The organism is Nostoc sp. WHI, assembly GCF_015714725.1.
In the GTDB taxonomy this organism is placed as follows: Bacteria; Cyanobacteriota; Cyanobacteriia; order Cyanobacteriales; family Nostocaceae; genus Nostoc.
Map to the genome: position 1 here is coordinate 1 of NZ_WBKM01000294.1, position 57,671 is coordinate 57,671.

Annotated in this window: 51 protein-coding genes and 1 pseudogene (1 of these 52 running past the window's edge); 23 read left to right on the forward strand and 29 right to left on the reverse strand. The window is 41.6% G+C overall.

Annotation, left to right across the window (positions count from 1 at the left end; translation table 11 throughout):
- Nucleotides 1-397 precede the first annotated feature (397 nt).
- Nucleotides 398-1,474 carry a magnesium-protoporphyrin IX monomethyl ester (oxidative) cyclase gene (gene acsF, locus F8S12_RS30340; RefSeq protein WP_196515290.1) on the reverse strand — a complete coding sequence of 359 codons (1,077 nt, stop codon included), beginning with the start codon at nucleotides 1,472-1,474 and terminating at the stop codon, nucleotides 398-400.
- Between the two features lie 545 nt (nucleotides 1,475-2,019).
- Here acsF and F8S12_RS30345 point away from each other — a divergent pair.
- Entirely contained in the window at nucleotides 2,020-2,514 is a 495-nt protein-coding gene (locus F8S12_RS30345) for a TM2 domain-containing protein (protein WP_196515294.1), read from the forward strand.
- 59 nt (nucleotides 2,515-2,573) lie between these two features.
- Here the strand turns inward: F8S12_RS30345 and F8S12_RS30350 are convergent, their stop codons facing one another.
- Together F8S12_RS30350 and F8S12_RS30355 are read right to left on the reverse strand one after the other, a co-directional pair.
- Nucleotides 2,574-3,140 (reverse strand): DUF2996 domain-containing protein, encoded by a 567-nt coding sequence (locus tag F8S12_RS30350; RefSeq protein ID WP_196515289.1) that lies wholly within the window; start codon nucleotides 3,138-3,140, stop codon nucleotides 2,574-2,576.
- Nucleotides 3,141-3,387: 247 nt separating this feature from the next.
- A complete protein-coding gene (locus tag F8S12_RS30355; RefSeq protein ID WP_196515288.1) occupies nucleotides 3,388-4,446 on the reverse strand; it encodes a DMT family transporter in 1,059 nt (352 codons plus the stop codon).
- A 256-nt stretch (nucleotides 4,447-4,702) separates the two neighbouring features.
- On the opposite strand from F8S12_RS30355, the gene F8S12_RS30360 reads away from it, so the two are divergent.
- Nucleotides 4,703-5,065, forward strand: a complete 363-nt coding sequence (locus F8S12_RS30360) for a hypothetical protein (RefSeq protein ID WP_196515287.1) — start codon at nucleotides 4,703-4,705, stop codon at nucleotides 5,063-5,065.
- Between the two features lie 335 nt (nucleotides 5,066-5,400).
- On the opposite strand, the gene F8S12_RS30365 is transcribed toward F8S12_RS30360, so the two are convergent.
- The 3 genes from F8S12_RS30365 to F8S12_RS30375 form a co-directional block, all read right to left on the reverse strand.
- Nucleotides 5,401-5,721 carry a DMT family transporter gene (locus F8S12_RS30365; protein WP_230967806.1) on the reverse strand — a complete coding sequence of 107 codons (321 nt, stop codon included), beginning with the start codon at nucleotides 5,719-5,721 and terminating at the stop codon, nucleotides 5,401-5,403.
- A 466-nt stretch (nucleotides 5,722-6,187) separates the two neighbouring features.
- Nucleotides 6,188-6,604: a hypothetical protein gene (locus F8S12_RS30370; RefSeq protein WP_196515286.1), complete on the reverse strand. Its 417-nt coding sequence runs from the start codon at nucleotides 6,602-6,604 to the stop codon at nucleotides 6,188-6,190.
- 3 nt (nucleotides 6,605-6,607) lie between these two features.
- A complete protein-coding gene (locus F8S12_RS30375; RefSeq protein WP_196515285.1) occupies nucleotides 6,608-7,462 on the reverse strand; it encodes an FAD-binding domain-containing protein in 855 nt (284 codons plus the stop codon).
- A 272-nt stretch (nucleotides 7,463-7,734) separates the two neighbouring features.
- Here F8S12_RS30375 and F8S12_RS30380 point away from each other — a divergent pair, with 272 nt between their 5' ends.
- Both F8S12_RS30380 and bcp read left to right on the forward strand, forming a co-directional pair.
- Complete coding sequence (locus F8S12_RS30380) at nucleotides 7,735-9,486, forward strand: serine/threonine protein kinase (protein ID WP_196515284.1); 1,752 nt, start codon at nucleotides 7,735-7,737, stop codon at nucleotides 9,484-9,486.
- A gap of 145 nt (nucleotides 9,487-9,631) precedes the next feature.
- The gene (bcp, locus tag F8S12_RS30385; protein ID WP_196515283.1) at nucleotides 9,632-10,111 is read left to right on the forward strand and encodes a thioredoxin-dependent thiol peroxidase; all 480 of its coding nucleotides are present in this window, start codon (nucleotides 9,632-9,634) and stop codon (nucleotides 10,109-10,111) included.
- A 436-nt stretch (nucleotides 10,112-10,547) separates the two neighbouring features.
- Here the strand turns inward: bcp and F8S12_RS30390 are convergent, their stop codons facing one another.
- On the reverse strand, nucleotides 10,548-11,765 hold the full coding sequence (locus tag F8S12_RS30390; RefSeq protein ID WP_196515282.1) for a glycosyltransferase family 4 protein: 1,218 nt from the start codon (nucleotides 11,763-11,765) through the stop codon (nucleotides 10,548-10,550).
- An 807-nt stretch (nucleotides 11,766-12,572) separates the two neighbouring features.
- On the opposite strand from F8S12_RS30390, the gene F8S12_RS30395 reads away from it, so the two are divergent.
- From F8S12_RS30395 to F8S12_RS30400, 3 genes and pseudogenes are all read left to right on the forward strand, one after another.
- On the forward strand, nucleotides 12,573-13,562 hold the full coding sequence (locus F8S12_RS30395) for a DUF1517 domain-containing protein (protein ID WP_196515281.1): 990 nt from the start codon (nucleotides 12,573-12,575) through the stop codon (nucleotides 13,560-13,562).
- A gap of 10 nt (nucleotides 13,563-13,572) precedes the next feature.
- Nucleotides 13,573-13,704 (forward strand): annotated as a pseudogene (locus tag F8S12_RS42490) (DUF6887 family protein); the annotation flags it as partial.
- A 141-nt stretch (nucleotides 13,705-13,845) separates the two neighbouring features.
- On the forward strand, nucleotides 13,846-14,073 hold the full coding sequence (locus F8S12_RS30400; RefSeq protein WP_196515280.1) for a DUF433 domain-containing protein: 228 nt from the start codon (nucleotides 13,846-13,848) through the stop codon (nucleotides 14,071-14,073).
- A 279-nt stretch (nucleotides 14,074-14,352) separates the two neighbouring features.
- Here F8S12_RS30400 and F8S12_RS30410 read toward each other — a convergent pair whose 3' ends face one another.
- From F8S12_RS30410 to recN, 4 genes are all read right to left on the reverse strand, one after another.
- Nucleotides 14,353-14,814 carry a hypothetical protein gene (locus F8S12_RS30410; RefSeq protein ID WP_196515278.1) on the reverse strand — a complete coding sequence of 154 codons (462 nt, stop codon included), beginning with the start codon at nucleotides 14,812-14,814 and terminating at the stop codon, nucleotides 14,353-14,355.
- 27 nt (nucleotides 14,815-14,841) lie between these two features.
- Nucleotides 14,842-16,680: a bifunctional serine/threonine-protein kinase/formylglycine-generating enzyme family protein gene (locus F8S12_RS30415; protein ID WP_196515277.1), complete on the reverse strand. Its 1,839-nt coding sequence runs from the start codon at nucleotides 16,678-16,680 to the stop codon at nucleotides 14,842-14,844.
- A 307-nt stretch (nucleotides 16,681-16,987) separates the two neighbouring features.
- Nucleotides 16,988-17,722, reverse strand: coding sequence for an ABC transporter permease (locus tag F8S12_RS30420; protein ID WP_230967805.1), 735 nt, complete (start codon nucleotides 17,720-17,722; stop codon nucleotides 16,988-16,990).
- A gap of 196 nt (nucleotides 17,723-17,918) precedes the next feature.
- Nucleotides 17,919-19,658 (reverse strand): DNA repair protein RecN, encoded by a 1,740-nt coding sequence (gene recN, locus F8S12_RS30425; protein ID WP_196515275.1) that lies wholly within the window; start codon nucleotides 19,656-19,658, stop codon nucleotides 17,919-17,921.
- 262 nt (nucleotides 19,659-19,920) lie between these two features.
- Between recN and F8S12_RS30430 the strand changes: the two genes are divergently transcribed.
- The 5 genes from F8S12_RS30430 to tilS all read left to right on the forward strand — a co-directional run bounded on the left by F8S12_RS30430 (nucleotide 19,921) and on the right by tilS (nucleotide 25,513).
- Complete coding sequence (locus F8S12_RS30430; RefSeq protein ID WP_196515274.1) at nucleotides 19,921-21,912, forward strand: ABC1 kinase family protein; 1,992 nt, start codon at nucleotides 19,921-19,923, stop codon at nucleotides 21,910-21,912.
- A gap of 73 nt (nucleotides 21,913-21,985) precedes the next feature.
- Entirely contained in the window at nucleotides 21,986-23,041 is a 1,056-nt protein-coding gene (ccsB, locus tag F8S12_RS30435; RefSeq protein WP_196515273.1) for a c-type cytochrome biogenesis protein CcsB, read from the forward strand.
- A gap of 377 nt (nucleotides 23,042-23,418) precedes the next feature.
- Complete coding sequence (locus tag F8S12_RS30440; RefSeq protein WP_196515272.1) at nucleotides 23,419-23,727, forward strand: KGK domain-containing protein; 309 nt, start codon at nucleotides 23,419-23,421, stop codon at nucleotides 23,725-23,727.
- Nucleotides 23,728-23,857: 130 nt separating this feature from the next.
- Nucleotides 23,858-24,478, forward strand: a complete 621-nt coding sequence (locus tag F8S12_RS30445) for a Uma2 family endonuclease (RefSeq protein WP_196515271.1) — start codon at nucleotides 23,858-23,860, stop codon at nucleotides 24,476-24,478.
- 12 nt (nucleotides 24,479-24,490) lie between these two features.
- Nucleotides 24,491-25,513, forward strand: coding sequence for a tRNA lysidine(34) synthetase TilS (gene tilS, locus F8S12_RS30450; protein ID WP_196519974.1), 1,023 nt, complete (start codon nucleotides 24,491-24,493; stop codon nucleotides 25,511-25,513).
- A 172-nt stretch (nucleotides 25,514-25,685) separates the two neighbouring features.
- Here tilS and F8S12_RS30455 read toward each other — a convergent pair whose 3' ends face one another.
- The 3 genes from F8S12_RS30455 to F8S12_RS30465 all read right to left on the reverse strand — a co-directional run bounded on the left by F8S12_RS30455 (nucleotide 25,686) and on the right by F8S12_RS30465 (nucleotide 26,769).
- Entirely contained in the window at nucleotides 25,686-25,925 is a 240-nt protein-coding gene (locus F8S12_RS30455) for a hypothetical protein (RefSeq protein WP_196519975.1), read from the reverse strand.
- Entirely contained in the window at nucleotides 25,909-26,184 is a 276-nt protein-coding gene (locus F8S12_RS30460; RefSeq protein ID WP_196519976.1) for a BrnT family toxin, read from the reverse strand. The genes F8S12_RS30455 and F8S12_RS30460 overlap by 17 nt, the downstream gene beginning before the upstream one ends.
- Before the next feature lie 66 nt (nucleotides 26,185-26,250).
- Nucleotides 26,251-26,769, reverse strand: coding sequence for a hypothetical protein (locus F8S12_RS30465; RefSeq protein ID WP_196519977.1), 519 nt, complete (start codon nucleotides 26,767-26,769; stop codon nucleotides 26,251-26,253).
- 217 nt (nucleotides 26,770-26,986) lie between these two features.
- Between F8S12_RS30465 and F8S12_RS30470 the strand changes: the two genes are divergently transcribed.
- Entirely contained in the window at nucleotides 26,987-27,139 is a 153-nt protein-coding gene (locus tag F8S12_RS30470) for a hypothetical protein (RefSeq protein ID WP_196519978.1), read from the forward strand.
- Nucleotides 27,140-27,345: 206 nt separating this feature from the next.
- Here the strand turns inward: F8S12_RS30470 and hmpF are convergent, their stop codons facing one another.
- Nucleotides 27,346-29,106, reverse strand: a complete 1,761-nt coding sequence (hmpF, locus tag F8S12_RS30475) for a pilus motility taxis protein HmpF (protein WP_196519979.1) — start codon at nucleotides 29,104-29,106, stop codon at nucleotides 27,346-27,348.
- 404 nt (nucleotides 29,107-29,510) lie between these two features.
- Here hmpF and F8S12_RS30480 point away from each other — a divergent pair, with 404 nt between their 5' ends.
- The 7 genes from F8S12_RS30480 to F8S12_RS30510 all read left to right on the forward strand — a co-directional run bounded on the left by F8S12_RS30480 (nucleotide 29,511) and on the right by F8S12_RS30510 (nucleotide 43,256).
- Complete coding sequence (locus tag F8S12_RS30480; protein ID WP_196519980.1) at nucleotides 29,511-30,707, forward strand: response regulator; 1,197 nt, start codon at nucleotides 29,511-29,513, stop codon at nucleotides 30,705-30,707.
- Between the two features lie 208 nt (nucleotides 30,708-30,915).
- Entirely contained in the window at nucleotides 30,916-31,281 is a 366-nt protein-coding gene (locus tag F8S12_RS30485; protein ID WP_069073698.1) for a response regulator transcription factor, read from the forward strand.
- Between the two features lie 13 nt (nucleotides 31,282-31,294).
- Nucleotides 31,295-31,825, forward strand: coding sequence for a chemotaxis protein CheW (locus F8S12_RS30490; RefSeq protein WP_196519981.1), 531 nt, complete (start codon nucleotides 31,295-31,297; stop codon nucleotides 31,823-31,825).
- 14 nt (nucleotides 31,826-31,839) lie between these two features.
- Nucleotides 31,840-34,782 (forward strand): methyl-accepting chemotaxis protein, encoded by a 2,943-nt coding sequence (locus tag F8S12_RS30495; RefSeq protein ID WP_196519982.1) that lies wholly within the window; start codon nucleotides 31,840-31,842, stop codon nucleotides 34,780-34,782.
- 182 nt (nucleotides 34,783-34,964) lie between these two features.
- The gene (locus F8S12_RS30500) at nucleotides 34,965-40,325 is read left to right on the forward strand and encodes a hybrid sensor histidine kinase/response regulator (RefSeq protein WP_196519983.1); all 5,361 of its coding nucleotides are present in this window, start codon (nucleotides 34,965-34,967) and stop codon (nucleotides 40,323-40,325) included.
- Between the two features lie 289 nt (nucleotides 40,326-40,614).
- Nucleotides 40,615-42,228: an NAD(P)H-quinone oxidoreductase subunit 4 gene (locus tag F8S12_RS30505; RefSeq protein ID WP_196520011.1), complete on the forward strand. Its 1,614-nt coding sequence runs from the start codon at nucleotides 40,615-40,617 to the stop codon at nucleotides 42,226-42,228.
- 416 nt (nucleotides 42,229-42,644) lie between these two features.
- Nucleotides 42,645-43,256: a hypothetical protein gene (locus F8S12_RS30510; RefSeq protein ID WP_230968377.1), complete on the forward strand. Its 612-nt coding sequence runs from the start codon at nucleotides 42,645-42,647 to the stop codon at nucleotides 43,254-43,256.
- A gap of 88 nt (nucleotides 43,257-43,344) precedes the next feature.
- On the opposite strand, the gene F8S12_RS30515 is transcribed toward F8S12_RS30510, so the two are convergent.
- The 11 genes from F8S12_RS30515 to F8S12_RS30565 all read right to left on the reverse strand — a co-directional run bounded on the left by F8S12_RS30515 (nucleotide 43,345) and on the right by F8S12_RS30565 (nucleotide 52,177).
- Complete coding sequence (locus F8S12_RS30515; protein WP_196519984.1) at nucleotides 43,345-43,587, reverse strand: hypothetical protein; 243 nt, start codon at nucleotides 43,585-43,587, stop codon at nucleotides 43,345-43,347.
- A gap of 206 nt (nucleotides 43,588-43,793) precedes the next feature.
- The gene (locus tag F8S12_RS30520; RefSeq protein ID WP_196519985.1) at nucleotides 43,794-44,432 is read right to left on the reverse strand and encodes a histidine phosphatase family protein; all 639 of its coding nucleotides are present in this window, start codon (nucleotides 44,430-44,432) and stop codon (nucleotides 43,794-43,796) included.
- 268 nt (nucleotides 44,433-44,700) lie between these two features.
- Nucleotides 44,701-45,180 (reverse strand): ArsC/Spx/MgsR family protein, encoded by a 480-nt coding sequence (locus F8S12_RS30525; protein WP_196519986.1) that lies wholly within the window; start codon nucleotides 45,178-45,180, stop codon nucleotides 44,701-44,703.
- Nucleotides 45,181-45,275: 95 nt separating this feature from the next.
- Nucleotides 45,276-45,887 (reverse strand): cupin, encoded by a 612-nt coding sequence (locus F8S12_RS30530; protein ID WP_196519987.1) that lies wholly within the window; start codon nucleotides 45,885-45,887, stop codon nucleotides 45,276-45,278.
- 216 nt (nucleotides 45,888-46,103) lie between these two features.
- Nucleotides 46,104-46,589, reverse strand: a complete 486-nt coding sequence (locus F8S12_RS30535; protein WP_196519988.1) for a hypothetical protein — start codon at nucleotides 46,587-46,589, stop codon at nucleotides 46,104-46,106.
- A gap of 218 nt (nucleotides 46,590-46,807) precedes the next feature.
- Nucleotides 46,808-47,407 (reverse strand): cytochrome c oxidase subunit 3, encoded by a 600-nt coding sequence (locus tag F8S12_RS30540; RefSeq protein ID WP_196519989.1) that lies wholly within the window; start codon nucleotides 47,405-47,407, stop codon nucleotides 46,808-46,810.
- A 96-nt stretch (nucleotides 47,408-47,503) separates the two neighbouring features.
- Nucleotides 47,504-47,731: a hypothetical protein gene (locus F8S12_RS30545; protein WP_196519990.1), complete on the reverse strand. Its 228-nt coding sequence runs from the start codon at nucleotides 47,729-47,731 to the stop codon at nucleotides 47,504-47,506.
- A 396-nt stretch (nucleotides 47,732-48,127) separates the two neighbouring features.
- Nucleotides 48,128-49,819 carry a cytochrome c oxidase subunit I gene (gene ctaD / locus F8S12_RS30550; RefSeq protein WP_196519991.1) on the reverse strand — a complete coding sequence of 564 codons (1,692 nt, stop codon included), beginning with the start codon at nucleotides 49,817-49,819 and terminating at the stop codon, nucleotides 48,128-48,130.
- A 154-nt stretch (nucleotides 49,820-49,973) separates the two neighbouring features.
- Nucleotides 49,974-50,963 carry a cytochrome c oxidase subunit II gene (locus F8S12_RS30555; protein WP_196519992.1) on the reverse strand — a complete coding sequence of 330 codons (990 nt, stop codon included), beginning with the start codon at nucleotides 50,961-50,963 and terminating at the stop codon, nucleotides 49,974-49,976.
- Nucleotides 50,964-51,464: 501 nt separating this feature from the next.
- Nucleotides 51,465-51,758, reverse strand: a complete 294-nt coding sequence (fdxB, locus tag F8S12_RS30560) for a ferredoxin III, nif-specific (RefSeq protein WP_196519993.1) — start codon at nucleotides 51,756-51,758, stop codon at nucleotides 51,465-51,467.
- Between the two features lie 218 nt (nucleotides 51,759-51,976).
- Nucleotides 51,977-52,177, reverse strand: a complete 201-nt coding sequence (locus F8S12_RS30565) for a hypothetical protein (protein ID WP_196519994.1) — start codon at nucleotides 52,175-52,177, stop codon at nucleotides 51,977-51,979.
- A 636-nt stretch (nucleotides 52,178-52,813) separates the two neighbouring features.
- Here F8S12_RS30565 and F8S12_RS30570 point away from each other — a divergent pair.
- Nucleotides 52,814-54,403: a helix-turn-helix domain-containing protein gene (locus F8S12_RS30570; RefSeq protein ID WP_196519995.1), complete on the forward strand. Its 1,590-nt coding sequence runs from the start codon at nucleotides 52,814-52,816 to the stop codon at nucleotides 54,401-54,403.
- A 174-nt stretch (nucleotides 54,404-54,577) separates the two neighbouring features.
- Here the strand turns inward: F8S12_RS30570 and F8S12_RS30575 are convergent, their stop codons facing one another.
- Nucleotides 54,578-55,555, reverse strand: coding sequence for a sucrase ferredoxin (locus F8S12_RS30575; protein WP_196519996.1), 978 nt, complete (start codon nucleotides 55,553-55,555; stop codon nucleotides 54,578-54,580).
- 258 nt (nucleotides 55,556-55,813) lie between these two features.
- Nucleotides 55,814-55,975 carry a hypothetical protein gene (locus F8S12_RS30580; RefSeq protein WP_196519997.1) on the reverse strand — a complete coding sequence of 54 codons (162 nt, stop codon included), beginning with the start codon at nucleotides 55,973-55,975 and terminating at the stop codon, nucleotides 55,814-55,816.
- Between the two features lie 461 nt (nucleotides 55,976-56,436).
- Here F8S12_RS30580 and F8S12_RS30585 point away from each other — a divergent pair, with 461 nt between their 5' ends.
- Nucleotides 56,437-57,207: a Mut7-C RNAse domain-containing protein gene (locus tag F8S12_RS30585; protein WP_196520013.1), complete on the forward strand. Its 771-nt coding sequence runs from the start codon at nucleotides 56,437-56,439 to the stop codon at nucleotides 57,205-57,207.
- 20 nt (nucleotides 57,208-57,227) lie between these two features.
- Here F8S12_RS30585 and F8S12_RS30590 read toward each other — a convergent pair whose 3' ends face one another.
- Nucleotides 57,228-57,452, reverse strand: a complete 225-nt coding sequence (locus F8S12_RS30590) for a hypothetical protein (RefSeq protein WP_196519998.1) — start codon at nucleotides 57,450-57,452, stop codon at nucleotides 57,228-57,230.
- Nucleotides 57,453-57,556: 104 nt separating this feature from the next.
- Between F8S12_RS30590 and F8S12_RS30595 the strand changes: the two genes are divergently transcribed.
- Nucleotides 57,557-57,671 carry the 5' end (the start) of an ROK family protein gene (locus tag F8S12_RS30595; RefSeq protein ID WP_196519999.1) on the forward strand. The gene runs 842 nt beyond the window's last position, so 115 of the gene's 957 nt are visible here — the first part of the coding sequence; the start codon lies at nucleotides 57,557-57,559; the stop codon falls past the right edge of the window.

Consider the following 57,671-nt stretch of genomic DNA (forward strand, 5'->3'; position numbering starts at 1 on the left):
ATATATGGCCATCCGATTTGATTTTTGAACTTATCTGGGTAGGTAGGCAAGAGGCAAGAGGCAACGGGAAAGAATGCTCTTTGATCTGTACGGAGTTTTTTCAGAAATTAAATCATAGTCCTATAGTTTGATTTATTCTTACTACGCTTGGGTTAGTGATATTTAGTGTTCGGAGATCCCCCCAACCCCCCTTAAAAAGTGGGGCTAATATCTCTTTTACCCCCTTTTTAAGGGGGTCGCCGCAGGCGGGGGGATCTTAACCCAAGGGTATTGACTTATACCTAACCTAGCTGCTTAAACTGATTGACGAGTAGTACTCATTAGGATGAATTTTTAGACAAAAAAAGTGGTTCTGTTAATTGTAGAACCACTAAAGCTTTTGCAAACTTGCTATAACTTAACGAACTGTCCCTTCAGCAGAAACAGTATTAATCGGTTTCATCAGGTACAACCGCAATAACAGCCAGCCATTGGAGATGTAAAGCGGTAGTTTCTGGAAGAATTGCAGGAATTTGGGAGTATTAGAGTTAGCGATCGCACTCAGCTTTTCGTTATTTTTTATACAAATATCCAACCGCTCATAAAACTCTGGATTTTCTACATCCAGCATAAGCGGGAATACCCTACCTGCGTTTTCGTTGGTTTTCTTAATTACATGGATGTCGTATTCTCGTGCATCTAATCCCAGGGTGGCATAAAAGTCCTTGCGTTGGATGTCATTGAGATACATTGTTGCAAACACCGACAATAGGAAGAACCGACTCCACAGCCGTGCTTTCCAATCATTCAATATTTGCGGCTGAGATTTCATCAGCGCATCGAAGAAATCACTGTGACGATTTTCATCCTGACACCAGTTTTCAAAGAACCGGAAGATTGGATAAATCCGGTCTTCGGGATGTGCTTCTAAATGGCGATAAATGGTGATATAGCGCCAATAACCAATCTTCTCAGAAATATAAGTGGCGTAAAAGATGAATTTCGGTTTAAAGAAGGTATAATCGCGGCTCTTAGTCAAAAACCCTAAATCTAGGGACAGATCAAAGTCCGACATAGCTTTGTTCAAAAAGCCAGCGTGACGCGCTTCATCCCGTGACATCAGGTTAAAGCACTCTGCCAAGACGGGGCTTTTGCCTTTCAAGCGACGACCGAGTTCTTTATACAGTAAAAAGCCAGAAAACTCTGCCGTACAGGAGCGTTCTAGAAATTCAACGAACAATCGGCGAGTTTCCCCGTCAATATGATCCCAGGATTGTTCAAATTCGGCATCCCGAACAAAGTGATGGCGATTGTAGTCAGTGCGAAACTCTTCGAGAATGGCTCTTAACTCATCTTCGTTGATGGAAATGTCCATCCGCGCCATTTCATCAAAATCGGTGGTATAAAACCGAGGTGTTAACAGGGTTTCTTTCGCCGGGACTTTAATCCCTGGCCGTATTTCTTCAAAGCCTGGTTTTTTGAGGGAATCTACCATGTCTTGATTGCTCTTTCGTCTTTATTATCTTAAGTACATCCTTCGGGTGACGCTACGCACAGTCGCTCATGGCGGAAACCCTCAAGACTGGACTGCCTCACCAAAAAGCCAAGGGTAATGCTCTGGCAAGGCGCAATAGCTGACAATAATCCAATTGTATAAAGTTTAGTCTACCAAGGTGGGGGTTACAAAGCTAGTAAGTGAAAGATTAAGAGTTGCAACAATGATTCAACTTTTGCGGAATCGAGAATCGCGGATTGGTAGTCAATTCAATGTAGTTCAGCATTCAGCACTGTTTTGATCAAGTTGAGTAGCACACGCTTATCCTATTCTCAAAACGCTACCATCTCAGTAATTTTCTGTGGTTGTTATTACAATTAAGTTAGGTAGCTTGATCATAAATTGCTCATCTTAGAATTAACAATCTATGACTGGCATGATTACTGAAAAGTTTTAATTGCGCTATCTATCCATGCTGATATGCAAAAAACAGTATGGAAAACCATCTTAGACAACAAGAGCAAACCCAAAGGGTTGAAAACAAGATGAATCTTGAAAACAATCAGCAGAAAGACCGATTACTTGTCTCTTACATCTTGTGTGCAGTCGGATTTTTCGGGGTGGGAGGGCTGCACCGCCTATACAATGGCAAGATAGGGACAGGTTTATTGTGGCTGTTTACTTTTGGTTTCTTGTATGTAGGACAAATTGTGGATCTGTTGCTCATCCCCGGTATGGTTGATGAATATGAACACAAACTGAGACTAAAAGCAGGTGTATCTCCCTTGGGTGTACCTTTAAATCAAGCAGTGGTTGCTTCCCAAGTCCACCGCCCAACTGGTAATCAACTCATGATTAAACTGATTGAAGCCGCAGAAAGCAAAGGTGGTACTCTAACTGTGACTCAAGGTGTGAAGTTTACGGGAGCTAGCTTTGCTGAAGTAGAAAATACTCTTAAAGAGATGTATAAATCAGGTTATGTAAAAATTGATAACGACCCCAATACTGGAGCCGTTATTTACCATTTCCATGAACTTTAATTGTTATTAGTGATTTGTCATTTGTCCTTTGTTAAAAACCAATGACCAATGACCAATGACTAATTTCTACCTAACCACTTTTGACCGTCCAAGCGCTGAACTAAGCCAAACACCAACAAATCGAGGGTAATTTTACGCTCATCGATTAAAAATGACTCAAGAGTGCTGGGTTTTTTGCCTTCATTACAGGAAAATCCTTTTTTCCCTTGAATATCTTCTTCGGGGAAATACAGGTTAAACTGACGCAGACCAATTTCCGACCAACTGCCAATAACTTGCCAGCATTCTTCGGTGGATTCAAAACCAGTGATTGGCATCTTCTGCTTGGCAAAAGACACTTGTAAATCTTGCACGCCTTGTTGAGCGATCGCTTTTTGTAAGGCTGGCAAGTAATCTTGCTCAATAAACTCTACAAATGGCTTATCTTCAACAGATGGGGCTTTTTCCTTTTTGGCGGCTTTAGCTGCGGCGGGTTTTTCTCCTGGTGCGGCGGCTGCGGTTTTTGGATCTGGCGCGTTGGCAGTAGGAAGGTCTGTAGCTTCGGTTGAATCTGTACTAGGAACCTGCTTGTCAGCAGTGGTGGGAGCTACCTCTCCCGCTTGATTTTGATTGGTTTGGTCTGCCATTGCTCAGGTCAATCCTTTAATCTTGCTTTTGGAGCGATCGCTCACCTTGAGGTATCGGGTATTTTCATTTTGACATACTAATGCAGCAGGGCAAAACTAACTGCTGTACAATTATGAAATAACGCAAAAGCTGAGAAAATAAGCCTTCTTGCTTCCTCCTGCGCCGTACCCCTTCAATTTTGGATTTGCGGTTTTAGATGTTCAATCCAAAATCCAAAATCTAAAATCTAAAATTCTTCCGCCTCTTTCAAATCCCCTTGAATCCCATACCATTTTCTGCTTGTTGTTGTAATTGAGTAGAATTTACCTTGTCAGACGCAACGCTGCCGTTCTTCTTACGCCAAATACCAAATTGGCTCAGGAATAGACCTACTAAAACCAAGCTACCACCAATATATTGAGGTAAGGTAGGGACTTCACCCAAAATTAAATAAGCCGCTAGGATGCCCACAATTGGGCTAAATGAGCCAACTAAGGAAGCCATAGATATAGTGGAAGTTTTCAAGCCTTTAATCCAAAAAGACTGACCTACTACTACAATCAACCCACCATAGAGAAACATCCACTGCCACAGAAATGGTGAGAGTGCATCAGCGAAATGATCGCTGCCATAGAGTACTAAAGCAAAAAAGAAAAAGATTACGGTTCCTAGTGCAGTACGATAGATACTATAGATTCCCAGAGGAATTTGCGAGAGGTATTTCTTGCCGATAATTGTAGAAGCGGCTATGGCTACCGATCCAGCTACTGCCAAAAGTTCTCCTATACCTAACCCGAAACCTCCCATGTTCATCATCGCTTCCCCTGGTGGCTGAAGGATGATAGTTAGGATAACACCGATCAAAGCTGCGATCGCTCCAATAAATTCCCAAATATTTACCCTATCCTTCAATAACCAGACTGATAAAGCCAGAGTTAGAGGCGGTTCCAAGCGTCCAACTAAGATGACATTGTTCACCCCTGTGAGTGCAAGTGCCTGGAAAATTAAGCCAGGGGCCAACGCTCCTGATAAAATAGCTACTGCCGTTAGACTGACCCAATCTTTCTTTGATATCTGCTTCAAGGTAGCTTTGTTCCATTCTCGCCCATAAATTAGGATCAGAAGTATCAAGGCGCAAAGGTTTCCCACGAATAAAACATTACACAAAGAAATCGGATTGCGATTACCCATGAAATGTTGGGCACCAATTTCTGTTAGCTTCCGGGTAACTGCGCTAGATGCTGCAAAAATTAGCATTGCTAGCCAGAGATATGTTTGTCCAGAAATTCTATGGATTAGGCGATGTGGTCTTTTGGGTCTAGTCACAATAACACCACTGCAATGAAAGCATTGCTCATTATACTAAGTTACCTTCATTCTGAACTCAATGAAGTTTTGCTGAGAGAACACTTAAATTCTGCTGTGACTTTGAGTAACCATGAGTACCTGAGAAAGTGATGAGAATTAACTAAATTTTCTCAAGGGATAAATTCATGAAAATAGCGGTTTAGTTTCAATAAGGTCTCACTCCCACCTGAGATAGTTTGGATGTTCAGGATAAAACAGAGAAGAGGAGTCACAAATGAAACTCGCCCCCCTACTTACAAGTGTTGCCTTGGTTGGTTTTTTCACAGTTTGGGACGTACCATTAAAGGTGATAAATCCATTATTAGTACAGGCATCAGCAGCCGAAGAAATGTCTGTAGCTCAGAAACTAGATTTGCTTACTAAGAGTAAGGGTAAGATAGGTAGTGGTGATCAACTGCGTCGTTTCTTTTTTGGTGACTTGGAGCCAATCGGTATCCAGGTAGGTGGTGCAGGTCACGTAGTTAATCTTTACAACAAAGCCAATAATGTTACATTTGCTTACTGTTCACACTACGATGTGATTGTTGCGATTAAGAAAGGTAAGGTAACTAAATTTGAACCCAGTGAAGTGAAGTAATCCTAAATCGACTTGCCGATTAATACTTTGCTAAAACCAAAGGAGCTACTTGATGACATTTAAGTTGCAATTGCCCTAGCAATAGTCAGATTGAGTCTTCCCAAAAAAGCATTAAAGTTCTTGCAGAAGTTGAGAAAGGGGTAAAGAGAAAGAGATAAAATTTTCTTTTTAGCTTTGCCCTTTAACTCTTGTTACAGCCCTATAGCTAAGTCTGATCATTTTGCTCTTTTAACGGAGCAATAAAAAATGCTGGTGTATTGACTACAACAGCAACAAGCAGAATGATCAATTTTAGTTTATTCACCTGATAAATTCTAACATGAATGAGGCATCTTTTATTGACTTGCATTAATGCCAATTACCCCTATGACTATTAAGGCGATCGACATGAGTTTGATGAATGTAGCAGATTCACGAAACCAGATAATACCAATAATAGCAATTAGGACAGTTCCCAATCCAGCCCATACAGAATAAGCTACACTCACTTCAAGTCTTTTGAGAGCAAGCGTCAAAAAAGTAAAACAAAGTCCATAAAAAACAAAGATTAATACGGAAGGGCCTATTTTAGTAAATCCTTGCGATAATTTCATGCAAGTTGTGCCTGAAACTTCAAAGATTATTGCTGCAATCAGGTAAATCCAACTTATTGACATATCTGTTTTCAGCAGTTTGTTAGGAGTCTTTCATTATGTCTGTGAAAATAAAAAAATACAACAGATAATATAACTATTTATTAAACTAAATAAAAAGTACTCCCCTTTTGGAGAGAGCTTTTTAGTGTGAATTACTTAGCCTATACAGATTTATTAGGAAAGTGCAAAGTTTTAAATGTTTTACAGACATTTAAGGTAACTGAAATTTACTCTTCTGGCACGTAATTTTCATTTTCAGCCAATTCTAGCTTTATGTATACGATGTATAAGTAGCTGAGCGAAATTAAATATAATATGTCATTGCGAGCGAAACGCAGTGGAGTGAAGCAATCGCAAAGGCTGAGATTGCTTCACTTCGTACCCTACGGGAACGCCAAGGGCGAACGCAATGACAAACTATCTTATATTTATTTAGAACCATCTACTTACAAGCGAAGCATACTAAGGTTCACAATTCCAAATTCGACTATTCAAAAACATAATTTTGAGCCACTTTCCAATAGCGGGAGAACCGCTTCAGGTCAATATAGCCATCATAGTCAAAAAATGGTTCTACTTCTAGCACTTGGACTGCTAGCGATCGCTCCATTTCTTTGCAGATATCATCGAACCGGGGACTGGGACTGTCGGCTGTTACAACTAGATTTGCGTTATGTTCTTTTGCAAAAGCCAAAATTTCTTGTGCCACATTACCACGACGGATAACAACGGGTAACTCTAACAAGCATTCGTAGATAAAAGCGAGACGTTTGAGACTTAGTTGCCATTCTTCTATCAAAGCCTCGTCCCAAACCCAGATAGCTGGTGCATCGGGGTATTTTTGTAGTACAGGGTTGTATGGACTGAGGCAATCTCCATGCACCCAAACAATTGGTTTACTCATTTTTCACTTTTTACCTTTTTTCCCATGCTGCCAACTTTGGCTGTTAGCTTGTTTACTAAATTCCCCTTTAGGAAAAAGTTGCTGTTCTAATTCTTCATAGCTGCCTTCAAAATCACAATGACCGTAAAGGGGACATTTCTGACAATAAACGCTTTTGGTGTAGCGTTCTAAGTTCTCACGATTGAAAAAATACGGTTTATGACTAAAAGTGCTGGCAACCCACTGCCATGACATATTATTACTAGCAGGATCTCCATCTAAAAGGTGTTCGAGAAACCACTTGGCTCCTGTTTGCCAACGAATCCGCCGCCAATGAACAATATAAGCCGCTAGCCACATTCGTGCGTGGTTATGTAGATAGCCAGTTTCTTTCAAGTCACGGCTAAAACTGTCGATGCAAACTCTGTCTGTGGTTCCTTGTCTGATATCTTGCGGCAATTCGGGTGTATATTCACCCGCAGCGTAACCAGTTTTGTATTCTTCTTGGTCTTTCCAGATTCCATCCCCTAACTTTACATACAACCGTTGCCAGTAGTCGCGCCAGCCTAACTCGTTAATTAGTTTCGTAGCATCGTCTTGGTGCTGTACCTGGTCAAGGACATAATCTCGAATTTCTCGCAAGCTCAAAACGCCATAGCGGATGTAAGGCGAAAGTCGCGTGACTGCACCTGTGAAAAAATTACGTGTTTGCGCGTAGCCTACTGGGTCAATTTTTTGCAGCGCTATCTGTGCCGCTTTGCGTCCCCCCACAGTTTTGCTGATGTGGCTATCGCGTTGTGCCACAGTTGGAAATTGTTCGCGGAGGTAGGCTACCAACTCATCGCGGTTGGTAAATTCGCGTTGCATATCTTTAGTCATGTGAACTTTGAAGGGTGAGAATAGATAAACAAAAATATCTGTAGGTTAAGTCATTATTATGGCGGATAAATATAAGCGTACACCGCAGGGGTTGCCGCAGGCATCGCTCTCAACCTTATAAGAGAAATTTTTTCATGGTAAGTAAGCAAAGATGAATCAGTGTGTAGGCTAGCAAGAACCGCAGGCATTGTTCATTGTCCTAATTTTTACTGGTGACGTGAATATCGCAGTAAGGCTAGACTATCGGGGCAAACTGTGTTGCAAAAAACACCATGACCCTCTGCATCAATCCCCACTGCCCAAGACCCCAAAATTCTGAAAATATCCTGTTTTGTCAAGCCTGTGGCTCAGAATTGCTCTTGGAAGGACGGTATCGAGTGACTCGCCAATTAGGTGCTGGTGGTTTTGCCAAGACATTTGAAGTCAACCACGCTAACACCCTCAAAGTATTAAAAGTTCTGATGCTGGATGATGCCAAGGCAGTATCGCTGTTTCAGCAAGAGGCACAAGTCTTAAGCCATCTGAATCATCCAGGAATTCCAAAAGGAGATGGGTACTTTGCATTTTCTCCCAAAAATAGCCAAGCGCCACTGCATTGCTTGGTAATGGAGAAAATCGAGGGGTTGGACTTGTACCAATATATGGAACAACGAAGTAATCGCCCAATTGATGAAAAGTTAGCACTCTTATGGCTAACTCAGTTGGTAAATATTTTGCATGAAGTGCATCAGCAGAACTTTTTTCATAGAGATATCAAGCCACCAAATATTATGCTCAAAGCCGATGGACATCTGGCTTTGATAGACTTTGGTACAGCAAGAGAAGTTACACCAACCTATCATCAAAAAGCAGCAGGGCAGAATATAACAGGGATTTTTTCACCAGGTTATACACCACTAGAACAAGCCAATGGTAAAGCCGTACCACAATCAGACTTTTTCGCCCTGGGTCGTACATTTGTTTATTTACTTACCGGCAAATCTCCAGATCAATTTTCTGAAGACCCGCGAACTGGTAAGTTAATGTGGCGAGACAGTGCTTTACAAGTTTCTAAACAGGTAGCTGGTTTGATTGATTATCTTATGGAAGCATTTCCTGGCAAGCGTCCTCAAAATGCCCAGATGATTTTGAGGTGTCTATCGGAAATTAATTCAACTGTGCAGTCATATTCCCCTTCTTCTTCAACATCACAATTACCACCTACAGAAATAGAAAAGCCTAAACAAAGTAGGCAAGTTAAAACGTCAGCAGCTACTCAAATTCAATCTTCAAAAACTGAAACTAATATATTTTCCAGCAAAAATGCCCAATTCACAGGTGCAGCAATTGCTTTTGCTATACTTTTTTTAATTAAATTCGGTAGTCGGGGAATTTATAAGTTATTTGATTCTCATGCAAGTCAGCCAGTGGTGACTTCAACACCAACTGAGTTACAAGCAAGTAATTCTGAGCAAGCAAATACTGATTCCACGAGTCAACAACCTTTTATTTCCGAGGAAAATATCCCTTCGGGTGTTCCATCTGATTGGAAGAAGTTTGAGGGTAGTGGCTCAGAATTGTGGTTGCCTCCAAGTTGGGAGAGTGGAGATTATAGATCAATGAAGAAGTCAGGCAGTCACAATCCACAAATTGAGCAGTTTGCTCAACAAGTACAACAAAATCCCTCAGCTTTTCCAATTTTTGCTTTCGACTCAATCAAGGGTAACTCAGGCTTCCTAACTAATGTAATTGTCTCAAAGGAACAAGTAACTCCTACAATTAATTTAGAAACTTACTTACAAGAGGAGAGCAAGCACTTTCCTGCTCAAATTCGTATAGTGGATATGAAAACCGCGTCGGTTGAAGGTTATGAGATAGGACGGATAATCACAGAAACATCACTAGGTAGAAGTGGAAAACAAATACATTATATCATTAAAGATGGTAGGACTATTTGGAGTGTAATTTTTTCTACTGGGGCAGATGAATTTGAACAAAGATTACCAATCTTGGAAGCAAGTCTTCGTACCTTTTCACTTAAGTAGTAGCTTGTAAGTAAAAATTGCTTCTAATTGTTTGGGTTTTGTTATTGTTCAACCAAAACTAATACTATTCGTAATTAGTGGTTACGTACGATCGCTCAATATATGTACAATTCTAAAGCGATCGCAATCTCTCACACCCTCCATCATGAGCAACATTCCCCAAGTCGGACAACCAGCACCAGATTTCTCTACTCTTGACCAAAATGGCAATTCAGTCACTCTCGACGACCTCAGCAGTCAGTGGATTGTCCTCTACTTCTACCCCAAAGATGACACCCCTGGCTGTACCACCGAAGCGAAAGATTTCACCGAGTTGTATCAAGACTTCAGCGCACTGGGAGCGAAAATCTTAGGCGTAAGTCCAGATTCGGGTAAGTCCCATTGTAAATTTATCAGCAAACATAACTTGTCAATCACCCTTTTAAGTGACCCCGAACATATTTTGACAGAAGCCTATGGCGCTTGGCAATTGAAAAAATTTATGGGCAAAGAATATATGGGTGTTGTTCGCTCAACCTTCCTAATTTCACCTGATAAAATAGTTGCCTATGCTTGGCCGAATGTCAAAACTAAAGGTCATGCTCAAGCAGTTTTAACTAAATTACGGGAATTAGCAGCCACGTAAACGCGACTGGATGCGGGTATAGTTACAGCAATGTTACGTGAATCATATTTATAGTAATAAAGCAGATTCAAAAATTGATATCCAATCCTGATTTTAATTCCTTAAAAAGCCTGTTATTTATTCTCTACACGCCTAATTACAAATTAACTCTAGCTCAAGATATAGCGGTTCCCTGGTAAATAAAGTACATATTAAAACCTCACCCTTGCTTTACCCAAAGGTAAATCTTTCCCTCTCCTTAGTAAGGAGAGGGAAAGGTTTTGCGTAGCAGAACCAGGGTGAGGTTAAGCTGTACCTCGCTAGATTAGGAAACGCTATATCATCGCTACTAGAAGTTATATAGTTCGCACTCAACATTAAACGTTCTATGACATATCCACCTTTGATCCTTCGCGCTTCCATGCCATCAATCAGGATGTAAGCATTAAATATTTGCTCACCTATTATCAGTTTTATATAAACATTTATAAGCAGTTTTACGCTTTGCGAATTCTTTACCTTTGCGACCAAACTGCTCACGTAATTGCTGATCTTTACACAACCTATTGAAAGCTTGAAAAACTTCATAACCAGAATTGGGATTAACCAGTATCCCATTTTCTTCATGCTGAACTGTGTCTAGAACACCGCCTAAGCGAGGGGCAATTACAGGCTTACCGAAGTAACTTGCTTCTAAATAAACCATACCAAAACCCTCCATACTATTAGCTTTAGTATCCAATAAAGTCAGCATGGCAAATATGTCGCAAGCTGCATAATAACCTGCTAATTCTCGCTCTGGCACATATCCGGTAAAGTGGACACGCTTATTTACCCGTAAACGATGCACCAGAGATTTAAGTTCCGACTCACAAGAACCTTGTCCGCAAAGTATATAGTGAACATCGACTCCAAAAGTTAGCAATAGTGGGATGTTATCAATCACTCGGTCAAAACCTTGGTGTTTTACTAGCCTTCCTATGGAGAGAATAACTATTGCTGTTTCGGGAATATTGTAGGTTTGACGCACGCGAACACGTAAATCATTGAGGCTATTTGGATTCGCGGCATTACCAAATTTTTCTGGTCTAATTACTGGGTTAATGATGTGAGTAGGAGTATCTAATCGCAAAGCAGTTCTGAGGTAGTCTCTTGTATAAGAACTATTACAAATAATGCCTTCGGCTCGTTTGAGTGTTAATTTAAATAGCGATCGCAGCACGGGATTGTGTAAAGTACAAAGAAGATCATTGCCGTGCAGATAGATAAAAAAGCGAATAGGTAAGAAATAGCTCAATAGTAACAGCGAAGCAAAGTCATAGCCGTGACCCCACTCAATATAACGGTAGTGATAGCGAAAATAGAGTTTAATTGCTAGCACAAATGAGCAGACGATATTGACCAAAGGCTTCAGGATACTCCCCACCCAGCCACTACGCCAATATCTAGGATAAGACCAGCGATATATAGGAAATTGTTGACCTTCGTCAAATACTTTATCTCCTGAGCAACTAGCCGTCAGTACAATAACTCTTTCTGGATCTTGGAGACAGCGATTGTAGATATATTCTCCAATGACAGCTTCTTTCGGCAGAAAGATCCGGGAGATAACTAGAATATCCGGGTATGCAGCTTTGTCTGTAATTTCGGCTGTTAGTTGAGAAATATGTTCCATGATTAAAGTTAATAACTATTATTTCAAATAATTTTTAATTTCTTTACAATTAGGAGGACTTTTAAAAGCAAAATTAATTATTATTGTTTTTTAACTGAATGCGGTAGACAGACCTTAAATCTATTTTAGAACATTAGTCAGTAAGATTAGTTTTTTAATTGTGTTAATTTTATTTTTACAGGCAAATTTATCATTACTTGAGAATTTCTGTGCATGTGAACAATAAATAAAAGCTAGCACTTGTAGCCAAATTGCTTTCACTCGCGGCACAAAAACTTAAGTGGGTATTTGCTCCCATCTCCGGTATCTGGCTGGACTTAGTGATAGGCATCACGCACACTTGCTAGCCTAGCGCGTATACGTAAATCTTAAGCTGCCAGATGTAACAAATGCTGTTGAAAAGTTAAAAATATTCTCCTACCTGGTGACAAAACAAGTAGAGTGAAGTATTAAAAAATTAGTCAAAATAATTACTAAAAATTAAAATCATCTGTATAATTCAAAACTGTACTCTTAAAGTGCTAGTCCAAAAGATAGCAACGATTACTCGTAGGCGTAGCCCGTCGTAGACATCGCAAGCTTCGGCGATTGTAAACATATCTTAAGGTACGGTTCCCCAGTCGAGAAATCCCCCCTGCGATCGCTACCTACCCAACATAAGACGCGGTAAATTGAATATGTAGCCTCTAAAATGTGATTGCTACAAACTCGCTTGATTGTTACAGGCTGTCCTTAGCTACATACCGCAACACTCCTACGAGCATCAAGAAAAATCATAAATAATTCCATTTTTCAAGCGATTGTATTATGCGTAAAAAACTACAACAAACCATCAAACCGCTCTTAAAAACCTTCTTCGCCTTAAGCCTGGTGTTAACTTTGGCTTTTGCTCACGCCGATGGAGCATTAGCTGCTCGCAGTGGCGGTAGAATCGGTGGTGGCTCCTTTAGAGCGCCTTCCAGCAGCCGCACCTATACACCGCGTACCTATGCACCTCCTGGCGGTGGCGGATACTATCCTGGTGGTGGTTTTGGTGGTGGTGGCTTTGGCTTTCCCTTCCTAATTCCCTTCTGGGGTATTGGGGGAGGATTCGGTGGTATATTTACCATCTTAATCTTCTTGGCGATCGCTAACTTCCTATTACAAAGTTTCCGCCGCATCTCTAGCGGTGAAACTGAAGAAACAGATTACAGCAGTAACTCTTCTGTTTCTGTAAGCCGTTTGCAAGTAGGTTTGTTAGCTCAAGCCCGTGAATTGCAAAATGAACTCAACCACATTGCCGAAACTGCTGATACTAACACCCCAGAAGGGAGAGCAGAAATTCTGCAAGAAGCTAGCCTAGCTTTACTCCGCCATCCCGAATACTTTGTATATGCAGGTGGTGGCACTCAACAAGCCAGTTTAAATTCAGCTGAAGGTCAGTTTAACCGCCTGTCACTTGCAGAACGCAGCAAGTTTAGCGAAGAAACTCTTTCTAACGTCAACAACCAGCTTAGAGCAGCCCTTGCCAAAGATGCTTTACCCCCGGCTGGTGAACTCGACAACCCTACCCGTCTAATTACCGAAGGCCCTGGTGAATACATTATCGTCACCTTATTGGCAGCGACATTTGGTAAGTTTGAAATCCCAACAGCTATTAACAGTGCTGATGATTTGCGTCAAGCTTTGCGGCAAATTGGTAGCATCCCCAGTGAGAAACTTCTGGCAATTGAAGTTCTTTGGACTCCGCAAGCTGAAGGCGATACTCTCACATCTGATGATGTATTGGCAAATTATCCTGATTTGAGATTGGTTTAATTACGTCAGGACTCATCCACAGAATACTGACGCATTTCACAAGTACATGGATAGATTGAATGAGTACCCCGGTGTACTTTGCACTACAGATGAAGAGTTTGAGGCTGAAGTCCAAAAGCGAATCAATCAATTGCAAGGTTAAACCAAACAATTAAGTCTGATAAGGCGTTGTGCTACAAACACAACGCTTTTTATTTTACTTCAGCAGAGGCTTTTTTGTGTAACTCCAGTCAGGAAAGGGTTCGTAGGCGATATAGTAGACGAATAAATAGCAAAAAAGATTATGATTACCTTATTCCAAAGTCCAGTAAATTCTGATGCAGAAGTCATGGGCGGGACTTTGGTATTCCGAAATACGAGAGTCCCAGCCCAATCGCTTCTTGAGTATTTAGATGACGGATTTTCTCTAGAGGAGTTTTTGGACAATTTTCCATCTGTCACTCGTGTAGATGCGGTGAATTTTCTGAAACTTGCTCGTCAACAAGTTCAACATGAAAATCATTCTGGATGAGAATTTACCAAAAGCTTTGAAGGGATATTTTTCAGCTTATGAAGTGACAACTGTTCAAGAGCAGGGATGGGCTGGAGTTAAGAATGGCGAACTGATTGCGAGGATTGATGGTGTGTATGATATTTTTCTCACATCAGATAAGAATTTGAAATACCAGCAAAATTTGACTGGAAGAAGTATAGCGATTATTGAGCTTCCTACAAATCGATTAAAGCTATTAACAACTATCACCGATAAAATTTTGGCCGAAGTTGAGAGTATTTCGCTATTGCTTTTAATTCAGAGACTTGTTCTAACCCACCAGCTTATTTTCTCCAAATTAGCACTTATTTCATGCCAAAAACTTGCTGATTCCTCTGCTTCTCTTGTTATTTCAAGCATTTTATAAATGCAGTCGAAGTTTTTTTGAATCAATTGTTTATCTAGTTTAGGAATATCTAATTTAAGATATTTTAGACGGTTAGGTAATTCTACTTTCTCTTTTGTAGGTAAATTGGGAATTTGCTCAACTAGTTCTAAAACTTTATCTATTGATGCAATTACTTCTTTCAGGCTCGGCTTTTTAGCTTGTAATTGTAAATCCTTTTCTTCAAAGGTTTCTTCTTGATTCCCTAACTTTACTATTACTATTTTAACCAAGAAAATATTGTAATCTACCGCACTTACTTCACCCACTTGTTTTTGATATTTTCCACTTTTATTTATAAGTACTATGTCACCTTTCTCAATTTTATCGTTCATAATTTATACAACTTCAACATAAAATTGCTAAATAATATCTTCTACGGAAAATACTACTCTAAAGCCAGAAATTCTCAGTCCACCGTCTGACTCATTCCAACTGCGACTGGCGCTGCGACAAAGTTCTGCACCGAAACTCCAAGAACCACCGCGTAGCACCCGGCGATGTATATCACCGCCAACTTCCCAAGCTGTTCCATCTAAAGGCGCATCGTTGTAATTGTTGTGCCACGAATCAGCACACCATTCCCAAACTAGCCCATGCATATCGTACAATCCAAAGGCATTAGCGACTTCAAAACTACCGACATTTGTTGTTTCTTTACGGAATTTGCTTTTTGGTTCGACAGCGCAACTGACTAACTCAGAAGTAACCGTTTCGCCAAAGTGGAAGGATGTTGTAGTTCCAGCACGACAAGCATATTCCCATTCAGCTTCACTCGGTAAACGATAGTCGCGTCCAGTTTTTTCTGATAGCCTGAGACAGAATTCTACAGCCTCATACCAAGATACATTTTCCACTGGTCTATCTAGACCTTTAAATTTTGATGGATTGGGATTTAAGATTTGTTTGATTTTGGGTAAAGCTGCTACTACTTTCCACTGTGCTTGAGTTACAGGAAATTTTCCCATAAAAAATGGTTCGACGGTAACTTTGTGCCGAGGACGTTCGTCAGCATCTCCTTCAAACTCTGGTGAACCCATCATATACGTACCACCAGGAATCGATACCATTTCTAATGTGACAGACTTACCCAATTCTTCGGCAAAGAAGTTTGCACTACAGTTCATCCGGTTTACTTCTCTACCACCTGTGTCTACTGTCACTACGTCAAATTCAAAAGTTTCTAACGGGGGTAATGGTACTATTATTTTTTGTGGTAATGGCGGTAATAGGGGTTGAGACATTGAGACAATTTTTAAGGCAACAGGTTCAATGTTCAATGTTGTAAACTTTAAATCATTAATAACTTCTACTGCTGTTTGATATCTTTCGCTCGGTAGATGTTTCAGTAATTTATCTAAAATTTTTCCTAAGTCGTCGCTGATAGTAATGCCTCTTTCCTGTAACCGTTCGCGCCACAACCACTTAGCATTCATTGCATCATAAATAGGGTCATTAATCTGTCCCGAAGCATCCTGTAAAGGCAAACATTGAGTTAAAAGACGCACGCAAGTTACACCCAAAGCGTACAAATCACTGGCGTGACAAGCAAATCCAGCCATTTGTTCAGTTGGTGCATAACCAAGAGTATAAATTACTGTAGCTTGTCTTCCTAAACTGGTTTGTGTTACCTGTTTAGCACCGCCAAAGTCAATTAATACGGGTTTTTCATCACTTGCACGGCGAATAATATTTTCTGGTTTGATATCCCGATGAATGACATTATGGGTATGAATAAAATCAAGAACTGGCAATAAATCAGCTAATAGTTTCCAAATTTGTTCTTCACGATATATTTGTTGCTGAACTTCTTGTAAGAGAGTTTTTCCTTGAATAAATTCTTGCACAAGATACAAGCTAGAACCTTGTTCAAAATAAGCGAGTAATCTGGGAATCTGGGTATGATTTTCTCCCAGTTCATACAACCGAAAAGCTTCTTCTTTAAAAAATTCTGCTGCTTTGGTGCGTTGTCCTGTTCCCTGAAATTGTGGGAAAAATTGCTTGATGACGCAAGGCGCATTTAGTCTGTCTACGTCTTCTGTAGCATAAGTTCTGCTGAACCCACCTTCACCTAAGAGTCTTAATACGCGGTAACGGTTTCTGAGAAGTTTGCCAAAGTTGCTTTGTCCGCAACTCACGCAAAATCTATTGCCATCAGAGTTAAATGGATTTGAGCAATTGGGATTTTGGCAGATTTGCATAATGAAGGGGAAATAGCATCTTCTCCAAAGTTAGCCCCAATATTATCTAATTGAAAACAGTGATGTAGAGAAGCGAACACGGAAGTTTTTCCATGTGCTTAAAACTCTCTTTCATAGAAGGATGATTAATAATTCAAAATTAAAAAGAGTTAGATAAAAACAGCAGCGTCTTGCGGGGGTTCCTACCGTTGTGGCGACTGCGGGGGATTTTAAACCCTGACTGAAACTGATGCACCCTACATTTTAATATAGCTGTTGTTCACTATCCAAAAAAGTTTGCAAAGAACTTTATTGCCAATTGCGACTCTTATTTGAAAGTTTTATTCTCTCCAGCGATGCGAATTAATTCAGCTACAAGAGCAACGATCGCAGATACTGAAATCAACATAACACTCAAAGCATTAATATCAGGCTTGACTCCTGTTCTAATCCGGCTAAAAATTTCCATTGGCAGGGTGTTAGAACCGCTACCAGCTGTGAAACTGGCAATGAGAAAATCATCTAAGCTGAGGACAAAAGCCAAAAGACAACCAGCTACAATACCAGGCATTAATTGAGGCAGTAATACTTTGATGAAGGCTTGAATTGGTGTAGCCCCTAAATCTAGTGCTGCTTCTTCTAAGTGAGGATCTAAATTTGTAAGTCGTGAGGCAACTACAAGTCCGACGTAGGCGAGACAAAACACTACATGGGCTGCAACTATCGTCCACAAACTTAAAGGTATTGCAAACGCCGCTAGACACACCAAAGTAGCCACTGCGATCGCAATATCGGGAATAATCAATGGTAGGTAAGCAACACCGCGATACAATTTCTTCCCAGGAAATTCGTAACGCGCTAACCCAACCGCCATCAAAGTTCCCAGCACTGCTGAAATTGCCACTGCACAACCAGCAACGATCATACTGTTTTGCAAAGCCGATAAAATGCGATCGTCACTGAATAATTTGCCATACCAATCAAGAGTGAATCCTTGCCAAGTTGCACTGTAGGGCGATTGATTAAAGCTATAAAAGGCAAGTACCACTATAGGGAGGTACATGAATACAAATATAAGCAGTGAGAAAACCGCCTGCCATGAGACACGCGGTTTTTTAAGGGAGGGAGAAATATTCACGTTTATATATGATTTTTCTTTATAGGACAATAAACTATCATATTTTCTGTAAAAAGTCAATATTTTAACTCTCTTCTCTGTAAATATCCCCTACATTTCAACCTCTTGTCAATTCTTAAATTTAGACTTGCTCCCTGCGGCGGTGGTTAGCAGCTTGCAATAACAGAGATTCGGCAAAAGCGATCGCATCACTTGCAGATTTACCACCAGCTAACTGCGCTAGTTCTTCCCGGCGGGTGGTTAAATTATCCAAGGTAGTAACTCGCACAACGGTACGCTGTTCGGCGTTGTCTTTTTTATTTTTGCCTTGATTAATAATTTGCTTATCTACGCGGAAATGCCGATCGGCCATTGCAGCAACTAAGGGCTGGTGAGTAACACACAATACTTGGTTGCGTTGACTTAACTGGTGTAATTTTTCAGCGATCGCTTGGGCGACTCTTCCCGAAACCCCGACATCAATTTCATCAAATACCATTGTCCCAGCCACATCAACCTGGGAAAAACAAGTTTTCAGCGCCAGTAAAAAGCGGCTCATTTCACCGCCAGAGGCAATTTCTGTTAAAGGTTGCAGTGGTTCTCCAGGGTTGGGACTAAATATAAAGGTAATTTTATCTGCTCCCATAGCAGTTGGGGAAGCAGGCAGTATCTCAACCTGAAATTTCACCTTTTCCATCGCTAGGGGCTTGAGTTCAGTTATCAAACGTGATTCTAAATTAGCAGCCGCCTTACTCCGCAGTTGAGTTAACTGATTACTTCCTTGGATGAGTTTTTCAAAACACACCTTTTCTTGCTGTTCTAGGTTTTCAATAGATTGTTCGCTGTCGTTAAGTATCCCTAACTCCCCTTGGATACGTTGGTAATAAGCGATCGCTTCTGTTAGTGTCGGCCCATACTTGCGGCAAATTTGCTTTAATTCCTGAATCCGTTCTTCCACTTCTTCCAACCGATGGGGATCGGCTTCTAAACCATCCCCATAGGCATTAATTTGCTTTCCCACTTCCATTACCGCAGCTTGCGCGTCTCTTACCAATTCCAACAAAGGTTGCAGTTGGGTATCATATTCCACCATGTGATTTAACGTTGCTTCACTGTCTCCCAATAAATCTGCTGCGGCTGGGGTTTCATTATCGTTTTGATACAAAGCTTGATAAACTTTGTAACTCATCTGTTGCAAATCGACGACATGATTCAGGCGTTCTCGTTCTTGTCCCAACTGTTCCAATTCATTAGATTCGCTAAGATTAACTGCTCCCAATTCTTGCACTTGATAATTGAGCAAGTCGAATTGTTGCAACCGTTCCCGTTCAGATGTCCGGCGTTTTTCTAGTGCTAGATGCGCCTGTTGGTAAGTACTGAAGCTGGTGGCGACTTTATGGCGCTGCTGCATTAAAGAGTCACCGCCATATAAATCCAACCAGTCGCGGACTTGGGCGGATTGTCCCACTTGTACCGCTTGGCCTTGGGCTGTGATTTCCACCAAGCGATCGCGCATTCCTCCCATGATCTGCCGATTTACCAACACGCCATTTACCCGCGATCGGCTGCGGATATTACTAGCAGTAGCCGTAATTTCTCGGCTAATCACTACGGAATTTTCATCAAGCAAATCTATTTCTTGTTCAGTCAACCAAGCAGCTAGGGGGGCGTTTGAGGTGAAAGTTGCTTCTACCATTGCCCGACTTGTCCCTGTGCGAATGACTCGACTAGAGACTTTACCGCCTAAAGCGGCATCAATGGCATCCAAGATAATCGATTTTCCAGCGCCGGTTTCACCCGTCAACACATTTAATCCCGCGCCAAATTCCAATTCCAGTTGGTCAATTAGGGCAAAGTTTTCAATTCGCAGGCAAAGCAACATCAAGCCAAATTCTCCATAAGGGCAGATGCCGGGTAGTTTCAATTTACAGAACAATGTAAGGATGATTTTTCGGCAATTAGCAATACCTACTACTATTAAACTAATATGCCCATTTAAGTTTAGCAGACCTCCTGGTACTGAGAACTTTTAAGAGGCAGAGGAAGGAGTAGGTGAGGGAGAGGGAAAATAATAATACTTATTCCCAATCCTGAACATATTGTTACAATACTTAATGTGATCGTTCTGACTGGTGGCCTTCTTCATGATTGTTAAGACACTTCCCCCTAGTTCCCGACCGATTCAGGAGGACAGTAGCAACGGCACAAGTCGCCGAGGCGAACTGGACGTTATTGATGTAGTGCCAGAAGAAAATGGTACACAAAGCTTAGTTGTTCGCTCGCCAAGCCTCTTAGCCGCCCAAAAGATCAGGACAACAGCTCAACCTGAGACGCTTTACGATCCCGTGAGCATAGCGGCACATTACCAAAATAGACCCCTGGAAGTTGTACGGCGGATTTTCGCCGTGTTGGGGCCGACTCTATCCTTTGTTTTTGGGTTGTGGTCGGATGGTAAACGGGGAATTGTCGTCAAAAATGATCGCCGCCGAGCCACTCAGCTCCGAGTATTGCTGACCCAACTGGGGCCTGCTTACATCAAAATTGGCCAAGCTTTGTCCACCAGACCGGATCTGGTTCCTCCCGTATTCTTAGAAGAATTAACTAAGCTACAAGACCAATTACCGCCTTTTCCCAACGAAATTGCTTACCAGTTTATCACAGAAGAACTAGGTGCACCTCCCCAAGAGGTTTACGCGGAACTCTCAGCCCAGCCAATTGCTGCGGCTTCCTTGGGGCAAGTCTATAAAGGTAAGCTAAAAACTGGTGAAGAAGTCGCTGTTAAAGTCCAACGCGCCGACTTAAGAGAGAGAATCACCATTGACTTGTATATTTTGCGTAACCTCGCCGCCTGGGTGCAGAAAAAGGTCAAACGGGTAAAAAGTGACTTAGTTGGTATTCTCGATGAATTAGGCGATCGCATCTTTGAAGAGATGGACTACATCCACGAAGGTGAAAATGCCGAAAGATTTTTCGAGTTATACGGTCACATGAAAGACGTATACGTACCGAAAATTTACTGGGAATATACTAATCGTCGCGTCTTGACGATGGAGTGGATTAATGGCACCAAATTAACCCAGACAGAAGAAATTAAAGCCCAAGGTATCAATGCTCGTTATCTAATTGAAGTGGGTGTGCAGTGTTCCCTGCGCCAGTTGCTAGAACATGGATTTTTCCACGCCGATCCCCACCCTGGTAATTTGTTAGCCACAACCGATGGCAAATTAGCTTATCTCGACTTTGGGATGATGAGTGAGATTAAGCCACTACAGCGTTATGGTTTAATTGAAGCGATCGTCCACGTCGTCAACCGTGACTTTGAAGGGTTAGCAAAAGATTACGTTAAGTTAGATTTCTTATCACCAGAAACCGATTTAACACCAATAATCCCAGCTTTTGCGAGAGTCTTTGCTGATGCTCAAGGAGCCAGTGTTGCCGAACTCAACATTAAAAGCATCACCGATGAACTATCGGCTTTGATGTATGAGTATCCTTTCCGCGTACCGCCCTACTACGCCTTAATTATTCGCTCCCTCGTGACGCTCGAAGGTATTGCAATCTTTATAGATCCAAACTTTAAAGTTCTCAGCGAAGCTTATCCCTACGTTTCCAAACGTCTGTTAACTGACCCAGCACCGCAATTAAGAGCATCATTGCAAGATTTGCTATTTAAAGATGGCAGATTTCGCTGGAATCGCTTAGAAAACTTGTTAAAAAATGCACGTAATAGTCAAGACTACGACTTTAATTTAGTCCTGAATCAGGGAATAGAATTTCTGTCATCTGAACGCGGAGCTTTTATTCGTGACAAACTGGTAGATGAATCTGTTAACGGACTCGATGCTTTAGGTAAGAATGTTTTACATAACTTCACCTATTTGCTGCGGGAACGGGTAGGGTTGACAGGAGTTAATAAAACTCCGGCGGCGACAGTTGAGCAACAACAAACCTTGGAGCATATCAAACGTATATTAGGTATTCTCAGAGAAACACAAGGCTTTGACCCAGTAAAACTTGCCTCCCAAATTGCCCAGTTACTGGTAAATCCAGGTGTGCAACGTTTAGGTCAACAAATTGCCAACCGCTTTACGCAGAAGGCTGTAGCTAGGTTAATTCGGCAATTGCTGGCATCGTAGTAAAATTTATGAGTTAAAAACTTTCTAGAACTCATAAACCATTACTTTAAATCATCCACGGAGAGAACACTTTATGAATCTGGTTGTACTCCAAAACTGGCTGGACAATGCCTCCTTTGCCATATTATTCCTAACAATGCTCGTGTATTGGGGAGGAGCGGCTTTTCCAAATCTGCCTTATCTAGCCGCTTTAGGGACAGGTGGGATGGCGATCGCTAATTTGTGCATGGCGACTCTACTAGGGGCACGATGGATAGAAGCTGGTTACTTTCCTCTAAGTAATCTGTATGAATCTCTGTTTTTCTTAACTTGGGGAATTACCACTGTCCATCTAATTGCCGAAAATAGTAGCCGTAGCCGCTTAGTAGGAGTTGTTACAGCTCCGGTGGCAATGTTGATCGCTGCTTTTGCTACCATGACACTACCATCCCAGATGCAAGCGTCAGAACCCCTAGTACCTGCCTTGAAGTCAAATTGGCTGATGATGCATGTCAGCGTCATGATGTTAAGTTATTCTGCTTTGATGGTGGGTTCGTTATTAGCGATCGCTTTTCTAATTGTCACTCGCGGTCAAGATATCCAACTGCAAGGCAGTTCAGTAGGTACTGGTGGTTATCGCAGCAACGGTTACCGCTTGCACAAAGCATCTGAGTTAGTTTCTCAACCACCAGCCCCCCCTATCGAAAATAACGGCTTTACTCGTTTTGAAAGCAGTGGCAACGGCAACGGTAACACTGCTGTTCTGGGTTTAGTAGCTGCCCCTGAGTCTCAAACCGTAACATTTGCTGAACCTCTTTCACCCCAGCGCCTTAGCCTTGCCGAAACCCTCGACAACATTAGTTATCGCATCATTGGACTAGGTTTTCCTTTATTGACAATTGGGATCATTGCCGGTGGCGTTTGGGCTAACGAAGCGTGGGGTTCCTACTGGAGTTGGGACCCCAAAGAAACTTGGGCATTAATCACCTGGTTAGTTTTCGCCGCCTACCTCCACTCACGAATCACTCGCGGTTGGCAAGGGCGTAGTCCCGCAATTTTAGCCGCCACCGGCTTTGTCGTTGTCTGGGTTTGCTATCTCGGTGTGAATCTTTTAGGTAAAGGTTTGCATTCTTACGGTTGGTTCTTCTAAAAACCTCACCTAATTTTGGAAATCGCCCTCACCCAAAAATAATCAGGGCGTTGCTTAATTTGAGTATGAATGATTCTTTTTAATCTCATGTGAAGATAGGCAAATATCTAGATTCAGTTTGCGCGGCAGTCGCTTTCCTCGTTCCCAGGCTCCGCCTGGGAATGCATTCATTGAGTCTCTGGCTCAATGTCTGACTTCCTCTAAGAGGTTGTTTGAAAAGTCCTATTGTAGGTATCAAAAGATAATAGTCATCAGCAGCAACCGAAGAAAAATTAACTTTATATTGGATAGCACTAAATCTACAAAATCATCATTATTTTATTTCGGATCAACTACTAAATCTGTAGAAAGTATAGATTTAGTGATAGGAGATTTTTATGGAAGATGGATTCGACAGACTGAATCACGATGAAGTTGTGTCTATAGAACCAGACACTTTTAATAAGTTAAATATTGCTAAAACTTTTAAAGTCCGTGATTTAATTACAGCAATTAAGGAATATATTGGAGCAGATGAGCCAGATGAAGTAAATTTGTATACCCAAGGATTAAATTGTGAAGTTTTGCAGTTTAGTACTCAGGGATGGAAAAAAGGAAAAGTTAGACTTGCTTTAGAATTTTGTCCTGATGAATCTGAATCACCACTTGATGAAATTTTTCAGAAACTTAAACAAGTAGAAAACTAATATCTAGTGAAATCGTACTAAGTTTAATAAATTTAGCCCTTCTCTACTCGCACAGGAGGGCTAAAGAGTAGATGTAAGATTAACCACTATACTTTAGGAATTTTAAGTCCTTTTTTAGCAGGTTAACAATATGGTTCAGACTCCAGTTAAAAAACTAACTTTTGAAGAGTTTCTAGAACAATACCCTGATGGCTCTGGCATTTACGAACTAAGCAACGGAGAGATTATATCAGTGGAGGCAACTAGAGCGCATAAGAATGTGGCAAGGTTTTTAATGCTTGCCTTCAATGATGAAATTAGACGCTTGGGATTAGACTATATTGCTGACAAAGATGTGATCATTAGAACGTTTACTGATACTGGGCAAGAACAAGGCAGAAATCCAGATGTGAGCGTAGTTAGTGAATCACAGTGGAATAGTAATGTTCTAGCCTATGGGGCGCTGATTGAGCCAATTCAACTTGCTGTGGAAGTCACCTCAACAAACTGGGATGATGATTACATTGACAAACTAGATGAGTATCATCGGCTCGGTATCCTTGAGTATTGGATTGTTGACTATCTGGCGATCGCTTCTCGCGCTTATCTCGGTAATCCCAAACTCCCCACGATTTTTGTTTACCAGTTAGTTTACGGACAGTATCAAATCCAAAAGTTTACGGGCAATGACCGCATTCTTTCTACTACTTTTCCCGAACTAGTGTTAACTGTTAAAGAAGTTGTGGCTGCAAGTCAAATCAAAAAACTATGAGGAGTTCCAAAAATGGTATGGACTTCTCTACATGCAAAAATACATCGCACTATCAAATCGCGTCACTTATTTGAGCATAACCAGCGTCTATTAATCGCTGTCTCTGGCGGACAAGATTCTTTATGTTTAATAAAATTACTTTTAGATTTACAATCCAAATGGGGATGGTATTTAGGTATTGCTCACTGTGATCATCGCTGGCGTTCTGATTCTCAAGCTAATGCTAATCACGTCGAAAACTTAGCTAAAACTTGGGATATATCTTTTTATTTAGAAACAGCGATCGCTCCGGTAAATAGTGAAGCTGCTGCACGCGATTGGCGCTATCAAGCTTTAAGTGCGATCGCTCAGGCAAACAATTATCAATATATAGTTACAGGACACACCGCAAGCGATCGCGCCGAAACTCTCCTCTACAATTTAATTCGCGGTACTGGTGCTGATGGCTTACAAGCCCTAACTTGGCAACGCTCTCTAACTACAGACATTATGCTAGTGCGTCCACTTTTAGAAATCACTCGCACACAAACAGAGCAATTTTGTCAAGAGTTTAAATTGCCAATTTGGGAAGATTCTACCAATCAAGATTTGAAATACGCCCGCAACCGTATCCGCAAAGAGTTATTACCATATTTACAAAAAAATTTCAATCTTCAAGTAGAATCAGCCTTAGCCCAAACAGCAGAACTGCTGCAAGCGGAAGTGGAATATTTAGAAAAAGCTGCCCAGCAGTTGCGGGAAGAGGCGATGTCATGGGACATAGGGCATGGGGCATGGGGCATGGGGCATGAAAAAGATTCTCTTACTCCTCTTTTTCCCTTAAGGTTAAATCGCCGAGTATTGCAGAAAGCACCACTGGCACTGCAACGTCGTGTGATGCGTCAGATATTGCAGCAAATACTGACTGATGCCCCTACTTTTGAACACATTGAAAAATTAACGGTTTTAATTATAGCGCCCAACCGATCGCAAACTGATCCATTTCCCGGTGGTGCGATCGCTCAAGTAGAAGGTGACTGGATCTGTTTGAAATAGTTATTCATGAATTATTTGCCATTTTACTTCCTCAAAAAATACCGGCGCGCTCTAATTTGACATCAAACCTTAGTAAGTAATTCTTGCACTATTGTCTCCACCAAGGTCTAGCAGTCTAACGGTTCGGTTGAGCGGCTGTCAGAAACCTTCGCAACCACAGCAAAATCTCTTATCAGTCCGCTCCAACCGGGTTGTTAGGCTGCTGGCGCTGAGCAATTTGAATTAATAATCGCAGTGCCTCATTAACAGATGCAGCCGTCGGAAAAGCTTGGGCAACGTCAGGTTCCAAGAGGACTAAATTTGTTCCAGCACGGTATCGCTCAACATACTTGCCTCTTACGCCTCCTGTCATCTTGGAAAAGTCGTATTCAGGGCGTAGTTCATCTTCCAGTTCGTCAACTTCCTTCTTCATAAAACCTCTTTTCCTGGCGAGTAGCGCTTCGGGCACTGATAATCCGAGTGCGGTTTTCGCGGTCAGTATGGGAGACAACCAATAATTGCCCTGACCTTGACATTCCAATGATAACGTAGCGATTTTCCCCAATCGAATGATCAGAGTCAGGAAATGTTACAGATAAAGAGTCATCAAATACGGTCGCGGCTTCTTGGAAAGAGATGTTGTGCTTTTTCAGATTGATAGCAGCTTTCTCTGGGTTCCACTCAAATTCCATGCACAGGCTCTAGTTGCCGACAACTTCAAAGATAGCGTAGATGTATCAATACTCACTTTTTTGTCTTCATTTCTTAAGCAGCGTTACGGCAATGTTTACAATGCTTAGGATTATGACAGACCAAAGTTGCCATCTTTTAACTACTTCTTCACGGGCTTCCAAATTGGCTTTTCTCCGCCTCTCGATATGTTGTAAGCCCCAGTCAAGAATTTCAAGGGTAGAAGGAGGAGCATCTTTTTCTGTACGAAATTGACTACGAAAAACATCATCAACTGACAGCGCCTCAATTGCATTTAACTGTGATGCTTCATCCTCCAAATCACGAATCCAAGCAGGACGCTTACTCACCTGTAATTGCATTGCAATTTTCCATTCTTCCAAGCGGCGTGAAGGTACTCCTGGTCGAAATAACTCACCTCGTTCTTCTACAAGACTTTCTATGTCACAGTCAGCAGGTAATTTCAGTCTGTATCTAATTCCGTTGTAACTCATGATGGAAATAGGGTCGTTACAAGCTAGAACCCATAATGCTGAGAGGACATCAAACTTATCCCGATTACTCTTTGCTCGATGTCTCTTCTTCATTTTGAAAAACTGATGCTACTGGTCACGGTGTAATAAAGTCACAACAATATTTAGTCAAATATCAAGGTGGTTCGAGTCTAAAACTTGACCGACCATTTTGGCGTACTGCCCTAACCCAAAAACGAAGCAGCCTAACGCCTGAATTGAGCGGCAATCGATCGCCTTTCAACTCAACACGAAATCTCTCAATATTGATTGTCCGCTCCAATGGTGTGTTATGCCCAGATCGCTTAATTATTATTTATCTTTGCGATCGCCGATAATTTCTCGGAACTTTATCTTACCGCTCAGGGATGGTGTAGAACAGATTCCTCAACAACTCAATGTTGATATAGAAGCTGTCCGGCTTGCTGTACAGCAGAGTGGGTAGTCACCCGCCTTGAACTAAAGATTTTTGCGGATATTTAGTCATCTTGAGATGACTTTTGTTATTGGCAAGGAAGTTCAATTCCTCCGGGACATAACTTTTACGTTAAGTTGACACGTATGACAGATGTGCCACTCTGCTGTAGTCTATTGAATTGCAAATTGCTATATCTACAAGTCTCAGCTACTACATTTACCACTGGGCACTTTTTAAGATGCTATTAATTCGGGCTGAGGCATTAAACCTTGGAGAGTATGGCGCATCAGAGCGATCGCTTGGAGTTGAGAGTCACCAGTTTCCTGGAATTGATCCAAAGATTCTCCAATTCCTTGCAGCTTTTGCCGTAAGCCATCCAGAGAATCCTGAATTGGTTGTAGCGCTTCTTCATAGAGATTCACTCGACCACAGCATTCAGCAGTTGCTTTTTGCAGGGATAGCAAGTTTTCCTCGATCGCTTTCAGTTCTTGGCGCTTCTCTTCCAAATCGTGAGTTTGATTATCAATCATTCCCTGATTTAGCTCAACGCCAGCGCGGATCTGCTCAATCTCACGTTCCAGCTTTTGTATTTCCTGTGAATGTTGTTGTCGCTGGGTTTCAATTTGTAACAGAATCGGTTCTAAATTAATTTTGTTACCATTTTCTTCATCAGTAACAGTATGTCCTTGCCGCCGTAGCAGTACAGCTTGGTGTTGTTTGAGAAACTTCTGATGTTGTAGCATATTGCGGCGTTGTCCCACCAAACTGGAGTTTAGCATCTGATAGAGGTCTGTTTCATCCGTTAGTTCCAGTTCTAAATTGATGTGGTCATGGTCGGATGCATGATTTATTTTATTTTGTAGTTCTTCTATAGTTTCTTGTTTATATTTCAGTTCTTGTTCTTGATCGTGAACAAAGCTAGCGTCTATTTCCAACTTATACTGCAAGTCTTGAACTATCTTTTGTAGTTCTTCTAAAGGCTTTTTCTCCAAAGCTTCCACATCAGCTTGCTGTCCGAGAACCACATCACCAGATGTTGCAGCCAAAGAGTGAATCTGTTGATATAACTCTTCCTGATTTCGTAACTGCTCTTTGATTATCTGAGCATACTCTTGCTTGCCGGTAAGAACTGCTGTGTTCACCTGCAATTGGGCTGTGTGTTGAGCTAGAGAATTTTGTGCTTGTTGCCATGCGTTTTGGCGATCGCTAAAGGTTTGTGACAAGCGTTCAACTTCTGCTTGCTGTTGAGCGATCGCAGTTTTTTGCTCCTCCAATTTTTGCCAATGCGGGATCAGAGTAGCTTGCTGTTTTTCGATAAACTCAAAAGCCAGGTGCAGGTGTTCTTTGACCGTTTCCGTGGGAGGAATGCAAGTAGACAAGCGATCGAGTAATTCACTCATCACCCGACTTTGTTCCTCATCTAAAACCGTCCCCTGTTGGAAGTCCGCTTGACGTTCATCTAAGCGACGCTGCTCACCTCGCAAATGCTCCCAAGCGCCTTCCAATTCCTGGCGGTTGCGCTCAATTTCTGCTTGTAACCGTTCAATCTCTCCACGGGATGTTTCAACTTCCTGTTTTTGCTCCTCCAGTCGTTGCAACTCATCCTCCATTTGTTGCAACTGTTCCAGGCGTGCTTCCATGTCCATTTCACGGCGATTCAACTCTTGCGCCTGAAACGTTAGCGACTGTTTCCACTGATCAATTTCATCTTCCTTGAGCTTAAATTTCTCCAATTGGCGGGAAAAATTCTGCAAAATGTTGACTAACGGACGCCCTGCCTCCTGAATCCGCTGCACTTGACGATTCGGATTCAGTTCAACCAGTACCAAAGCACCATCATTTAATTTGCTTGCGTCCTCAGCGGCAATCACTTCTTCCGACACAGTACTCCAATTCTGGTCAGTTCGCTGACAAGCTAGCAATTTCAGTTCGGTTTTGGCACCGCCACTGAGTAAACCACCTTTCTGTTTTTGTACTTCTGCTAAATACAGCACACCGTTAGTCCTTATTGATGCACTTAAAGTTCGTGTTTTGGGATCTACCTTAGATAATTCTGTTAACTTGTCTTACTGAACCGAAGTTTAGGAGAACAAGACAGACAAAAGTATTTGTAGACGCGAGATGTTACGTCTTGATACTTAATAGAAGCAACTTGGTCGCGCCTTTATATTTTGTACTGATGATAGTCATGATGACTTCCGTGTTAACACTAGCTTTGTCAAAGCGTATTACGGAATATTAAGGTTTATAGCTTAATGTATTGCTTACATAGAAAGAAGGAACAAGGTAAAAATCTTTCTAATACTCATAATCAATACTTAAACTACCTGCTCGAAAAATTCCGGGATACCATTAATACACAATATCAACGCCATTGCAAGGAGCACCTTTTACGTAAATGCAGGGAAATTTAAATGAAATTGATATTTGCAGCATCCTGCAATTAATTGAGTTGGGACAGCGAACTGGACAACTATGGGTGGAAGCTCATAACTCTTACCATAGCAACAAACTAGATGGAGATGGAGCGATCAGATATCACTCCAAACAAAAATCTTGGTTCGTCTTTTTCCTCAACGGTGAAATTATCTATTGCCAAGAAGGCGAAAGTAGTTTATCCCGGATTAATGATTATTTACGTTATTACCGAGTCGAGACGCGACTCGCCGACCAACAAGTTGCCGAGTTATCATCAACCGACGCGTCAGAGTATGCCTATCTTTGGGCGCTCTTGGAGCAAAATATCATCACCCCAAAGATAGCTGGTAATATCATCCACGGCTTAGTGCATGAAACCCTCTTTGACCTGCTGAGTTTACACCAAGGTAACTTTATTTTCTATCAGGATGCGCCACTTGCCCCACAATTAAATACTTTGGAGATTGCTCCCTTCGTCACAAAAATTAGGAAGCAGGTACAAGAGTGGAAACAACTCTATCCACATATTCAGTCTCCCGAACAGTTGCCAGTGCTATCTGACAAAGCTCAGTTACACTCCTCGCTACCAGCAGCAACCGTGAGTAAGCTACAACATTGGGCTGATGGTAAAACATCCTTGCGTCAATTGGCTCGCTATCTCAACCGAGACATTTTGACAGTGGCTAAGGCAATATATCCATATGTGCAACAGAGTTGGCTACAACTAGTATATTCAGTCACAACTAACCCGGATACTCACACAGAAAATTGGGACTTGGAGGGAAAATACAAAGGACGGATAGTATGTATTGACGATGCGATCGCCATCGGTGAGACTATAAATTCCATCTTAAAAGCACAAGGTTATGAAGCGATCGCTCTCACCAATCCCTTAGAAGCACTTAATCTGGTTTTTCAACTCAAACCGGATTTAATTTTATGCGACATTGCTATGCCGGAATTGGAGGGGTACGAGGTTTGCGCCATGCTGCGACATTCAACAGCATTTCGCCTCTTACCGATTATTATGCTTACTGGTAAAGATGGATTTCTTGATCGAGTCAAAGCTAGGATGGTCGGGGCAACAGATTATTTAACAAAACCATTTACAGATACTGAGTTACTCATGCTCGTAGGGAAATATATAAACAAAGACTTTCATGAAAATAGGGCATAGGGCATTGGGTAGATAAAGAAAGCCAAGACTTGTTGATTTGCTAAAAGATCAGGTAAAAGATGTTATCACAGAGTCAGCCAATGCAGTGAAACGTCAATATCCAGGAAAATAGTCAAAAACTAGAATTAATTTATACAGTTAATACTTGCGGAGGAATCAGGGAATGTTCCAATTAGGAACGTCTACATCAGGAGGTAGATAAGCATTTATGAGTACAGTTCTGATTGTGGAAGACAGTATCGCGCAAAGGGAGATGATTACAGACCTCCTGAAAGCAACTGGACTAACAGTTACCCATGCCAGTGACGGGTTAGAAGCGCTGGAGGCAATTCAAATAGCACCCCCCGATTTAGTGGTATTGGATATTGTCATGCCTCGGATGAACGGCTACGAAGTTTGTCGTCGCTTAAAATCCGATCCAAAAACCCAAAATGTCCCTGTGGTTATGTGTTCTTCAAAGGGCGAAGAATTTGATCGCTACTGGGGAATGAAACAGGGTGCAGACGCTTATATAGCCAAACCGTTTCAACCAACCGAGTTGGTGGGAACAGTCAAACAACTGCTGCGAGGATAAGGATAAAAACAATATGGTCAGCAAACCGGACTTTTTAAGTGGCGGCGGTCAAGACCACTTTCGACCAGAATTACAAGTAGAAAGTCCTGAAGGTGAGTTACATTTGAGGTTTTACATTCCCTCGCATCAGGAGTTTGCCCTACAAGCAACTGGCATTCGGGAGGTAATTGAACTAAGTCCTGATCGAATCACTCCGATTCCTAATGCTTCTCCTTTACTTTTGGGTACTCTAAATTTACGAGGTCGAGTTATTTGGGTGGCCGATTTGGGTCAATTTCTTGGAGAAGCAAGTGCATTAAACACGGATAGAGCTGAGATTCCGGTGATTGCCATTGAAGAGCAAGACACAATAGTGGGTTTAGCAGTAGAGGAAATTGGTGGTATGGACTGGCTGGATGTACAGAATCTCATGCCACCAACTAGTATTCCAGATACTATGGCTCCTTTCTTGCGCGGAGAGTGGTTATTAGATGCTAAAAAAAATCAGTGCCTACGACTACTCGATCAAATGGCAATTTTACGGAGTGCTAGATGGGCAGGATGAAATTGGAGGAGGAAATGGCAGCAAGTATTGAGAATTACGAGCCAACGTATCAACAGGCGATGACCGCCTATGTCCAAAGGAATTATGAGGTTGCCGCCACTTTAGTTGACCAAGTGGTGCAAAATTTACCAAATGACCCGAACTCCCATTTGTTAAGGGGTCACATCTACTATGTTTTGCAGCAGTACGATGTAGCAAAAGAAGAATATCAAAAGGTATTACGCTTGACTGATGATCAAGAAATTGTTGGTTTTGCCAATAATGGAATTGAGAATATTAATCAATACCTACAATCGTTCGGTAGCCAGATTGATTCATCAGCAAATGAAGAACAAATAAAGTCCTCAGACCTGTCTGATGTATTGGCATATAACGAACAAGAATTAGAAGATTTGGGTGCTAGTGAGGAGTTTGACAGCAAGAACCTTGATTTGAACTTTTTTGGAGAGAATCAAGAAACTGTGAATGGCATTGAAGAACTATCTTCAAATAGTCCATTTGACATCCCCACAGAAGACAGTAATGGAACGGGAAAAATATCAGATTCTTCTACAGCTTTTGGTAACGACCCTTTTGCCTTAAATGAAGAATCAGAGGAACAAGAATTCAATAGCAGCAGTTGGGAGGAAAAAACAGAATTAGAGTTGCCTGCTTTCTGGCAGGAAGGTCTATCAGAAGATAGTCTTGAAGAATCATTAGTAAATAGTCAGTTTTCAGATAATGAAATAAACTCTGATCACGGAAATTCAACTCTTGACAAGAATAAATCTTCATCTTCTAATTCACAAAATGGTAATAGCAACAATAATCTGCCTAATCTATTAAGTGAACCGGAGTTTCAAGAGCCTAGTATTGCAAATTTAGAATATAAAAAATCTAGTTTTGGAGATGAAACTTTATTGATTGCTGAACCAGAATTTAAAAATAGTTCGGCAACAATAAATAACTGGGAATACAACAGTGAAGATAATTTACCTGAAACCGAAGCACATGAATGGTTGGAACCAGGAACTTTTGTAAAAGAGGAAGCTTTTCAGGCGAATTTATCTGATGATTCTTCATCTTTTAGCAGCAATCTACCTCTGAAAGAAAAACAGATCAATTCAGGTGAACTTATCGGTCAAAATAGCTTTGATGATGAAAATTTTGATCTAGAAGCATTTGAATCTGCCTTTGGCTCAGAGGGGTTAGGCTCTCACGAAGACTCAAACAATATACTGAATGGAGAAAATTCTAAAAGCAATATAGAATTTTTAGATGACTTTGAGGAATTTGATGATTTAGGAAATATTCCAGGGTTTGATCTGAGCGAAAGAGATTCTAATTTCGGTGATGTAGCAGTGCATTCTGCTCCATCAGAAACTAGCGGTAGTGGACGCTCTCAAAGCGCGCAGGCTTTTTTAAGTGATGCAGCTAGCGATCGCGAAGAAGAACTATTCTCGCTCACTGGTTCACATGAATCAGTTCCAGTCTTTAGCCAGACAGATGTCTCAAAACTAGAACCAAACGTTAACGTCGAACAAGGTTGGTTAGCACCATTAGAAAATGCCTCCATTGAAAGGAAACAATGGTTAGTTGCTGGGACTGTGGGCATTGTCTCGGCGCTGGTTGTAGCCACAGTCAGCTTTGTCGCCACGACGTTTTCGCCAGCCGGGCAACGAGAATCAGTGCGGAACACTGGTTGGGGAATGTCGCTAGCAGCAGGGCTTACAGGTTTTGCTACCGCCGGCTTTATGGGGAATCTCACACTCAAGCAAATTCGGCGCACAACCAAGGATTTGGAAACTCAATTTGAAGCTGTACGCCAAGGAAATCTCAATGCTCAAGCTACGGTGTATTCCGAAGATGAATTGGGGCATTTAGCTACTGGCTTTAATGAAATGGCGCGGGTAATTTTCACGACTACAAGTGAAGCCCAACGGAAAGCCGATGAGCAAGAGGAAGCCAAAGAAAACCTGCAACGTCAGGTGATTCGCCTGTTGGATGATGTGGAAGGAGCTGCTAGAGGCGATTTAACAGTCCAAGCCGAGGTGACAGCCGACGTACTGGGAGCCGTAGCTGACGCTTTTAACCTGACAATTCAAAACCTGCGGGATATCGTCCAACAGGTAAAAGTGGCTGCCAAGGATGTGACAAAAGGTGCAACCAACTCTGAAACCTTTGCTAGAGCCTTATCTAGTGATGCTTTGCGCCAAGCAGAAGAGTTGGCAGTCACACTGAATTCTGTACAGGTGATGACCGACTCGATTCAACGGGTAGCAGAGGCGGCGCGGGAAGCCGAAACCGTAGCTCGTGATGCTAGTACGATCGCTCTCAAGGGTGGCGAAGCAGTAGAAAATACTGTGGCGGGGATTTTAGAAATTCGAGAAACCGTTGCCGAAACCACTCGGAAAGTGAAGCGTTTGGCGGAATCTTCCCAAGAAATTTCTAAAATTGTGGCATTGATTTCCCAGATTGCTTCGAGAACCAACTTATTAGCACTCAATGCTAGTATTGAGGCGGCAAGAGCGGGAGAAGCTGGACGCGGATTTGCGATCGTGGCAGATGAAGTGCGCCAGCTAGCAGATAAATCTGCCAAATCCCTGAAGGAAATTGAACAAATTGTGATGCAAATCCAAAGCGAAACAGGCTCAGTGATGACCGCGATGGAAGAAGGCACACAACAAGTAATTAAAGGCACAAAATTGGCAGAAGAAGCCAAGCGATCGCTCGAAAACATTATTCAAGTGGCGAATCGCATCGATATTCTTGTGCGCTCAATTACCAGCGACACTGTGGAACAAACTGAAACCTCCCGCGCTGTCGCTCATGTAATGCAATCAGTAGAACTTACCGCGCAAGAAACTTCGCAGGAAGCACAGCGAGTTTCGGGTGCCCTACAACACTTAGTAGGTGTATCCCGTGACTTGATCGCCTCCGTTGAACGTTTCCGAGTGGAAACTATGGAAAGTAGGTAAAAAAGTTAGGAGTTAGGAGTGAGGAGTTAGGAATAAAAATCATAACTCACAACTCACAACTCATAACTTGCAAAAAAGTTAGGAGTTAGCAGTAAGGAGTTAGAAATAAAAATTACAACTCATAACTCATAACTCATAACTCACAACTCATAACTCATAACTCATAACTCATAACTTTTGCTATGCTGCCGGAACAACAACAGCGGATTTTGGGTTACTTTATCGAAGAAGCCAGGGATCACCTGAATACCATTGAGCAGGGATTGCTGAATTTAGAAGGTACCTTGAACGACCCGGAAATGATCAGTGAAGTCTTCCGGGCGGCTCACTCCATCAAAGGAGGAGCGGCGATGCTTGGATTGACTAGCATCCAGCATACCTCCCACCGTCTGGAGGATTCTTTCAAAGTTCTCAAAGATCATCCGGTTCAGGTTGATCAAAAGTTAGAGTCTTTATTTCTCGGTGTATCTGATACCCTGAAAGTGCTGTTAGAGCATTTGAGCGGGCCTTATGGTCTTTCCGAAGATGCAGCTAATACTTTGATGTCAGAAACTGAGCCGGTTTTTCAATGGCTGAATCAACATCTGGAACTACTTGTAGAACAAGGTAATAGTGGATCTGCAACAGAACTACACACAACCTCTGTAGAGAATGTCTCCACACTTACAGAAATTTTCCTGCGGCGAGATATTCCCCGTTTGGCAGAAGACACCCATCAGGAATCTATTGCCGCAGCATCCCAGGAAGTGCGTGGCGATCGCGGAAACGGTTTAGCTGCGCTAGACGCTCCGCTATCGCCAGTCACCGCCAGAGACAATAATTGGGGCGAGTTTCAAGCCCAGGTGCTGCAAAGACTACGGGAAATGTTGCAACTGTTTAAGCAAACAACAACACCCTCAGATCGGCAAAACCTTCAGCAATGCTGTTACCAGTTAGTTAGACTTGGTGAAACTTGGAATTTGCCCAAGTGGTGCGGTTTGTGTCAAGCAGCAGCCAGTGCGATCGGCAATCCCGAAAATACTTATCTTACTTTAGCTAAAATTGTAATTACTGAAATCAAGCAAGCTCAAGAATTAGTCCTACAAGATAGGGAAGCCGAAATTGCAATTAGTCAGCAACTCGAAGCACTTTTGAGCTTTGCAGAAATTGAGTTATTAATTACTCCTAATTTGTTTGACGAACAGCCTACGGCTTTGACAGAACCATCAACTGCGTCAGAGCAGTTAGTTATAACCAATCTAGCCCAGGCAACCGAAAAACTTGATCTAGACGAGAATACTAGCGATCGCGCAGCGTTAGCAAGTTCACAAGCGTCTGGCTACGCCAATGTCGCCAACGATCGCCCCTTTCTTGAGTTACAAGAAACATCAATAAACGCTACAACTCAGACTAACTTTACAGTTAGTGCCCATGACGAAGTACATCCAATTAGTAGCAATCTTGACCACAATGGCCCAGAGGTAGGAATATCTGAGCTAAATACCCTTGCTGATTTATTTGCAGGTGAGAGTCCCGAATTAGATGAAAGCTGGCATCAAGAAGAAACTTTAGATATTGTTGCCACCGATGATTTTGGAATTTATTTCGGCAGCAGTGATACTGAAGATGCTGATGGCGATTTATCTGATTTACTCTCATTTGATGACGACATAAGTAACGATCTGCACACAACAACCACAGCCACGAAAGAAGATTTATCTCTGTTATTTGGCGACAACTTCCTAGAAAAGGAAAATTCAGAACCGCAAAATCAACAAATATCTGCTAAGACTCTAGAGTTAAGCGATATCAACATATTTAATATAAATTTAGACTCTTCTCCTGCCGAAATTTTACAAGAATTTACGGAAAGTTCTAGTGACATGAAGCAGCCTGTTGAGGAGAGTGTCAACAAAAACGATGTAGTTGAAGATTTATTGGCACTGGCATTAGATGACAATCAACTATTGCCTACAGGCGAAGTGACTCAACCAGAAACAGAAGCGATCGCCGTTCGCGCAGCGTCTCGAAGAGAAGACGTTGGCGCAGCGATCGCTAATGTAGAACTATCTCCCAAGCAAGAAAATAGTTTTGATAAGTTATTCTTAGAAACAGAAAATAAAAATTGGGTAGAAGAAATTACCCCAAGTGACTACATAGAATTACCTCAGCAAACAGGCTCATCTTTCGACAGTCTGTTCGCTGAAGCTGAAATAGAAGAACAGAAACTACTGCCTACAAGCGAGTCAGAAATCGGTGATTTATTTGATACATCCCTGGCAACTGCACCTGAGTTTTCTGAATCAGAAGATGATCTGAGCAACTTCTGGAATCAGGAAGCCACAGGGGAACAACAGGAGGAATTCGATTCCTTAATTGAGCAGAATCTGGAAAGGGCATTAGAGGAAAGTTTATTTACTGCGACTGCTGATGACATTTTTGCTGACAGTCAGCAGCCCATACCTGCTCCTATAACCAGTTTTGATATAGAAGAAGATTTTGATCTTAATTTCCAGCCTCAAGAGCAACTAGATTTGATGTTTTCATCAGATTCTAGAGATGATTTATTTGAGGAGTTAGCACCGAGCAACTCAATTATTTCTCCAGCAATCAACGATAACGTACAGCCTTCCACATCTGAAACGTCGTTGTTCGCGCAGCATCCAGGGGAGGAAATTCACAGCCGATCGCAACAACCAGAAGCTTTAGATTTTATTCCAGAATTTACCAATCAGCCGCCAGAGATATTTGCTGTTGATTCTCCAAAAACATTCGTGGAGCCGGAACTTAATCCCTTTGGCTCTTTCGATGAAAACACCGATGAGGATTCGCAACTGCTGTTTGAAGATGTAGCCACAGATATTTATCTGGATACCACGGATAATCTATCGGCTACAGAAACTACTCTAGATATCAGTTTTAAGGAAACTTCAGCATCACCTCCAACAAGCTCAGAAGTTTTAGATATTGAGGAGAATAATAACTTAGAAACTGACTTTGATTTCACAGAAAACACAGTTTTTGAAAGTACAGAACTGGATTTTGTGAATGATTTATTGTTTACAGAAACTTCTCTAATAGAAGCAGCAAACCAGGAAGAATCAGGAGAAGAACCGACAACAATCGACTCCCAAGTCGTCCATGAGTTTACACAAACTGTTATTCAGGAAGATGTAGAAACTGATTTGTGGGATATAGGAGAAATATCTGAATCTGCCCCAGTATCAGAGGAAGAAAATGCTATTGTTGCCCAGACTGAAGAATTAGCAATGATAGAAACTATTGAAATAGTTGCTCCAGAAGATGAATTTGCCGACTTGGAAGCATTACTAAAAGAAGAAGTAGCATCAATTCCCAAAGCCTCAATACCAGAAGTAGATTTTGCTGCCTTGGAGGAATTGCTAGGCACAGATAACGACGAGGCGGCTACTATATCTAGCGATGTCTACGACGGGCTACGCCAACGCCAGCCCTTCAATACTCAACCAGCCTTAGCTAAAAATTCCATTCCATCACCAGTTATCGAAGATGAATTTGGTGATTTGGAGAAGTTGCTAGCAGAAGCAGATCAAACAATATCCCATTCACCAGTAGTAAAATCGAACACTAGCAAAACTCAACGCCCCTCTACTCGTAGGGTTACGAGATTTGAAGAAACGATGAAGGTTCCAGTTAAGCAACTGGACGATATGAGTAATTTAATTGGGGAGTTGGTGGTAAATCGCAATACATTAGAGCAGGATAATGAACGACTGCGCCAGTCACTAGATAACTTGCTGATTCAAGTGCAACAACTCTCAGATGTAGGGGCGAGGATGCAGGAGTTGTATGAGCGATCGCTATTGGAAGCTTCTCTGTTAGCTGGACGCAAAAAGAAAGACTCCGGCTTTCAAGTGCCTGATTTTAATGCCGACAGGGGTTTTAGTGAGCTAGAAATGGATCGCTTTACTCCCTTCCATACACTGTCCCAGCAGATGATTGAGCGGATTGTCAGGATACGGGAATCGGCTAGTGACATTGACTTTGTTACTGAAGAAACCGAGCGAGTCGCAAGGCAGTTCCGCCAAGTAACTACCCAGCTCCAAGAGGGACTAACAAGAGCTAGAATGGTGCATTTTGCCCAAACTATTGATCGCTGGCGGCGAGGAGTGCGCGACAACGCCATCAAGTGTGGCAAACAAGTGGAGTTGGTGATCGAAGGTGGTGATACCTTAATTGACAAGATGATTTTGGATCATCTTACCGATCCGTTGACTCACATGCTGAATAATGCGATCGCTCACGGTATTGAAACGCCAGAAGAGAGACAAGCTGCTGGTAAACCCCCTGTGGGAATCATTACCATCCGTGCCTTCCACCAAGGGAACCAAACTATCATTTCCGTAGGTGATGATGGCGCAGGTATCGATTCAGCAAGAGTTAAGGCTAAGGCGGTGAAGGTTGGCATGATTACAGAAGCGCAAGCAAAAGCTATGTCTCGTCTGGAAGTCTACGATCTGCTGTTCCAGTCTGGTTTTACGATCAAAGACCAGGCAGATGAAATTTCTGGTCGTGGTGTGGGTATGGACGTAGTGCGCTCCGAAATTAGCGAAATTCGGGGAACAGTTAACACCGATTCTACCCTCGGCAAGGGAACCACCTTCACTATTCGTTTGCCACTGACTCTGAGTATTTGTAAAGCTCTCTGCTGTGTCTCTGATCGAGCTAGAATTGCCTTCCCGATGGACGGTGTAGAAGATACGCTAGATATACCAGTCAAAAATATCCAGCACGATGCCAATGGGCAGTCATTTATTTCCTGGCGCGATACAGTGCTGCCATTCCGACCTTTGAAGGAACTTTTAACCTTCAATCGCCAGATCAGTCGTGGTAATGTCTATGGCGGCACTAGAGATGATGATATGGTTTCTGTGGTTGTGGTGCGATCGGCAAATACAATGATTGCTCTACAGATTGACCTGGTGTTGAGCGAACAAGAAATTGTAATTAAGCAATTTGAAGGGCCAGCGCCTAAACCCATTGGTGTAGCTGGTGCTACAGTTCTGGGTGATGGTCGGATTATGCCTATTGCTGACGTGTTAGAAATAATTGACATCTTCCAGGGACGGATTTCTACACAACTTGGTGGCAATTCTTGGCAACAGAAAGCTACTCCCCCAGATACCTCGCCTGCGAAGATTGACCCGACTGTGTTGATTGTCGATGACTCAATTACAGTTAGAGAATTGCTCTCCCTAACGTTCAATAAGGCAGGTTATCGTGTAGAACAAGCGCGTGACGGCCAGGAAGCTTGGGATAAACTTCGTTCCGGTCTACCTTGTGATATCGTATTCTGCGACATCGAAATGCCCCGGTGCGATGGTCTGGAGTTACTCTCTCGCATCCAGAAAGACTCTAACCTCAACCACCTACCGATCGCTATGCTCACCTCGCGGGGTGCAGATAAGCACAGACAAATTGCAGCTCAACTCGGTGCTAGTGGCTACTTTACCAAGCCTTATCTCGAAGAAGCTTTACTCGAAGCTGCGGCGCGAATGCTAAAAGGGGAAAAACTACTTAGCTAAACCAACCAAGACTTTACCGATCTTATGTTTTGTTTTTAGCACAATTTTAGTAGTACAATTGTTCTATAAATGAAAATAGCACGTATTCGCCCCGTCACAAGCCGGGGCTTTTTTTTGAGAATTGGTAGAAATAATTAATAATTTAGAATTGAAACGGCAAAATCTTATGAGTATTTATTTCTATTAGTAAAATAAATTTTATTTTTAGAAGTAAATAAAATTTACAAAACTATAAATTCCTTAATATAATGTAATTAAAAGTGAAAAAGCAAATTGATTGTCAGCAATGATAAATGCTATTGAATTTCCCTGGCTAACAGCCATAATCCTCTTACCCTTGGTGGCTGCCTTAGCCATTCCTTTAATCCCAGACAAAGAAGGCAAAACTGTCCGCTGGTATGGTCTGGGAGTTGCGATCGCCGATTTTGCACTGATGATTTATGCCTTTTGGTATAAATACGACTTCCAGAGTTCAACACTCCAACTTGTAGAAAACTATCCTTGGATACCTCAGTTGGGTTTGCATTGGGCTGTGGGGGTTGATGGATTATCGATGCCCTTACTGCTTCTGACAGGCTTAATAAATACCCTCGCAATATTCGCGGCTTGGAAAGTTACCACCAAGCCGCGATTATTTTATGGTCTGATGTTAGCGATGTACAGCGCTCAACTTGGCGTATTCGTCGCCCAGGATTTGCTGTTGTTCTTCCTAATGTGGGAAATCGAGTTAGTGCCGGTTTACCTGCTGATTTCCATCTGGGGAGGACAAAACCGCCGTTATGCAGCTACCAAGTTCATTCTTTACACTGCTGCTGCATCAATATTTATCTTGATTGCCGGTTTTGCAATGGCATTCTCTGGAGATACTGTCACCTTCGATATGGCATCTCTGGGAATGAAAGAATACCCCAAAACCTTGGAATTGTTGGTTTATGCAGGTTTCTTGATTGCCTTCGGTGTGAAGTTACCGATTTTCCCTTTACACACTTGGCTACCTGATGCTCATGGTGAAGCATCAGCACCCGGTTCGATGATTTTGGCTGGTGTGTTGTTAAAAATGGGTGGTTATGCTCTCATCCGCTTCAATGTGGAAATGTTGCCCAATGCCCATGTGACTTTTGCCCCAGTATTGGCGATTTTGGGTGTGGTTAACATTGTCTACGGTGCTTGCTGTGCCTTCGCTCAAACCAATCTCAAGCGGCGCTTGGCTTACTCTTCAATTGCCCACATGGGGTTTGTGCTGATTGGAATTGCCTCTTATACAGAACTGGGCATTAGCGGTGCAGTGCTACAGATGGTTTCCCACGGCTTGATTGCTGCTACCTTGTTCTTCCTCTCTGGCGTGACTTACGATCGCACCCACACTTTGATGATGGATAAAATGGGCGGCATGGCGAAAGTAATGCCCAAAACCTTTGCTCTATTTACCGTTGGCTCAATGGCTTCTCTCGCCTTACCAGGAATGAGTGGCTTTGTGGGTGAGTTGATGGTGTTTCTCGGTATCGCCACCAGTGATGTTTATAGTTCCAGCTTTAAAGTTGTAGTCGTGCTACTGTCAGCCGTTGGCGTGATTTTGACACCGATTTATTTACTGTCGATGCTGCGTCAAGTGTTCTACGGTGAGCAAAGTCAAGGGTTGCACTTGGATGCTGTAGTATCTGATGTCAAACCCCGCGAAATATTTATTACCGCTTGTTTGCTGCTTCCTATCATCGGAATCGGGTTTTATCCCAAGCTGGCAACGCAGACTTATGATGTGAAAGCAGTGGAATTAGCCGCCCATGCTCGCCAAGTTCTACCAATTGTTGCTCATCATCAACCATCAAGTCTGTACTCGCGTATTTTCTCTGCACCAACATTGGCTAATTCTCAAGTTGAAAATTCGATTAATATTTCTGAGTAAATTAACTTCCCATTAAGGGATCTGCAACTAAATTCTAAATATGAGGGGAAAAAGGGGTGGTTACGAAACCACCCCTAAAATTTTGGCATTACTGAATTCAATATATTTCTAGATCGTTCACTTCAAACTCGAAGCCTGCCGTCCACCTAAGCGTTGTCCTGGTGCTGTAGTCTCACGGTACAACTGCATCTTAGCTTAGTTGGTTGTTCTGGGTAGCACGATCCCTCTCAGCAGGTGTATGCATCATCGGAATTATCAGTATTTTATAAGTATATATCCGTAGCGACAATGTAATATACATCGTTTATTATCGTTATTCTAAGAACTAGCTAGAAACCAGCGTTACAGCGCTTCCGGCTATTATGCAATACAGTTTTTCTCCTTGCCCTCTCCTATCAAAGCTTTCAGATTTGAGGATGTACCTCATAGCTGCCGGAAGTGCTGTAATATTATATCCAAAATTTATAAATAGTATTGAAGTTATGAACAAAACAAGTTGGTTTCCTGTTTGGCTACCTAATCCACAATCGTGGATAATGGCTATGATATTAGCAATACCAGCGTACTTTGGCGCAACTGTAATTTTTGCATTTGAATTTTGGCGTTATTCCTTAGTAGGGGGTCTTCTAGTTATTACAGGTAATGGCGGTGGCGGTCTACTTTTTTTCTTTATTGTTTCTGTCGGTGCATTGTTATTAGCTCTCATTTGGTTTTCAATTTTGGCAGGAGCGTATTCATTTCTACTCAAGTTTTTATGGTCAAATTCACCACAATGGTTAAGATTACCAAAATTTAGTTTATTAGTTATTCGAGATTTCGGAATACTTGTGTTATCAATTTTGCCAATTGTTGGGATTTTTACAATTTATACTTTGTTTATTACTGGTTTGAAACAGAGCTTGACTGATTTCAGAACACCTAAACTAAGCTATGATGTTTTTCTGCTAAGATTTTGGTGGCTTTGGTTCATTTCTGCTGCTTATCTTTACAATTTTTTTATGAGAAAAAGAAGTATTGTCATCAAGTGACACTAATATTTATCAGTATAATAAATATCCTTGACCAAGCTGCCGTAATGATTTTAAAAAACTGGTTAGAAATTCGTTGCTGGTAGTTTCACTCCCCAATACCGTACTCTTTCTCAATCACACTCAACAGTTTCTCTTCCACAGCCGTCAAATACGGTCGCTTCAGTTCCCCCAAATGCTTCAGCACAGCACGGGCAGCTTCTTCTAAATTCTCATAATTACGTAGTCTGTTAATGCGATCGCTAATCTGCTGCATCTGCTGACATTCCGACTCTAGGTAATTGAGTGGCTTCAGGTGGTCGATTTTCACGGTGTATTGTCCATTCCACATTGTGACTGTACAACTGAATTCGCCTATATGGTTGACTATGCCCCAGCATCCGCCTTTTCCTCGTAAATCAGGATTATCTTTAGCAATACTGATATTTAAGTTTTTGCGGATTCAAATATTTGAATCCGCAAAAAAGTGTAATCGGCGTGCGTAGGCGCAGCCCGCCTTTTCTTTGTGTTGGTCTTCGGTTTTTGTTTAAGGGACTATTATGTTCCCGGGCGAGAGCGAATACGATCGGGTATATGATGGCGATCGCCTAATATTTCGAGCATTGGACCATTAACGTCAAATTTAACCATACTTACCGACGCGACCAAAATATTCACCCGATAGCGATAGCGACCCAAATCAATCCCCAGTAGACTGCAAAGCATAATCCGAATCGTAGCTTTATGGGAAACTACTAAAACATTACCTTGGCGATGTTTTTCTTGAATTTCAGCAATTACAGGCATAGAACGGTTAGCAATATCTACCGCAGTTTCCCCACCTAGTGGTGCATTCCAAGCGGGTTCTGTCAACCATTTTACATAGTTTTCTGCGTAATTCTCTTGGGCAAACAATTTACTCTTCCTTTCCCATTCGCCGTAACTACCTTCTCTAAGCCCGTCACGCAACTGCATATCCATACCGATAGCATCACAAAATGGCTTGGCAGTTGCAATTGTGCGCTTCATCGGGCTAACATAAACTGCCTCCCACAACAAGCTTTGATAAACATCGGCAAAACCAGATGCCATCTGCATACCCTCTGTTGTCAACTCCGCATCAGTTTCACCGCAGAAATTACCACTTTGACTAAAAGTAGTTTCTCCATGTCGCAGTAAATATAAATTGAGTGTCATAGCTTGTATAGCGATTGGGATAAAGGAGTTTGTGCAAAAATAAAATACCATCAATCTCGCAATCGAGTCTGTGACACCAGGACAAAGTAATCAACAAAAAAAGCCAATCAACCACAAACTTTTGTCAACGAGATCAAAAGTAGCGGTTGCTACTAGAACCCCACGGTGGGCAAGCCAGAAATTTTATACTTAATGCAGTAATTGACTGGTTGACCTTCAAGCGTGACGTATTTGCTGCTTATAAAGCTAGTTTGGGCTTTATTTGGGCTTAATTGTGACCATCATTAGAGCCACTTTGCGGATTGTGATGATGACTATGATCATCACCGTGGGAGCAGCCTTGTAAATTCTCTTTCATCAGATTTTCGCTGATTTCTCGCAAGGACTCATCTACAGGCTTTAAGCCAATCCAAGCATCAATCTTTTCTACATCAAATCCTACCTCGCGGCGGTCGCCTACTTCTAATAAAGGACGGCGAATTAATAGTGGTTCTCTCAACATCAGCACCAAAGCGGTTTCTGCATCAATTTTTTCAGGAACTACCTCACCAGATTTTACCTTGGGGGCGGAACGATTAAACCATTCGGCTACAGAGCGATCGCCAAAAAATGAACGCAACCGCTCAACTGTCCAAGGTTCTGTTAGCAGGTTGTATGGTATCACCTCATGACCGGCAGCCGTGAGCAAAACTTTTTGCTTAGTACCACCTTTACAGCTTGGTTTGCTATAGAAAATTACTCTTGCCATTTAACTCTCTCCTAATTACTTAATTGTTTGTAATTGGTGCTTTAGTGTTAAAGCACCAATTACAAATCGATGAAATTAATCCTGACGATTCCTAATTAAAAATTCCTAGCCTTATGGGTAACTGAGTCAAACTCAAATCTCTCATTTGGATCAGTTTCGCCATAAACGTTAAAAGTTACAGTTGGTTCATCACCTACTGCTTCTACACTGTGAATTGCATCGGGAGCGAAGCTAATAATGTCTCCTGGAAATAGAGTTACTTCTCCCGTCTGTTCAATTTTGTCTTGAAAATCTGGGCTATGGGTGCGTCGCCAAAAAGTATTTTTTTCCTGACCTTTTAACATTGCCACTATTCCCCACGTCCCATGATTATGAATGGTTGATTGGGTTCCCGGTGCAAATGTTACTGTTTGCACAGTCAACGGAAAACCCAATTCATCGTATAGGAGTAAAACAGAGGTTCCCGTTTTGGGTGAATGCTCTAAATATTGACTTTGCACCCAGTAGGAATTTACTATTAAACGCCTTACTAACATTCGCATTTCTGATAGAAGACTGGCTTGATCATCCACACTATTGAGAACATCTTCCACCTCAGTTAAAAATCGATAAAGGCGGTAATTTTCTCTCAATAAATCCCATGCTCTCACAGATTTACAGGCTTGATACTGACCATCCCCCGTTAGCAGCCAATCCCTACCTTTCATAACTTTTAAATTGATAGCCCAGAAGATTGAATGACAATGATCGGAGAGATATTAGGAAGATTCCCTCCAGGAAGTTTCGTAGGTATAGTAATAACAGGAAAGATGGAGTTACTATTACTCGCAGTTCCCAAGAGGGAGTAAGAGGAGTATGACGTAGTAGATAACCAATTGTTCATGATTGTTCACCTTGATGGTTGATTGTTGATTGTTGACTAATTAATCATCTTCTTCGGCTGGACGTGTCAAAATATCCAGAAGAATTCCAGATCCAAAATCATTCTTTTCGTCTATCTCTTTGACTTTGGTGCTGATTTCTTTTGCTTGCTCTATCGCTCCTAACTTTGCTAGCACTAATCCCGAAGCAGCATAAGCATTTAAGTACAATCGAATTTGTGGGTCTTCTTTGCGATTGACTAATATAGGCTTAAGTTGCTCCCAGTCATCGGGCAGTTTTTCTATTTCTTTAATTTTATCTAATAATTTAACTGTTGTTTGTAGTGCAAGAGAATAATTATTTTTATAATAGAAAAATCTATATGCTGCTACTAAGACATCTGTATTTTCACCAGTTTGGGCTAAAGCTTGTTGAATATATTTTTCTGATTCTGATGTGTTTTCCCAGTTTTGTGCAGCTAAAATTAATAGATTTTTGATGTCATTTGGAACCTGGAACCATGAGAATTTGTTTGTATCAAGTTGCATAATTTATTGGAGAGTGGAGGAGATGAGGGAGACAAGGGATGAGCGCAATACGGTTTGGTTAGTCAGACTTTGCCCCCGAAGATCCCCCCAACCCCCCTTAAAAAGGGGGGCTAATATCATCTCTTTTACCCCCTTTTTAAGGGGGTCGCCGCAGGCGGGGGGATCTTAACCGAACTGTGTTGGAAGTGAGCGAGAATAACTAATGCCCAATGCCCAATTTAAAACAAAGTGAGAACGTACACTAGAGTAAATAAAACAATCCAGATAATGTCTACGAAGTGCCAGTAAATTTCTGTCATTTCGATGAAAGTATGATTGGTTGCAGAATATTCACCGGGAAGACGCGATCGCCACAATACACGTAATATCAATAACAGTCCGATAAAAACGTGCAAACCGTGGAACCCAGTCATGATATAAAAGCAGTTGGCGAAGACATTGGTAGTCAGACCGTATCCTAAAGTCGAGTACTCATAAACCTGACCACCTAAGAAAATTGCCCCCATGAGTGCAGTAATTGAATACCACAGTTGCATTCCCTTGACGTTATTCTTTTTAATCGCCGTATCTCCGAAGTGAATCACGAAACTACTAGACACCAGAATAATGGTGTTAATTGTCGGCACCAGTAGTTCTACTTCACTTCCTTCGGGAGGCCAAACGGCTGTAGTACTTCGGAAAAACAAATAAGTGGCAAAAAATCCTCCAAACATCAGGGATTCAGAGGCGAGGAATGTCAAAAGTCCCCAAACTCTTAAGTCTGGATGTTCTTCGTGTCCTGCACTGTGATCTTCGCTCGTGGTTGTAGCTATAGTCATAGATTTCTTAACAATATTTTTGCTGCGTCTGTTGTGGAAGTTTGAATGAAGAATGAAGTGTGAAGCGGTAAAATTTTCATTCTTCATCCAAAATCCTTATTTAACCGAACTCTTCGCCTGTTCAGGAATTCTCAAAGCTCGGCCTTCCGAGTTCAGAGCTTGTCCTTTCGAGTTCAGAGCTTGGCGTTCCGAGTTCAGAGCTTGTCCTTCCGAGTTAAAAGCTTGGCGTTCCGAGTTCAGAGCTTGTCCTTCCGTGTTCAAAGCTTGGCCTTCCGAGTTAAAAGCTCGGCGTTCCGAGTTAAAAGCTCGGCGTTCCGTGTTCAAAGCTCGGTGTTCCGAGTTCTCAAATAAAATGACTAGAAATTTGTGTACACAAGTTATCGAATCACTACCAGTTCTCGAATTACCCCACCCTAACCCTCCCCTTGCAAAGGGGAGGGAACTAGATTTTCTTGTTTCCCCCCTTTGCAAGGGGGGATTAAGGGGGGTAATTTGACTTGTGTATACACCACGCCTTAAAAAGGGGGGCTATTTTCCTCCTTTACCCCCTTTTTAAGGGGGTCGCCACAGGCGGGGGGATCTTATCCGAATGGTATTGAGTGGTACTCACTCTACTAGGCTTTCAAGTTTTATTTGATAGGTTCGTAGTTGGCGCTTTAGCCCTCAAATGCCAACTACAAACAATCTCTACTTCTCAATTATTTCTTGACAGACTAGCAACTAAGCAGCAGCTTCCGGCGTTGCAGATGGCTGTATTTCAGTACTATGACCATGACCGTAGTCATAAGGCCCATGAGTGACAATCGGCAACACTTCCCAGTTTTCAATCGCGGGTGGTGAGCTAGTTGTCCATTCTAAAGTCAAAGCTCGCCAAGGATTATCACCTGCCAAAGGCCCCTTCAGCCAACTGTAAATCATGTTGATGGCAAAGGGAATTACCGATATCCCCAAAACAAATGAACCAAAGGTACAAATCTGATTGAGGTCGATAAATTGAGGGTCATACATTGCCACTCGTCGCGGCATTCCTTTTAAACCCAACTCGTGCATTGGTAAAAAAGTAAGATTTGTGCCGATGAAGGTCAGGGCAAAGTGAACGCGTCCCCAGGTTTCATTCAGCATTCGTCCGGTCATTTTGGGGAACCAGTGATAAATACCGGCGTAAATGCCAAACACGGAACCGCCAAACAGAACGTAGTGGAAATGTCCGACTACATAATATGTGTCGTGGACATGAACATCAAAGGGGGCTGTTCCCATCGTCACACCGCTTAAGCCGCCCATGACAAACATGGATAACAAGCCAATGGCGAAAAGCATCGCAGTGGTAAAGCGGATTTTACCACCCCAGAGGGTCGCAACCCAGGCAAAAATCTTGACGCCAGTGGGAACTGCAACTATAAGAGTGGAGATGGTGAAGAACATCCGCATCCAGCCGGGTGTGCCACTGGTAAACATGTGGTGTACCCAGACGAACAAACCCACAACGCAGATGGCTACACTGGAATAAGCGATCGCTTTATAACCAAAGATTGGCTTCCGAGCATGAACTGGAATGACCTCCGACATGATGCCGAAGATGGGCAGAATCATTAAATATACTGCCGGGTGAGAATAAAACCAAAATAGGTGTTGATAAATTACAACGTTACCGCCTGCATCTGGTTTAAAGAAGGAGGTGCCAAAGTTGAGGTCAAACAACAGTAGAATTAAACCGGCTGCTAATACAGGTGTGGAAAGTAGCGCCAGTAAGGAGGTTGCCAAGATTGCCCAGCAAAACAAGGGTACTTGATCCCATTTCATGCTCGGAACCTTCATCATCAAAATGGTGATCACAAAGTTCAGCGAACCCAAAATTGAAGAAGTTCCCACCAAAACGATCGCAAGTATCCACATAGTTTGAGCGATTGGTGCTGTCACCAAGCTCAATGGTGGGTAAGCTGTCCAACCAGATTGCGAACCGCCAAAAATGAAACTACCTAATATCAGCGCTCCTGCTGGCGGATTTAACCAAAAGGCGATCGCATTCAACTTCGGGAAAGCCATATCCCTAGCACCAACCATCAACGGCACCAAATAGTTACCAAATCCCCCAATGGCACTAGGGACAATCCACAGGAAGATCATAATCGTCCCGTGATTGGTCATGAAAGCGTTATACAGATTGGGGTCGAGTAAGTCTGCATCTGGTGTTGCTAATTCGGCACGGATAGCGATCGCCATCAGTCCACCGATGAGATAAAATACAAAAGCCGTCACCAGGTATTGAATACCAATAACCTTGTGGTCAACATTAAATGTAAAATAATCCTGCCATTTCCACGCCTTCAGATGAGAAGTGTGGCCAACCGCCAGAGTTTCCGATTTATTTTCTTCTGGTGGAGTATTCCGGGGAAATCCTACCTGCGTCATATTTTTTACCACTATGCAAAGTCCAGGGTCAAACAATTTTGGATTTTAGATTTTGGATTAAAAGAATTTTTTGGTTTATGCCGCGTGTGGGCGGAACCAATCTAAAAGACGCTCGTACTTCGCTAACGCAAATCTAAAATCCAAAATCTTTTGACTAATGACCAATGACTACTGACTCTAGAGTTGCTGCACTAATTCCCATATCATGGGTGTGGGGCGCGAGAAACTCTGATGTTGATAAGTCTGCTGGATTAACGGCAACGACTTGATTTAGGTTTTGCTGTTGAGCAATCTGGTTTTCTGTCCGCCAGCTATCATATTCTTCTGGTGTGTGGACAATTACCTGTGTCCGCATTGAACCGTGATAACCACCGCACAACTCAGCACAAACTACGGGATATGTACCTGGTTTGGTGGCAACAAATCGTAGTTCGGTAGGGATACCGGGAAGTGCATCTTGTTTCAGGCGGAAATTTGGCACCCAGAATGAGTGAATTACATCTTGTGCTGAAAGATTTAGTTGCACATCTGCACCGACGGGTATGTGCAATTCTCCAGAAGTAATGCCACTATCAGGGTAATTAAATATCCAGGCGTACTGTATCCCTTTGACATCAACAACTAAATCGGCTAGTTTGTCTAGAGTTTGAGGAGACGCGCCGATACCAATTTTAGGGGCAATTGTTGGAGCAGTAGTTGCTTGGGAAGTATCGCTTAATGTGGCAGCAAGAGCGGTTCCCGGCAGATGAGCAACATGAGCTGCTGAATGAGGATGACCCGCAGGCTCAAAGCCTCCCATTTGGTTAAAAACGTCTACACTGTAGATACCCAAACCGAGAACAATCACCGTTGGGATTGCTGTCCAAAAGATTTCTAAAGGAACGTTCCCTTCAACTGGTAAGCCATCGGTATCATCACCGCGACGGCGACGATACTGAATCAAAAAAAGTACAATGGTTCCTTCTACCACTAAGAAGAGTGCGATCGCAATGGTAAACATGACGTTGAAAAAACCGTCTACCAAAGGCGCTTGTAGCGATGCTTGCTCCGGCATTAAAGTGTGGTTGTGACCAATCCAAATGCTGATTGCTGTAACTACTATCCCAGCAACCAGAGTCCATAGCGAAACAGGAACTTGTTGCATACATGCTACCTGCTTTGTAAACCGTCTTTAAATGTGTGATTTTCTAAGAATTGGGCACTGGGCATTGGGCATTGTTATTTATTCCCCATTCCCTACTCCCTACTCCCTACTCCCTACTCCCCATTCCCTTTTCACTTATTAACTTTCTAACGTGCAGCCATAAAAAATGGGGGAAACTTCCAGATTTTTTCCATATCTTTCCCCCATAAAATTACCAATTATATTTCAACTCATACCACAAAGTTAGCCCTCTGCTTTCAAAAAAGCTAGTTGTTCCAAGAGGGCACTGTTAGTCCTAATATTGATTAGGCTATATTAGCAGCAAGTTTAAATTTGTTGATAGTTAACAATTTGCGATTTACGGATTTGTTTACTGTGAACTTTTCATTAGTTCTGGTAACTATTTAGTATTCCCCTCAAATTACCTTGCCTAGCGCATTGGCGCTTTCTACAAACAGTGCCTCCTTGAATGAACAACAATTTTGACTAACTCCAAAAACCTTAATTGTTTAATGCAACATGAGTGTAGCAATTCTTAGGGCAAATCCGTGAACAAGCTTCACAACCAATACAATTATCAGGATAAGTAACTGCCATTACTTTCCGTTCAATTTCTTCATCATCTTCATCTTCTACAAATTCCCCTTCTTCATTGAGCGCTTTCAAACTTAGCACATTGTAACCGCATACTTTAACGCATCTGCCACAGCCGATACATTTATCCTTGTCGATTTCCTGAGCAAATTTTGGTGTCCAAGTCTTACCGCCAAATGTCAAACCGGTTAGTTGTGCCATGATAAATCCTCGGCAATTTTGCCTATCAATCTGTTTGTGGTTTAATCATCATACTATCCTAATATTTTCTATTTTTGGTATTCAAGAATTACTTTTATCTCATCAAATTTAGATGACTTTGAACACAATGCTAAATTACTTTTTATTTCAAATAATAGATGAAAACTATTGCCAAATAATTAATGCTCCTCGTTCCCATGCGGAGCATAGGAACGCATTCATTGAGTCTCTGACTCACTATCTAACTGGAGGCAGCAGCCCCCAATCAGCCATTCCCATGCAGAAAAATTGGGGATAAAGCCTCGTGTAGATAAGCCAGTGCGTTGGGCGGCTCCGCCGACTTGAAGCAACTGGCGTGCAGTTTTATTATTGCCCGCAAATGCAACTATATCTATAACACTGATGATATTCTTTTTCAAATATATTTAATTTTAGGCAAATAAATCTAGATAAACGGTATACATACAATTTTAGATGTTCACTAGTTACATTTTGATATATGCAGTATGTATTTTAGAAAGCAACAATTTTCAATTTAGCTGTGATTCAACTATTTAGAGAAATCATGACAAAATAAATATTTTTTGTCAAATAAAGAAACATAATGGATTTATGAAGTAACTGTAAAGCTTGTGGCAGAATCTTATCCTGTATTAAATATTAAAATTGTTAACAAATCAGATGAAGTCAAATTGCAACAGGCTTAAATTTCTCCTAAAAACATTTTCTACATGGTTTTATGGTCAAAGCTAAAATGTTTATTAAGTACCTAACAAAATAGATGTTAAGATTTTCTTCTAAGCTCAGTACGAACAAATTAATCATTTTTTTCATGAAATGTATAGTTAATAAGAAGTTTTATTAGGCTCGGTTTGAAAGCCTTAAATAGTTTCCAATTGGATGCAAAGTCAGAATATGGATGTGGGGAGTGAATATGGTGAGAAAAGATTATTCTCGCCACAAAGATGATGTGGTAGCGAGTCATGAATAAACAGGACTCATCCAGGGGAGAACTGAGCCAGACATCTCAACGATTAGAGTAGGAAAAGAGCCAAATGCCTTATACAATTCCTAACAACAGTTGCGTTGGATGTGACAACTGCCGCCCCCAATGTCCTACGGGTGCAATCAAAATAGAGAACAATGAATATTGGATTGATCCTAGTCTTTGTAACAATTGTGAGGGCTACTATTCAGAACCGCAATGTGTGATAGCTTGTCCAACTAATTCTGTGATTCCCTGGCAGGCAAAAAAGGGGAGATGCAAAGTTGAACCGAGAGATGCTACTAGCTTAGATTTGTTTTCTAACGGCAAGAATAACCCATTTGCTTCGGCGATCGCTATCTGGGAAGCTTGTAATGTCCTATCACAACGCACATCCCTACATTGGGAAAATGATGAAGACGGTTACTTATGCTACAGCCGACAAGTGAATCAAGGCCGAGGTGCGATCGCTTTTCACATCCAAGATCCATTCCAAGTGAACGACAAGGCCACAGATTTAGCAGCAATTGAGGGGCTTGACATCAAAGCCGCTTGCATACATCTAATTTTTGCAGCTTATGCCACAGGCTTAGAGCAACCTTGGGAGCAAGAATTTGCGATCGATGAGCGACAAATTGAGAAATATTTGGGGATGGAGAAACGCAAGGACTTGAGCAAAGCTGCCAAGCTAGCTTTAATGAAAAATATTGTCCAGCAAGCTTGCTCACTGATTATCTCAATTGACTGGCCTCAACAAGGTCGAATTAACGGATTCTCTGTTAAAGAAAGCCGCTTATGGCACTTGGTGGACATTCAGCACCATTTTCAAGAAGACAATCTTGGATGCAAACATCTGATTGGGCTAACTTTTAAAGTAAAAGCAGGCGTATGGGCACAGTATTTCTTAAACAAACAAGCGTGTAAAGAGCGAACGGCATTCTATCAATACGGTAGTCTCCCCAAAACGCTGCTAACCACAGTCATGAGCATTTGGCAGCAACATGAAGGCGCAGTCCGACTAATGCTGTGGTTGCTGTTTAAAACCAAAATGGGCAAAGAACAACGCATTACCATTCCTACCTTGCTGCGTATTGCTTACGGTGAGGAAAAAGTCGCCCTTGCATCCAGACAACGGGAAGAACGCAAACGTTTGTTGCGAACTTTTGAAAGCGATTTAGAAATTCTCAATCACTATGGAATGAAACCACTTTTCGATCCAGTTACTTATCCCTTAGAAATTCAACCATTGTGGGCGAAGTTAGTTGATCTTCCCGAAGATCCAGATGAAGCATTGGAATTTTGGACTAATGACGGTGGTTCCGAAACTCGCCTCACAGACACAGGCCCCCGTGGTAAGTGGAATCTGCTAATGAATGCGCGGATTTTGGCTTTTGAACTCCCACCAGAATGGGATCAGCAAATTTCAGAATCAGAAAAAAGGAAAACAAGAACTGCTAAAGCCAAAAGGAAGCTCAAAACTACAAACGATTTGCTGGGTGAACAGATTTTGCAAGCGCGAAAAAACTTGAATCTTTCCCAAAGGGAGTTGGCAAAGCTCACAGGTAAAAGTCAAAGCTGGATTCGAGATATCGAAAATGGCCGTTTAAAAGCTAAATTAGAAGATCAAATACTATTACGGAAAGTCTTAAATATGGCTTAATCTTGAATCGAGATTTGGAATTTAAACGCAAAGGGGCGCAAAGGGAAACGCAGAGGAGCACAAAGATTTTATTACGAGGTTATAAAATCTTGTACTAAATATAGCATTTAATTAATTCATAAACTCCGCGTTCCTTTGCGCTTCCCTTTGCGTTCCTTTGCGTTTAAAAATATTTTACGTACTATAACTCATTACCTTACTAGAGACAAACCAGAGACTAGCTACAGCATATTTAGTAATTACCAACTCTTGTGTAGCATTGCATGAACTCTTCAGTTGTTGAGTCTTGGTTTCATCTTTCACAAGTTTAGCCTGATAAGTGTAGAGAGAACCAGAAGGTTGTTCAAAACTTAGTTCACCTAGAATAGTATTGTTGTCTAAACTTTGCTCCAAAATTTTGCCTACAACTTTGTAGTTAAACCAATCCCATCCGTTACGAAAGATTAGTTCTCTTTCCAAAATCTGAAGTGCAGGAGGTAGAATTCCCCAACCTCGATAGACTTTATTTAAGCATTGAATATCGCCAGTGCGGTTCAGAATCGATCTGAATGAATCTTGATCGAGAACACCGTAATATCTTCCTTCTGGCAAGTCTATAACTGTTGGTGCAAACCGATGTCCACCAAAGTGCGATGATTTCCAAATTCGTACATTATCCAAGCATAAGTCAGCAATAGTCGCTGTTAACTTGAAGTAAAAGGGAGCGCCATATCTGGCACAGCACTTATCATGACTACCGTGGGTACACACTAAAATATCTCTACTTTCATCAGTTTCTACTTCAGAATTAGAACTGATACCCCATAACCATTTTTGGACAACTGCTGCTACTTGCTCAATATTTGCTAACTTAAACTCTTGCTTGCAGAAACCATTACTCAGTCCCTCTTTTCTTTGATAAATCAAAAGCGTAGTGTAATTTATTCTGTGTGATATATCATTAGCAATTAAGAGGAATCTAATTGGTAATTTAGCACGCTTCACTTCTTCTACCAAAATCCTCAAATTCTGGGGCACCCACTTGGAATTAAAGGCTTCTGATGTCCAAGGTAACGGACACTCAACTAAAATATAAGTTTGGTAATTTGTGGCACTACCAATAACATCTTCTCCTGCTTGCCGTGAAGAGTCAGAACAAAAAACAGTATTCATCTAGCTATACTCATTAACGTATTTTATGGACAAAAGGTATTAGAAACTACAATATCCTTAACTCAAGGAGATAAAAAAGAACAATATGTATTTCACAGTTAAAACTAGGTAGCAATTTTATAACATCATTTCTAATTAACCTCTTCCCCATTAATAAATTTTCCACAATAGACATAAACAATGTCAAGAGATATTTTTCCGTAGTAGCGGCGTTAATTTTGTATCTAGTTTTATTGTTATCTGGTATTTCATAAATTTTCACTTGCTGAAACTTGGATTTTCTGAAGTTGGTTTTTTTGGCAAAATCAAATATGGTAGATGCGGAAACACTTGATAAGCAGTTGCTGCTTTGGCAAGCCAATACTGTTTTAATAAATCTTGTACACTATCTGCTTTTAATGTATCTATAAATGCACACATATTGCAAATAATTCTCAATTAGATGAGAAAAAATAAAAATTACTAAATTAGGGGTAAATGCTTTACGCCCCATACTCTATGCACGATAAGTAATAATCAAAACTAGTGACTAATTATTAGCAGCGTCACTCATATCAACATTAACAAACCTGGTATTTAGCTTTTTACCTAATCTAACTTACTGAAACTTATGTCAGGGTTTGATGATAGGCATCTGCCTTGACTTTAGCTGAAGTCAATAATAAATGCAAGTATTTGATAATATTTATAAGTTCTTTATAATTATGTAGCCTCCAAGAGGTTGGTTAAATCAAGGTTAATGGGCATTTTATAGTGGAGATAGCTGACTAGAACAAGCATTGATGCTTTCAATCTAATAGATAAGATTTTGCAATTGTGACAAATTATTGCCAGTAGGATAGCACATCTGTGTACCCTTACTAATCCAAATATCTGTGGCTATGGCGATCGCATATTTCTACTTTCACGCAGAATTGAATCATTTTTTACCACGGCATCACAAGCTGGCGAAAATCTCTCATTTTTTTGAGGAGAAAGCCTCAATTAAGGACATGATTGAGTCCTTGGGTGTCCCTCATCCAGAAGTTTATTTTATCAATGTTAATGGGGAATATGTAAATTTTTCTTACATAGTTTTCGATGGAGACACTATCAATGTTTATCCAATTTCTGTTAAGAGTGTTATTGTACCAAGTGTTTCTGTTCTGCCAAAACCGCTTAATATTATTCGCTTTGTTTTAGATATTCATTTGGGGAAGCTTGCGACATCTCTACGACTTTTAGGTTTTGATACTTTATACCGCAATGACTACGAGGATGATAAATTAGCCCAAATATCCTACAGCGAAGCGCGGGTTCTCTTAACTCGTGATAAAGGTCTATTGATGCGTAGTTTGGTAACGCATGGGTATTATGTTAGAAACACTAACCCTCAACAACAAATCATAGAAGTACTGCAACGCTTCGAGTTGTCTAAATTAATCTTACCATTTAAACGGTGTTTGCGTTGTAATGGATTATTAGAATTTGTAGATAAGCAATCCATTATTGACCAAGTACCAGAAAATGTGCGATGCCTACGGCGGCAAGCTACGCAGATTGATGAATTCCAGCGTTGTCAAGACTGCAATCGCATTTATTGGAAAGGCTCACATTATGAACGATTGCAACAGTTTATTGACAAAGTACTTGACTTAAGCACAGGTGAGTAAGTCAATAATATTTATCAGTCCTATTGCAACTTGCTTGCACCGGGAACGTTAGCAAAATCTCCAACATTTTCTCTGCTTTCCTCTTGGCGATTAAAAGCATTATGAAGAGGGTCATCCTCGATCTGTCCGCTAACTTCTTCCGGTTCAAGGGGAGCCGCTTCCTTAGCCTCATCGAGATTGATAGAACGAGGAGGTTCTTTGGCGTGAGACAAATCAATAAGTGGTTTTGGTTGCTCGGTAGTCATAAGTTGCTAAATAATGTGGTTTTCTCTAGTGTTGAATTTATTTTGACCACAAACATCTTTCTTGAGAATGAAACTACCTATGGTTATGAGGAGCATAAAAAAGTATGACATTAATTTTAGCTCTCGATTTTGGCGGAACTAAACTAGCGGCGGCGACTGTAAATATCGGTTCTAGAAAGTGGTTGCGTTATGAACGCCGACTCTCGCCAGCGAATGCAA

What these genes read in the sequence shown, in the direction of transcription:
- acsF (WP_196515290.1), bottom strand. Translation starts at nt 1,474, where the DNA reads ATGGTAGATTCCCTCAAAAAACCAGGCTTTGAAGAAATACGGCCAGGG.
- F8S12_RS30345 (WP_196515294.1), top strand. Translation starts at nt 2,020, where the DNA reads ATGAATCTTGAAAACAATCAGCAGAAAGACCGATTACTTGTCTCTTAC.
- F8S12_RS30350 (WP_196515289.1), bottom strand. Translation starts at nt 3,140, where the DNA reads ATGGCAGACCAAACCAATCAAAATCAAGCGGGAGAGGTAGCTCCCACC.
- F8S12_RS30360 (WP_196515287.1), top strand. Translation starts at nt 4,703, where the DNA reads ATGAAACTCGCCCCCCTACTTACAAGTGTTGCCTTGGTTGGTTTTTTC.
- F8S12_RS30365 (WP_230967806.1), bottom strand. Translation starts at nt 5,721, where the DNA reads ATGTCAATAAGTTGGATTTACCTGATTGCAGCAATAATCTTTGAAGTT.
- F8S12_RS30370 (WP_196515286.1), bottom strand. Translation starts at nt 6,604, where the DNA reads ATGAGTAAACCAATTGTTTGGGTGCATGGAGATTGCCTCAGTCCATAC.
- F8S12_RS30375 (WP_196515285.1), bottom strand. Translation starts at nt 7,462, where the DNA reads ATGACTAAAGATATGCAACGCGAATTTACCAACCGCGATGAGTTGGTA.
- F8S12_RS30380 (WP_196515284.1), top strand. Translation starts at nt 7,735, where the DNA reads ATGACCCTCTGCATCAATCCCCACTGCCCAAGACCCCAAAATTCTGAA.
- bcp (WP_196515283.1), top strand. Translation starts at nt 9,632, where the DNA reads ATGAGCAACATTCCCCAAGTCGGACAACCAGCACCAGATTTCTCTACT.
- F8S12_RS30390 (WP_196515282.1), bottom strand. Translation starts at nt 11,765, where the DNA reads ATGGAACATATTTCTCAACTAACAGCCGAAATTACAGACAAAGCTGCA.
- F8S12_RS30395 (WP_196515281.1), top strand. Translation starts at nt 12,573, where the DNA reads ATGCGTAAAAAACTACAACAAACCATCAAACCGCTCTTAAAAACCTTC.
- F8S12_RS30400 (WP_196515280.1), top strand. Translation starts at nt 13,846, where the DNA reads ATGATTACCTTATTCCAAAGTCCAGTAAATTCTGATGCAGAAGTCATG.
- F8S12_RS30410 (WP_196515278.1), bottom strand. Translation starts at nt 14,814, where the DNA reads ATGAACGATAAAATTGAGAAAGGTGACATAGTACTTATAAATAAAAGT.
- F8S12_RS30415 (WP_196515277.1), bottom strand. Translation starts at nt 16,680, where the DNA reads ATGCAAATCTGCCAAAATCCCAATTGCTCAAATCCATTTAACTCTGAT.
- F8S12_RS30420 (WP_230967805.1), bottom strand. Translation starts at nt 17,722, where the DNA reads ATGTACCTCCCTATAGTGGTACTTGCCTTTTATAGCTTTAATCAATCG.
- recN (WP_196515275.1), bottom strand. Translation starts at nt 19,658, where the DNA reads ATGTTGCTTTGCCTGCGAATTGAAAACTTTGCCCTAATTGACCAACTG.
- F8S12_RS30430 (WP_196515274.1), top strand. Translation starts at nt 19,921, where the DNA reads ATGATTGTTAAGACACTTCCCCCTAGTTCCCGACCGATTCAGGAGGAC.
- ccsB (WP_196515273.1), top strand. Translation starts at nt 21,986, where the DNA reads ATGAATCTGGTTGTACTCCAAAACTGGCTGGACAATGCCTCCTTTGCC.
- F8S12_RS30440 (WP_196515272.1), top strand. Translation starts at nt 23,419, where the DNA reads ATGGAAGATGGATTCGACAGACTGAATCACGATGAAGTTGTGTCTATA.
- F8S12_RS30445 (WP_196515271.1), top strand. Translation starts at nt 23,858, where the DNA reads ATGGTTCAGACTCCAGTTAAAAAACTAACTTTTGAAGAGTTTCTAGAA.
- tilS (WP_196519974.1), top strand. Translation starts at nt 24,491, where the DNA reads ATGGTATGGACTTCTCTACATGCAAAAATACATCGCACTATCAAATCG.
- F8S12_RS30455 (WP_196519975.1), bottom strand. Translation starts at nt 25,925, where the DNA reads ATGAAGAAGGAAGTTGACGAACTGGAAGATGAACTACGCCCTGAATAC.
- F8S12_RS30460 (WP_196519976.1), bottom strand. Translation starts at nt 26,184, where the DNA reads ATGGAATTTGAGTGGAACCCAGAGAAAGCTGCTATCAATCTGAAAAAG.
- F8S12_RS30465 (WP_196519977.1), bottom strand. Translation starts at nt 26,769, where the DNA reads ATGAAGAAGAGACATCGAGCAAAGAGTAATCGGGATAAGTTTGATGTC.
- F8S12_RS30470 (WP_196519978.1), top strand. Translation starts at nt 26,987, where the DNA reads ATGCCCAGATCGCTTAATTATTATTTATCTTTGCGATCGCCGATAATT.
- F8S12_RS30480 (WP_196519980.1), top strand. Translation starts at nt 29,511, where the DNA reads ATGCAGGGAAATTTAAATGAAATTGATATTTGCAGCATCCTGCAATTA.
- F8S12_RS30485 (WP_069073698.1), top strand. Translation starts at nt 30,916, where the DNA reads ATGAGTACAGTTCTGATTGTGGAAGACAGTATCGCGCAAAGGGAGATG.
- F8S12_RS30490 (WP_196519981.1), top strand. Translation starts at nt 31,295, where the DNA reads ATGGTCAGCAAACCGGACTTTTTAAGTGGCGGCGGTCAAGACCACTTT.
- F8S12_RS30495 (WP_196519982.1), top strand. Translation starts at nt 31,840, where the DNA reads ATGGCAGCAAGTATTGAGAATTACGAGCCAACGTATCAACAGGCGATG.
- F8S12_RS30500 (WP_196519983.1), top strand. Translation starts at nt 34,965, where the DNA reads ATGCTGCCGGAACAACAACAGCGGATTTTGGGTTACTTTATCGAAGAA.
- F8S12_RS30510 (WP_230968377.1), top strand. Translation starts at nt 42,645, where the DNA reads ATGTACCTCATAGCTGCCGGAAGTGCTGTAATATTATATCCAAAATTT.
- F8S12_RS30515 (WP_196519984.1), bottom strand. Translation starts at nt 43,587, where the DNA reads ATGTGGAATGGACAATACACCGTGAAAATCGACCACCTGAAGCCACTC.
- F8S12_RS30520 (WP_196519985.1), bottom strand. Translation starts at nt 44,432, where the DNA reads ATGACACTCAATTTATATTTACTGCGACATGGAGAAACTACTTTTAGT.
- F8S12_RS30525 (WP_196519986.1), bottom strand. Translation starts at nt 45,180, where the DNA reads ATGGCAAGAGTAATTTTCTATAGCAAACCAAGCTGTAAAGGTGGTACT.
- F8S12_RS30530 (WP_196519987.1), bottom strand. Translation starts at nt 45,887, where the DNA reads ATGAAAGGTAGGGATTGGCTGCTAACGGGGGATGGTCAGTATCAAGCC.
- F8S12_RS30535 (WP_196519988.1), bottom strand. Translation starts at nt 46,589, where the DNA reads ATGCAACTTGATACAAACAAATTCTCATGGTTCCAGGTTCCAAATGAC.
- F8S12_RS30540 (WP_196519989.1), bottom strand. Translation starts at nt 47,407, where the DNA reads ATGACTATAGCTACAACCACGAGCGAAGATCACAGTGCAGGACACGAA.
- ctaD (WP_196519991.1), bottom strand. Translation starts at nt 49,819, where the DNA reads ATGACGCAGGTAGGATTTCCCCGGAATACTCCACCAGAAGAAAATAAA.
- F8S12_RS30555 (WP_196519992.1), bottom strand. Translation starts at nt 50,963, where the DNA reads ATGCAACAAGTTCCTGTTTCGCTATGGACTCTGGTTGCTGGGATAGTA.
- fdxB (WP_196519993.1), bottom strand. Translation starts at nt 51,758, where the DNA reads ATGGCACAACTAACCGGTTTGACATTTGGCGGTAAGACTTGGACACCA.
- F8S12_RS30570 (WP_196519995.1), top strand. Translation starts at nt 52,814, where the DNA reads ATGCCTTATACAATTCCTAACAACAGTTGCGTTGGATGTGACAACTGC.
- F8S12_RS30575 (WP_196519996.1), bottom strand. Translation starts at nt 55,555, where the DNA reads ATGAATACTGTTTTTTGTTCTGACTCTTCACGGCAAGCAGGAGAAGAT.
- F8S12_RS30580 (WP_196519997.1), bottom strand. Translation starts at nt 55,975, where the DNA reads ATGTGTGCATTTATAGATACATTAAAAGCAGATAGTGTACAAGATTTA.
- F8S12_RS30585 (WP_196520013.1), top strand. Translation starts at nt 56,437, where the DNA reads ATGGCGATCGCATATTTCTACTTTCACGCAGAATTGAATCATTTTTTA.
- F8S12_RS30590 (WP_196519998.1), bottom strand. Translation starts at nt 57,452, where the DNA reads ATGACTACCGAGCAACCAAAACCACTTATTGATTTGTCTCACGCCAAA.